Source organism: Methylobacterium gnaphalii (assembly GCF_007992215.1).
GTDB classification, from domain to species: Bacteria; Pseudomonadota; Alphaproteobacteria; order Rhizobiales; family Beijerinckiaceae; genus Methylobacterium; species Methylobacterium gnaphalii.
On record NZ_BJZV01000009.1, the window covers coordinates 1 to 55514 of the forward strand.

Annotated in this window: 54 protein-coding genes, 1 tRNA gene, 2 pseudogenes and 1 other annotated feature (1 of these 58 running past the window's edge); of the genes and pseudogenes, 16 read left to right on the forward strand and 41 right to left on the reverse strand. The window is 64.7% G+C overall.

Annotated elements, in window-relative coordinates; translation table 11 throughout:
• Positions 1–72: 72 nt before the first annotated feature.
• The 13 genes from fdxA to MGN01_RS09940 all read right to left on the reverse strand — a co-directional run bounded on the left by fdxA (position 73) and on the right by MGN01_RS09940 (position 13350).
• On the reverse strand, positions 73–411 hold the full coding sequence (fdxA, locus tag MGN01_RS09870; RefSeq protein WP_147046448.1) for a ferredoxin FdxA: 339 nt from the start codon (positions 409–411) through the stop codon (positions 73–75).
• 141 nt (positions 412–552) lie between these two features.
• Entirely contained in the window at positions 553–1413 is an 861-nt protein-coding gene (locus MGN01_RS09875; protein WP_147046449.1) for an ABC transporter ATP-binding protein, read from the reverse strand.
• Positions 1414–1462: 49 nt separating this feature from the next.
• A complete protein-coding gene (locus MGN01_RS09880) occupies positions 1463–2371 on the reverse strand; it encodes an ABC transporter permease (RefSeq protein ID WP_147046450.1) in 909 nt (302 codons plus the stop codon).
• 4 nt (positions 2372–2375) lie between these two features.
• Positions 2376–3809, reverse strand: coding sequence for an ABC transporter substrate-binding protein (locus MGN01_RS09885; protein WP_147046451.1), 1434 nt, complete (start codon positions 3807–3809; stop codon positions 2376–2378).
• 163 nt (positions 3810–3972) lie between these two features.
• Positions 3973–4671 (reverse strand): Crp/Fnr family transcriptional regulator, encoded by a 699-nt coding sequence (locus MGN01_RS09890; RefSeq protein ID WP_238258058.1) that lies wholly within the window; start codon positions 4669–4671, stop codon positions 3973–3975.
• Between the two features lie 235 nt (positions 4672–4906).
• The gene (locus tag MGN01_RS09895; protein ID WP_147046453.1) at positions 4907–5872 is read right to left on the reverse strand and encodes a HEAT repeat domain-containing protein; all 966 of its coding nucleotides are present in this window, start codon (positions 5870–5872) and stop codon (positions 4907–4909) included.
• A gap of 8 nt (positions 5873–5880) precedes the next feature.
• Positions 5881–6114 carry a 4Fe-4S dicluster domain-containing protein gene (locus MGN01_RS09900; protein WP_015952121.1) on the reverse strand — a complete coding sequence of 78 codons (234 nt, stop codon included), beginning with the start codon at positions 6112–6114 and terminating at the stop codon, positions 5881–5883.
• A 42-nt stretch (positions 6115–6156) separates the two neighbouring features.
• Positions 6157–7899, reverse strand: coding sequence for a fumarate reductase/succinate dehydrogenase flavoprotein subunit (locus MGN01_RS09905; protein WP_147046454.1), 1743 nt, complete (start codon positions 7897–7899; stop codon positions 6157–6159).
• A 68-nt stretch (positions 7900–7967) separates the two neighbouring features.
• The gene (locus tag MGN01_RS09910) at positions 7968–8330 is read right to left on the reverse strand and encodes a gamma-butyrobetaine hydroxylase-like domain-containing protein (RefSeq protein ID WP_147046455.1); all 363 of its coding nucleotides are present in this window, start codon (positions 8328–8330) and stop codon (positions 7968–7970) included.
• Between the two features lie 644 nt (positions 8331–8974).
• Positions 8975–9310, reverse strand: coding sequence for an anaerobic typically selenocysteine-containing protein (locus MGN01_RS09915; protein WP_238258056.1), 336 nt, complete (start codon positions 9308–9310; stop codon positions 8975–8977).
• Positions 9311–10354: 1044 nt separating this feature from the next.
• The gene (locus MGN01_RS09925) at positions 10355–11227 is read right to left on the reverse strand and encodes a phosphatase PAP2 family protein (protein WP_238258055.1); all 873 of its coding nucleotides are present in this window, start codon (positions 11225–11227) and stop codon (positions 10355–10357) included.
• A gap of 1437 nt (positions 11228–12664) precedes the next feature.
• The gene (locus MGN01_RS09935; protein ID WP_147046459.1) at positions 12665–12862 is read right to left on the reverse strand and encodes a CsbD family protein; all 198 of its coding nucleotides are present in this window, start codon (positions 12860–12862) and stop codon (positions 12665–12667) included.
• A gap of 89 nt (positions 12863–12951) precedes the next feature.
• Positions 12952–13350 (reverse strand): DUF1488 family protein, encoded by a 399-nt coding sequence (locus MGN01_RS09940; protein WP_147046460.1) that lies wholly within the window; start codon positions 13348–13350, stop codon positions 12952–12954.
• Between the two features lie 236 nt (positions 13351–13586).
• On the opposite strand from MGN01_RS09940, the gene MGN01_RS09945 reads away from it, so the two are divergent.
• Positions 13587–13892 carry a hypothetical protein gene (locus tag MGN01_RS09945; protein ID WP_170245924.1) on the forward strand — a complete coding sequence of 102 codons (306 nt, stop codon included), beginning with the start codon at positions 13587–13589 and terminating at the stop codon, positions 13890–13892.
• 254 nt (positions 13893–14146) lie between these two features.
• Here MGN01_RS09945 and MGN01_RS09950 read toward each other — a convergent pair whose 3' ends face one another.
• The 12 genes and pseudogenes from MGN01_RS09950 to MGN01_RS24500 form a co-directional block, all read right to left on the reverse strand.
• On the reverse strand, positions 14147–14407 hold the full coding sequence (locus MGN01_RS09950; protein ID WP_238258053.1) for a hypothetical protein: 261 nt from the start codon (positions 14405–14407) through the stop codon (positions 14147–14149).
• 35 nt (positions 14408–14442) lie between these two features.
• Entirely contained in the window at positions 14443–14655 is a 213-nt protein-coding gene (locus MGN01_RS09955; RefSeq protein WP_147046462.1) for a hypothetical protein, read from the reverse strand.
• 243 nt (positions 14656–14898) lie between these two features.
• Positions 14899–15342: a DMT family transporter gene (locus MGN01_RS09960; RefSeq protein ID WP_147046463.1), complete on the reverse strand. Its 444-nt coding sequence runs from the start codon at positions 15340–15342 to the stop codon at positions 14899–14901.
• A 437-nt stretch (positions 15343–15779) separates the two neighbouring features.
• The gene (locus MGN01_RS09965; RefSeq protein ID WP_147046464.1) at positions 15780–16169 is read right to left on the reverse strand and encodes an SPW repeat domain-containing protein; all 390 of its coding nucleotides are present in this window, start codon (positions 16167–16169) and stop codon (positions 15780–15782) included.
• Between the two features lie 111 nt (positions 16170–16280).
• Positions 16281–16502, reverse strand: a complete 222-nt coding sequence (locus MGN01_RS24120) for a hypothetical protein (protein WP_238258064.1) — start codon at positions 16500–16502, stop codon at positions 16281–16283.
• Between the two features lie 285 nt (positions 16503–16787).
• A pseudogene (locus tag MGN01_RS24125) lies at positions 16788–17036 on the reverse strand (NADH dehydrogenase ubiquinone Fe-S protein 4); the annotation flags it as partial.
• 31 nt (positions 17037–17067) lie between these two features.
• Entirely contained in the window at positions 17068–17412 is a 345-nt protein-coding gene (locus MGN01_RS09975; RefSeq protein ID WP_147046466.1) for a hypothetical protein, read from the reverse strand.
• Positions 17413–17428: 16 nt separating this feature from the next.
• The gene (locus MGN01_RS09980; RefSeq protein ID WP_238258062.1) at positions 17429–17833 is read right to left on the reverse strand and encodes a hypothetical protein; all 405 of its coding nucleotides are present in this window, start codon (positions 17831–17833) and stop codon (positions 17429–17431) included.
• Between the two features lie 117 nt (positions 17834–17950).
• Positions 17951–18475 (reverse strand): Hsp20/alpha crystallin family protein, encoded by a 525-nt coding sequence (locus MGN01_RS09985; RefSeq protein WP_147046467.1) that lies wholly within the window; start codon positions 18473–18475, stop codon positions 17951–17953.
• 91 nt (positions 18476–18566) lie between these two features.
• Complete coding sequence (locus tag MGN01_RS09990) at positions 18567–19049, reverse strand: Hsp20 family protein (protein ID WP_147046468.1); 483 nt, start codon at positions 19047–19049, stop codon at positions 18567–18569.
• A gap of 449 nt (positions 19050–19498) precedes the next feature.
• Complete coding sequence (locus MGN01_RS09995; protein ID WP_238258060.1) at positions 19499–21265, reverse strand: PAS domain-containing hybrid sensor histidine kinase/response regulator family protein; 1767 nt, start codon at positions 21263–21265, stop codon at positions 19499–19501.
• Positions 21266–21286: 21 nt separating this feature from the next.
• Positions 21287–21796, reverse strand: a pseudogene (locus MGN01_RS24500) (MHYT domain-containing protein); the annotation flags it as partial.
• Positions 21797–22305: 509 nt separating this feature from the next.
• Here MGN01_RS24500 and MGN01_RS10000 point away from each other — a divergent pair.
• Positions 22306–23961, forward strand: coding sequence for a DEAD/DEAH box helicase (locus tag MGN01_RS10000; RefSeq protein WP_147046470.1), 1656 nt, complete (start codon positions 22306–22308; stop codon positions 23959–23961).
• Between the two features lie 256 nt (positions 23962–24217).
• Here the strand turns inward: MGN01_RS10000 and MGN01_RS10005 are convergent, their stop codons facing one another.
• The 7 genes from MGN01_RS10005 to MGN01_RS10035 form a co-directional block, all read right to left on the reverse strand.
• Entirely contained in the window at positions 24218–24520 is a 303-nt protein-coding gene (locus MGN01_RS10005) for a hypothetical protein (RefSeq protein ID WP_147046471.1), read from the reverse strand.
• 618 nt (positions 24521–25138) lie between these two features.
• On the reverse strand, positions 25139–26377 hold the full coding sequence (locus MGN01_RS10010; protein ID WP_147046472.1) for a cytochrome P450: 1239 nt from the start codon (positions 26375–26377) through the stop codon (positions 25139–25141).
• 11 nt (positions 26378–26388) lie between these two features.
• Positions 26389–27678 (reverse strand): NAD(P)/FAD-dependent oxidoreductase, encoded by a 1290-nt coding sequence (locus tag MGN01_RS10015; RefSeq protein ID WP_147046473.1) that lies wholly within the window; start codon positions 27676–27678, stop codon positions 26389–26391.
• On the reverse strand, positions 27675–27917 hold the full coding sequence (locus MGN01_RS10020) for a ferredoxin (RefSeq protein ID WP_147046474.1): 243 nt from the start codon (positions 27915–27917) through the stop codon (positions 27675–27677). Before MGN01_RS10020 ends, MGN01_RS10015 begins: the two co-directional genes overlap by 4 nt.
• 130 nt (positions 27918–28047) lie before the next feature.
• Positions 28048–29310: an MFS transporter gene (locus MGN01_RS10025; protein WP_147046475.1), complete on the reverse strand. Its 1263-nt coding sequence runs from the start codon at positions 29308–29310 to the stop codon at positions 28048–28050.
• Positions 29311–29446: 136 nt separating this feature from the next.
• On the reverse strand, positions 29447–30931 hold the full coding sequence (locus MGN01_RS10030; RefSeq protein WP_170245926.1) for a SulP family inorganic anion transporter: 1485 nt from the start codon (positions 30929–30931) through the stop codon (positions 29447–29449).
• Positions 30932–30994: 63 nt separating this feature from the next.
• Positions 30995–31050, reverse strand: a sequence feature (sul1 is cis-regulatory element that is thought to sense ions involved in sulfur or methionine metabolism; They are found in Alphaproteobacteria).
• A 150-nt stretch (positions 31051–31200) separates the two neighbouring features.
• On the reverse strand, positions 31201–33393 hold the full coding sequence (locus MGN01_RS10035; protein WP_238258277.1) for a TonB-dependent siderophore receptor: 2193 nt from the start codon (positions 33391–33393) through the stop codon (positions 31201–31203).
• Positions 33394–33995: 602 nt separating this feature from the next.
• Here MGN01_RS10035 and msuE point away from each other — a divergent pair.
• The 8 genes from msuE (at position 33996) to MGN01_RS10080 (ending at position 40775) form a co-directional block, all read left to right on the forward strand.
• Positions 33996–34562: an FMN reductase gene (gene msuE / locus MGN01_RS10040; protein ID WP_147046477.1), complete on the forward strand. Its 567-nt coding sequence runs from the start codon at positions 33996–33998 to the stop codon at positions 34560–34562.
• A gap of 4 nt (positions 34563–34566) precedes the next feature.
• A complete protein-coding gene (locus MGN01_RS10045; protein ID WP_373319203.1) occupies positions 34567–35541 on the forward strand; it encodes an aliphatic sulfonate ABC transporter substrate-binding protein in 975 nt (324 codons plus the stop codon).
• A 4-nt stretch (positions 35542–35545) separates the two neighbouring features.
• Positions 35546–36391, forward strand: a complete 846-nt coding sequence (locus MGN01_RS10050) for an ABC transporter permease subunit (RefSeq protein ID WP_147046478.1) — start codon at positions 35546–35548, stop codon at positions 36389–36391.
• 9 nt (positions 36392–36400) lie between these two features.
• Positions 36401–37210: an ATP-binding cassette domain-containing protein gene (locus MGN01_RS10055; RefSeq protein WP_147046479.1), complete on the forward strand. Its 810-nt coding sequence runs from the start codon at positions 36401–36403 to the stop codon at positions 37208–37210.
• A gap of 28 nt (positions 37211–37238) precedes the next feature.
• Positions 37239–38414 (forward strand): FMNH2-dependent alkanesulfonate monooxygenase, encoded by a 1176-nt coding sequence (gene ssuD, locus MGN01_RS10060; protein ID WP_147046480.1) that lies wholly within the window; start codon positions 37239–37241, stop codon positions 38412–38414.
• A 181-nt stretch (positions 38415–38595) separates the two neighbouring features.
• Positions 38596–39576: a sulfonate ABC transporter substrate-binding protein gene (locus MGN01_RS10070; protein WP_147046481.1), complete on the forward strand. Its 981-nt coding sequence runs from the start codon at positions 38596–38598 to the stop codon at positions 39574–39576.
• 12 nt (positions 39577–39588) lie between these two features.
• The gene (locus tag MGN01_RS10075; RefSeq protein WP_147046482.1) at positions 39589–40548 is read left to right on the forward strand and encodes an aliphatic sulfonate ABC transporter substrate-binding protein; all 960 of its coding nucleotides are present in this window, start codon (positions 39589–39591) and stop codon (positions 40546–40548) included.
• 150 nt (positions 40549–40698) lie between these two features.
• Positions 40699–40775: transfer RNA gene (locus MGN01_RS10080), tRNA-Arg, on the forward strand.
• A gap of 114 nt (positions 40776–40889) precedes the next feature.
• On the opposite strand, the gene MGN01_RS24570 is transcribed toward MGN01_RS10080, so the two are convergent.
• Complete coding sequence (locus MGN01_RS24570) at positions 40890–41162, reverse strand: PDDEXK family nuclease (protein ID WP_147046483.1); 273 nt, start codon at positions 41160–41162, stop codon at positions 40890–40892.
• Here MGN01_RS24570 and MGN01_RS24670 point away from each other — a divergent pair.
• The 4 genes from MGN01_RS24670 (at position 41069) to MGN01_RS10100 (ending at position 44030) form a co-directional block, all read left to right on the forward strand.
• Positions 41069–41452: a beta-barrel domain-containing protein gene (locus tag MGN01_RS24670; protein ID WP_488803217.1), complete on the forward strand. Its 384-nt coding sequence runs from the start codon at positions 41069–41071 to the stop codon at positions 41450–41452. The two genes, MGN01_RS24570 and MGN01_RS24670, sit on opposite strands and share 94 nt — an antisense overlap.
• Before the next feature lie 200 nt (positions 41453–41652).
• On the forward strand, positions 41653–42192 hold the full coding sequence (locus MGN01_RS10090; RefSeq protein WP_238258273.1) for a methanogen output domain 1-containing protein: 540 nt from the start codon (positions 41653–41655) through the stop codon (positions 42190–42192).
• Between the two features lie 199 nt (positions 42193–42391).
• Positions 42392–43363 carry a sensor histidine kinase gene (locus MGN01_RS10095; protein WP_244612303.1) on the forward strand — a complete coding sequence of 324 codons (972 nt, stop codon included), beginning with the start codon at positions 42392–42394 and terminating at the stop codon, positions 43361–43363.
• A complete protein-coding gene (locus MGN01_RS10100; protein WP_147046484.1) occupies positions 43356–44030 on the forward strand; it encodes a response regulator in 675 nt (224 codons plus the stop codon). Before MGN01_RS10095 ends, MGN01_RS10100 begins: the two co-directional genes overlap by 8 nt.
• 754 nt (positions 44031–44784) lie before the next feature.
• On the opposite strand, the gene MGN01_RS10105 is transcribed toward MGN01_RS10100, so the two are convergent.
• Together MGN01_RS10105 and MGN01_RS10110 are read right to left on the reverse strand one after the other, a co-directional pair.
• Positions 44785–46059, reverse strand: a complete 1275-nt coding sequence (locus MGN01_RS10105; RefSeq protein WP_147046485.1) for an adenylate/guanylate cyclase domain-containing protein — start codon at positions 46057–46059, stop codon at positions 44785–44787.
• A gap of 487 nt (positions 46060–46546) precedes the next feature.
• On the reverse strand, positions 46547–47425 hold the full coding sequence (locus MGN01_RS10110) for an alpha/beta hydrolase family protein (protein ID WP_147046486.1): 879 nt from the start codon (positions 47423–47425) through the stop codon (positions 46547–46549).
• A gap of 255 nt (positions 47426–47680) precedes the next feature.
• Here MGN01_RS10110 and MGN01_RS24575 point away from each other — a divergent pair, with 255 nt between their 5' ends.
• Positions 47681–48085, forward strand: a complete 405-nt coding sequence (locus tag MGN01_RS24575; RefSeq protein WP_147046587.1) for an FAD:protein FMN transferase — start codon at positions 47681–47683, stop codon at positions 48083–48085.
• Positions 48086–48441: 356 nt separating this feature from the next.
• A complete protein-coding gene (locus tag MGN01_RS23525; protein WP_170245927.1) occupies positions 48442–48579 on the forward strand; it encodes a hypothetical protein in 138 nt (45 codons plus the stop codon).
• 72 nt (positions 48580–48651) lie between these two features.
• Here the strand turns inward: MGN01_RS23525 and MGN01_RS10120 are convergent, their stop codons facing one another.
• The 6 genes from MGN01_RS10120 to MGN01_RS10145 all read right to left on the reverse strand — a co-directional run.
• Positions 48652–49590: a dihydrodipicolinate synthase family protein gene (locus tag MGN01_RS10120; protein ID WP_147046487.1), complete on the reverse strand. Its 939-nt coding sequence runs from the start codon at positions 49588–49590 to the stop codon at positions 48652–48654.
• 24 nt (positions 49591–49614) lie between these two features.
• Positions 49615–50400, reverse strand: coding sequence for an SDR family oxidoreductase (locus MGN01_RS10125; protein WP_147046488.1), 786 nt, complete (start codon positions 50398–50400; stop codon positions 49615–49617).
• A gap of 51 nt (positions 50401–50451) precedes the next feature.
• Positions 50452–51147, reverse strand: a complete 696-nt coding sequence (locus MGN01_RS10130; RefSeq protein ID WP_147046489.1) for a ribonuclease activity regulator RraA — start codon at positions 51145–51147, stop codon at positions 50452–50454.
• A gap of 22 nt (positions 51148–51169) precedes the next feature.
• The gene (locus MGN01_RS10135) at positions 51170–52885 is read right to left on the reverse strand and encodes an IlvD/Edd family dehydratase (RefSeq protein ID WP_147046490.1); all 1716 of its coding nucleotides are present in this window, start codon (positions 52883–52885) and stop codon (positions 51170–51172) included.
• Between the two features lie 71 nt (positions 52886–52956).
• Positions 52957–54285: an MFS transporter gene (locus tag MGN01_RS10140; protein WP_147046491.1), complete on the reverse strand. Its 1329-nt coding sequence runs from the start codon at positions 54283–54285 to the stop codon at positions 52957–52959.
• Between the two features lie 109 nt (positions 54286–54394).
• Positions 54395–55514, reverse strand: partial view of an MFS transporter gene (locus MGN01_RS10145; protein WP_238257835.1) — the 3' portion only. 224 nt of this gene lie beyond the right edge of the window; the window shows 1120 of its 1344 coding nt (coding positions 225–1344); its start codon lies beyond the right edge, outside the window; it ends in the stop codon at positions 54395–54397.

Consider the following 55514-nt stretch of genomic DNA (forward strand, 5'->3'; position numbering starts at 1 on the left):
AGTGATGGACGGAGAGAACTCGCTCTTCGAGGTACTTGCTCATGGCATCACCTATGGTCTGAGGGATTGCGTTCAGGCAGCGGCCGGGTCGGCGACGCCGAAGACGGTTTCGAGCTTGCCAGTGCGGCCGTCCCATTCGGCAGCGTCGCTCAAGGGGTCGAGCTTCTCGCTGATATTCGGCCAGATGGCGGAATACTTGGCGTTGAGGGCGACCCAGCCTTCGAGACCCGGCTCGGTATCGGCCTTGATCGCGTCGGCCGGGCATTCCGGCTCGCAGACGCCGCAATCGATGCACTCGTCGGGATTGATCACGAGCATGGTCTCGCCGGCGTAGAAGCAGTCGACCGGGCAGACTTCGACGCAATCGGTGTATTTGCAGCGGATACAATTGTCGGTGACGACGTAGGCCATGGCTGAAAACCTGTTGGCTTGATGGGGTACCGGCGCAGCGAGAGCGTTCATCGGCGCGATCGCATCGAGCCGGCGCATCTCAAGTACCTGATGTCATGCGCTTTCCGTCGGCCGGCCGGCAGCCTGCCGTCGGAAAGCGCCTTAGAGGACTGTCGCGAGATCTTGCCCTTCGAGATTGAGCGCGAGCCCCTTCAGGGAATCGAGGCTGACCTCGCCGCCCATGGCGCGGATGCTCTCCTCGCGGATGAGCGACATCAGCCCGCGGCGCAGCGCCAGGAATTCCGAGGACAGGGTCATCGCGGGCTCGCGTGGCCGCGGCAATGGCACCACGATCTCCGCCTTGATACTGCCGGGGCGGGCGGTCATCACGTAGATCCGGTCCGACAGGAAGATCGCCTCGTCGATGTCGTGGGTGACGAACAGGACCGAGATCTTCAGCCGCTGCCACATGTTGGTGAGGATCTGCTGCATGATCAGGCGGGTCTGGGCGTCGAGCGCCCCGAACGGTTCGTCGAGCAGCAGGATACGCGGGCCGGTGGCGAGCGCCCGCACGATACCGACGCGCTGCTTCATGCCGCCGGACAGGCGATCTGGATAATGGTTCTCGAACGGGGTGAGACCGGCGAGGCCGAGCAGGGTACGGGCCCGGCGCTCACGCTCGGCACGCGACACGCCGCTCATCTTGAGGCCGAACTCGACGTTCTCGCGCACGGTCTTCCAGGGAAACAGTGAGTATTGCTGGAAGATCATGCCCCGGTCGGCGCTAGGACCGGAGATCGCCTCGCCGTCCACCGTCACGGTTCCGCCCGAGGGGGTGAGGAAGCCGGCCAGAGCGTTGAGCAACGTCGACTTGCCGCAGCCCGAGGGGCCGACGATGGAGACGAACTCGCCCGGCTGGACGTTGAGCGATACGTCGGAGACGGCCTCGACGGCGCCCTCCATGGTTTCGTAGCGCAAGCAAAAGTCCTGGACCTCGATCAGCCCCCGAGCCGTCCCGGCCATGGCTTGTTCCTTCATCCGATGGATCAGCGGTTTCTGGTCGGGTGCGGCCTCAGCGGGCCGCACCCCATGGCATGGCGACGCGGCCGAGCAGGCGGATCGCGAAGCTCGATGCGAGGCCGAGCACGCCGATCGTGATCATTCCGAGTGCGATGTCGGAGTACTGGACCAGGGAATAGGCCTCCCAGGTGAAGTAGCCGATGCCGAACTGGCCGGAGATCATCTCGGCGGCGATGAGCGACACCCAGGCGACGCCCATGCCGACGGTGAGTCCCGTGAAGATCTGCGGCAGCGAGGCCGGCAGGTAGACCTCGCGGAAGACCGAGGCCTCCTTGGCGCCCAGGCATCGCGCCGCCCGCACCAACACCGGATCGACGGTGGCCATGCCCTGCAACGTGTTGATCAGGATGGGGAAGAACGAGCCGAGGAAGGTGATGAAGACGATCGATTCCTCGTTCGTCGGCCAGAGCATGATCGCCATAGGTACCCAGGCGATGGCTGGGATCGGCCGCGTCACCTCGCAGATCGGGAAGACGATCTCGCGCAGGATCTGGAAACGCCCCATCAGCAGCCCGAGCGGGATCGCGACGAGACTGGCCAGGGTAAAGCCATAGAGGATGCGCCGGCAGCTCATCCAGATATGGTCGCCAAAGACCGGATTGTGAAAGGCAAGGATCGCCCTCGCCAGTACCTCGGCCGGGCTCGGCACGTTGGTGAAGCGCACATAGAACGTTGCATGGTTTGCCGTCAGGACCTGCCAGAGGGCGACAAAGATCCCGAGCGAGATCAGGCCGAGCAGCCCCCCCCGCAATTGCGCGCGATGAAGCCGGAACCAGCGTGCGAGCCGGTCGGGCCGAACCGCCGCTGGAAGCACCGGCTTGGCTTGAGCCGGGGCAGGGGGTTCGGTGGCCGGCGCGAGCCTGGTCACGGTGTCAGGCAGGTTTCGGAGTGCGGCTTCCATCGGATCAGCCTCCCGTCACGGCGGCCTTGATGGCCTCGTCGTAGGGCATCACCTTGCCTCCGGATTTCTCGGCGGCCGCCTCGGCATCGCGCTTCAGGAGAAACGGCGCAATCTCGCCCTTGCCGCCGACCGTGTAGAAGGCTTCCTTCGCGAAGAGCTTGATGCCGCGCGCGGTGTCGAAGACGTAGGCGACGTTGATCTCCTTGCCCTTAGCCTTGAGATCGTTGACCGCGCCGAGCGTACAGGCCGCGCTAGAATAGGGCTGGATGTCCCCACCCTTGACCCAGATCTCGCCGGCCTTGCGAGGATTGGAGATCGGCTTCTCGCAGAAGCTGTCTTCGCCCGAGACTTCGTAATTCGCAGTGCTCGCGACCTGCTTGTCGTAGTCGAGGCCGCGCGCGGCGAAGGCCTTACGGATGGGCTTGTCGTTCACCCAGGTCGAGACGTCGAATTCCTTCACCCGGTCGAGCTTCTGCAGGACCTTCACGTCCTCTTTGGCGGCATCGACGAGTTGGGGCTTGATCGTCGGATCGATCGTCATGATCCCGCCGGGGCCGAGGAAGATGTAGACGACTTCCTTGTCGGTGCCGGTCCAGGCGGCAATCTGCTCGGCTGCGCGCTTGGGATCGGCCTTCACCCAGGCCTGGGCGTCGAGCACCGCCTGGAGATAGGCGTCGACGATCTCGGGATATTGTTTGGCGAAGTCGGTGCGGACGACGACGCCGTGCCAGGTCGGCAGGCTGGTCTCGACCCCGTCGAAGACCTTGCGCGCGAAGCCGCGGAACGGCAGCAATTCGGCGAAAGGCACGAAGTCGGCATGGGCGTCGATCTTCTTCTCTTGCAGATTGGTCGAGCCGACCTCAGGGCTCTGATTGACCAGGCGGAAGAAGGTCTGCGGGTAGCCCTTGTCCTGCAGCGCCTTGAGCACCATGCCGTGGGCGGCCGAGCCGAAGGGAACACTGACGACCTTGCCCTTGAGGTCGTCGAAGGAGAAGTTGTCTGTCTCCTTGTTGACCATAATGCCGTTGCCGGAGCCATGAAGGTTGTAGGCGGCAACTGAGATCAGCTCCGACTGGCTCTCCGGGTTGTTCTTGAACGTGTAGCCGTTCACGACGAGCGGATAGTCGCCCATCGCTCCGAATTGCAGCTTGCCCGCCATCATGCCGTTGGTGACGGGCGGTCCAGAGGTGAAGTTCTGCCAGTCGAGATTGATCTTCATGTCGGCATACTTGCCGGTCTTCGGCAGATGCTTCTCGATCAGCTTGAGCTGGCGGATCACGACGCCGACCGTGGCGGTGTTGGTCGTTGTGTCCTGGGTGCCTATCCCGACATTCAGCACCGTCTCGGCACGTGCCGGGACAGAGTTCAAGGCAATGCCGGTCGCGGCCAGAAGAGCGAAAGCGGAGACCGAGCCTCGTCTCAACACCATCGACGTCATCGTAAGCTCCGTCTTGTCGTGAGATGCCGGCGCGACATCACGGTCATGATCGGGTGCTCGATTGGCGCTGATCAAACGGAGACGTCGGACTCGAGTCGATTAGTTGCGAAAATTGTCCGGCAGCCCCGAACGGTGGCGCAACTTTGAGCGAGAAGCACTCTAATTAAGCCGCATCTCCTCCGCCCGGCATCCGCGCGAGGAGATCGGGCCGCTGAATCAGGATCTGTGAGCGCCGGGTGGTCACCACGCCCTGCTCTGCAAAGCGTTTCAGGCTGATGGTGACCCATTGCCGGGTCGCTCCAACCATGTGGGCGAGTTCCGCATGGGTGAAGTCGGCCGCAATCAGGATTCCGCCCTCCTCCTCGACTCCGTAGAGACCGGACAGGTGGACCAGCAGGAAAGCCAGGCGATCGGTGATCGAGCGGGTCCCGAGCATCTGGGCAAGAGCCGAGTAGCAGCGGCCCTTGAATGTCAGTCCGTCGATGATGCCGAAGGCGAGCGACGGGATGCGCGCCACAAGCTGCTTCAAGGCCGCGCCGGGCAGGTGCAGCAGGGTGGAGTTGCTCGCGGCCATGCCCGACCAGCTATGGGTGCCCGCGCCGAACACCTCAGGGCCACCGACGAAGTTGCCGGGATACCAATAGGCGAGAGTGATCTCGCGGCCGGTCGGCGCGGCATAGAAGACGCGGATCCGGCCTGTCTCGATCAGCCAGATGCCGTCGTTCGGGGTCTCCTGCGTGAACAGGGTGGCGCCGCGATACAGGACGCGGCGGCGCCCCTTCTCCATGACCTGGATCCGCTCTTGCTCGGTCAATCCTTCGAGAAGCGGGCGGGGTCCTGTGGGCTGAGGCAGGGCCTCCATCGGTTTCGCGTGCCCAAAGCATGTTGGCAGCGAAAGCCCTGAGGAGAGGTGTGCCGTGTCCGTTCGAACGGTAGCAGGCTGCATTGCTGATCCTCGCATATGGACGAATGCGATGCAGCAATGTCTGTACCAGCTCTAAACTAAGCTGGCAGCCGACGACTCATTTCTTGAAAAACGAAACGACGCCAAACCGTTAGGACTGGCGTCGTCGATCATTGTCATAGGCGAAGCTGGCTCATACCTCGGCCTGACAGCGGCCGATCGCCCAACGGATCAGCTTGCGCACGTCGGGATCGGGATCCTCGGCAGACCGCTCAAGGTAGGAGAGCGCCTGCGGATGGGCGATCTCACCGAGGGCCGCGGCAGCCTCCTTGCGCAGGTTGCTGACCTCGGATTCCAGCGCACGACCGAGCACGTCGATGGCTGCGGTCGCTTTGATCCGGCCGAGCGCGTTAGCTGTCTTGGTCTTCACCTGCCAGACCGGGTCGGCCATCGCGGCGATCAGCGGCTCGACCGCCTCAGGCAAACGGCTCTTGGCGATGGAGACGGCAGCCTCCTCGCGGACTTGCCAATTCTCGTCCTGCAAGCCAGCGAGCAACGTCGAGACGCCGGGGCCGCCCGAGCGCAGGAAGACGAGGGCAGACATGGTAGCCCGGCGAACGGTGGCATCGGAATCTCGCGCGGTGGCGAGAAGGGCCGGCAGCGCTTCCTCAGCCTTGAGGTAGCCAATGACGCCGAGGCCCTCGCGGCGAACTTCCGGGGCAGTGCTCTGCAGGGCCTTCAAAGCAGCGGAGAGTGCGTCGGGAATGACCAATTCGCGGAGCGCCCGGAGCGCCGCGGCCTGCACGAAGGGATCGGTATGCTCTGCTCGTTCAATGAGCAGCGGGCCGCAGGCAGGCTCCTTCTTCTCGGAGAGAGTCTCCGCGGCGGTGCGGCGCACGTCCTCATCCGCATCCTCGAGCGAGGCCACGAGACCCTCGACCACGTCTGGGCCGTCATGTTCGTCGAGTGCCTTGGCAGCCGCAGCGCGAACGGTGGCGTCGTCGTCGGCGAGGCCCTTGAGCAGCAGAACCTTGGCCTCGGGACCGACCGCCTCGGCCAGCTCCATCATCGCGACGCGGCGGATGCCGGCATCGGGGCTGGCGGCACGCTCAGCCAGATCGTCGAGGTCGTCGTCAAAGGTTTCGAATACCGGTGCCATGATCAACCTCAGCGCAGCAGGTAGGGGATGTTGACCTTCACCGCGTTCGTCGGGCAGTCGACTTCGCAGGGCATGCAGTACCAGCACTCGTCGTACTTCATGTACGCCTTCTGCCGCGTCTCATCGATCGCGAGGATGTCGAGCGGGCAGACGTCGACGCAGACGCGGCAGCCCTTCTCGGCAATGCACTTGTCGTCGTCGATGACGACCGCGGCACTCTTGGCCTGGGTGATGATGGGCATGGATCGTCTCCGAATGTCTAAGAGGAAGGCCGTCTCGGCGCGCTATTCGGCGGCGACCGGCGTCTTGATGCGGAGCTGGTGGTACGCGCTCATCTCCTCCTCGGCGACGGGCACGATGAAGGGATCGACCTCGCGCTTGGCACTCGCCATCCGGCCTTTGTCGTCCTTGAACAGCACCGTGTGGCAGGCCCAATTCGGATCGGTCTCGGGGTGATCGACGCGCAGGTGGTAGAAGCCCCAGCGGCTCTCGGTGCGGTACAGCGAGGCGTGGGCGGCCATATCGGCGCAGTCGAGGATGGTCTGGGTCTCGAGCGCCCGCAGCAACTCGTGTGGGTCGCGGGCAACGAGTTGGCCGAGATCCTCACGGATCTCCGCGAAGCGGCGCTGGCCCAGCTCCATCTTGGCCGTGACTTTTGGCGGCTCAAGATAGTCGTTCACGAAGCGTCGGGTCTTGAACTCCATTTCGTTGGGGGTGATGCCGTCCTCGCGCCGGGTCGGCGCCAGAACCCGTTCTTGCTCGGCCAAGACGTCGGCCTGATCGTATTCGGCCAGCGTAGTCGAGGCGCAGTAGGCCGCCGCATGAGCGCCGGCGATGCCGCCATTCACAAAGGCACCGAGCATGTAGTTGTGCGGTACGGCCGCCATGTCGCCGACGGCATAGAGGCCGGGCACAGTGGTCTGGGCGTGTTCGTCCACCCAGACGCCAGACGCCGAGTGGCCTGAGCAGAAACCGATCTCGGAGATGTGCATCTCGACTGCACGCTGACGGTAATTGGTACCGCGGCGCTCGTGGAAGCGACCGCGCGAGGGCCGCTCGTTCGAGTGAAGGATCGTCTCGATCTCGGAGATCGTCTCTTCGCGCAAATGGTCCATCTTCAGGAAGACTGGGCCGTTGCCGCCCTGCAGCTCGCGCCAGAACTCGAGCATCATCTGGCCCGACCAGTAATCGCACTCGATGAAGCGCTCACCTTTGTTGTTCGCGGTGAAGCCGCCGAACGGGCCGGTGACGTAGGCGCAGGAGGGGCCGTTATAGTCCTTGATCAGGGGGTTGATCTGGTAGCATTCGAGGTTCGCGAGTTGCGCACCGGCGTGGTAGGCCATTGCGTAGCCATCGCCGCAATTCGCGGCATTCTCGTAGGTGCCGAACAGGTAGCCCGAGGCCGGCAGGCCGAGGCGTCCGGCCGCTCCGCAGGCGAGCACCACGGCCTTGGCCTTCACGATGAGGAACTCGGAGGTGCGGGTGTTGACGGCGATGGCGCCGGCGATGCGCCCGTCCGCGTCCTTGAGGAGTCGGGTCGCCATATAGCGGTTGGTGACCGCGACCTGGAGGCGACGCAGCTGCCGGTAGAGCACCTTCTTGACGTTGTGCCCTTCGGGCATCGGCAGCACGTAGGTCCCCATATGGTGGACCTTGCGCATGTTGTACTCGCCCGAGCCGTCCTTCTCGAATTTGACCCCGAGCTTGTCGAGGTACTGAATCATCGGGAACGACCCCTGAGCGTAGGCCATCACCGCCTTCTGATTGACGATGCCGTCATTGGCGACGGTGATCTCCTTCACGTATTGCTCGGGTGTGGCGTAGCCTGGGACGACGGCGTTGTTCAGCCCATCCATGCCCATGCTGATCGCACCGGAGCGCTTCACATTCGCCTTCTCCATTAGAAGGACGCGTAGCTTCGGATCCGCCTCCTTGGCCTTGATTGCGGCCATCGGACCGCCCGTGCCGCCACCGATGACGAGGAGGTCGGTTTCGACGATTTCGACGGTGGGGCTGGCGTTGCTCATTGTGGGATCTCGCTGATCGGGCGCTGGCGGCCGCCGCGCTCTCGGGAAGCAGAAAAGGGGGAGGGCGATCAGGCCGCCCGGGGCGTGCGCTCTTCGGCCGGTGACGTTGCGGCCTCCCGTGCGAGGTCACGCAGGTAGACCCACGGAAAGATCCCGCGGGCATGACCGTCGGAAAACCCAAGATTCACAGCGTAGCCGCCCAGCGGATCGATCTTGGTGACGGCGACCGCCTCGAAGGCGGCAGGAAACCGATCCTGGATCCGATCCCGGGTGCACCAGGCGCAGCGACAGCGCAGCCGCAGCGTTTCAGCCGGCAGCACGGCCTCCTCGCCATTAGCCCAAGCCAGGCGGAGGTCGCGCCCGCCGCGAGAAACCACAGCATCGGTCGGGATGGCTTCAGGATCGAACGGTGGCTGTTCGGGCAATCTCATGGCGGGTCCGTCATCCACTCGTGCCGGGAGGCAGGTGGATTAGAACCGGCGCCAGGGACGCCAGCGAGCAATTAGTTTCCGGAATGGTTCGAAACGTTTCCGGGTGCCCCCTGAGGCGGTGCTGCCGCCGACTAGCAGCTGGGCGACGGCAACCAAGCTAGATGTCCAAAAATGCTTTCGCTCGAATATTATTGAACGATATAACAACACATCCAATAAGTAAAATATATATTATAATATTTTGTGATATCAAAATTGCCAATATTTTTTACAATAAATAAGAACAAAGACATTTCGATCGCTCGATTTAAGTCAAGCGCATCGTAAAGATTATAACACGACTGTCCGGTCGAGTTACTTTTTAATGAGCAGCTCGAAGAAGCAATATACCAGCGTCAGTCCGGAAGCTCTGCTGATCAGTGCGCTTCCAACTTGGCCGAGAGTCGGATTTCGAGGCCTCGATCACCCCTGCCGCCAGCAGCATCAGTACGATGGCACTGAGGATCAGGCGGCAGAGCTAAGTGTTGTGCCAGCGCGGCGCGGGTTTCAATTCTGCCTGGGTCCGCTCATGGCTCAGCGCGTCCATACTCTGCTGAACGTAAGAGCCTCGCGGAGACCGGCGGAGCACTCAAGTACTCAGCCACTCAACCTGATGTTGGACTCAGGACCGATTTCCCACGAAAAGTATCTTTCTGATTGTTGACGCTTGTACAACCATAATCTTGTTGGCCGGCAGCGAGGGTGCGCAACTTCAGCACACCTTTGCCATTTTGCTTCACGGTCCATCCATCTTCACTGGCGACATGAGTCAGATCGCCCTCATGATGATGAACTTGGCTATTTTTAAATTGGTTGGGCGATGTGAGAACGACCGGAGAGTCGGACTGACTCACGACGTTGATTGTCACGTTTGAGTCGGCGGGCAGACGCAGCTCTCCCGGAGAACAGGCAACCCTGCCGTCCTGCTTGGTGATCCTCAACTCTATCGGCGGCTGCGCGCTGCTCTCGGGCGGCGTGTCAGGCTTTCCCTAGGCGGAGGCCGCAGTCACAAGCACGACGGCCATAAACACGCCACGTCCGAAGGGAGCGTTTCCCAGCATCATCGATCCTCGTAACAGCGTTGCCGAACCGACGGGGAAGCCTCCTCCTTCGTGCGAAGTTCCTTAGAACGGGCCTCGATCAATCAAGCGGCCAAGTTGGTGCATTCGGGGCTGGCGACACCTTGAACGTGAACGGTCGCCGGCGCGATGAGGAGCGACGAGAAGGCTGCCAGAGCGACGCTGATTTGGGACGCCATAGCCGTCCAAGGCTAGTTTTCTTGGTCTAGCAACCCCGCCCATGCATCGCGGATCAGCCGTGATCTATGTTCCGCTCGAGACCCGTCAGCGTCCGAGACCTGCTGCAAAACCTCTTTCATGGCCGCCGCGCCACCGATTGCAGCAGCAGCTTCTCCCTGCCTTCGCATCGTAGACCGATGGGCCTTCAGGGCTGGCCCCTTCGTCGGTGAGGTTTCCATGATCTCAAGCGTATCGAGCAAGGCGCCAACGATAGGAGCGAGCTCGCGCCACGTCGTCGGAGGTGCATGGTCCGGCTCGGCCGGACTGGACGGCGGAGCAGCAAAATTGGTCGTGAGTGGGCGCTTCATCGTCGAAAGGTAGCAGGCCAAGGGGACCTAGGACGAGTGGAGAGTGAGCAGGCCAGCAGGTCAGGCATCAACCCGCTCTGCTCGCGATCTTGCCGATCCCTGAGCATTTCCCATGAGCCAGCCCAAATACCAGTTCGAGCTGTTTTTGCCGGCTCCCAGGCGGGGTCCAGAACCGGTGCCGGTTCGTGAGCGTCTTCCCCCTCGCGCGGGCAAGCGAGTGTACGGTCACGGCCGTCCTGTTTGACGACGTCCATGCTCATCGTCGCTTGTCTTTCCACTGCCCCAAACCACCTGCGAGGGCTTCGAGCTGTGCTTCAATCGGAGCTAGCGACAAACGGATGTAACCGGGTCGAGTACGTGAGCCACTGCGCCGCCCCACTCAGCAAGTCTGCTCAATGATCGGCTTTGTCGACAAGGCTGTTTGAGGCCCTGCAAGCCATACCCAGATGGGTCGATTGCGCCTGACCACGGCGTGAGTGGCCAGCGCGAGCCCTGCCAGCACACCCCCAGCAAGAATGTCGGTCAGGTAGTGGCCGCCCGATCCTATGGCTGAGACCACAACCAATGCGTTGAGCAGGAGCGCGAGGTATCCGATCACAGGCACCGGTGCGAGCGCCCAGGCGGTGATCGCGGCAAGGCAGACATGGAACGAGGGGAAGGTCACGAGCCCTCGGATGTCGCCAAGCGCGATAACCTTCAGCGTGCCATCACGCAGTCCCGCCAGGGGCTCGAGGTGCCAGACAGCACCGACCGTATCGAGATGGCCGACAGGCACAACGGACGGCTGATAGTAGGCGTAGGGTCCGACAGCCGGCAGAGCTGCAGAGATCAGAACTGTAAAAGGTAGGAGTGCCACGTACAGCCGAACGAAGGCCCATAAGCGCCCGAGCCGCGAGGTTGCGCCGAGCACGATCACGACGAGCATGATCTGTGGCCCCGTTGAGTGATAGGCCCATGCTAGCCGTTGCGAGAGGGCAGGGTGCTCGGTGAGGAACCTGAGATAGGCGACCCAGTCGAAGCCCAGTGCCTTCTCCGTGACAGCCAGATGCCGATCGATGAGGGGCGCGGCCAAAGTCGCCGTCAGATAGTGGAAGACGGAAACCGCGGCTGTGAAAGCAATCAGGCAGGCCGTCGAGAGCGCCATGGCTCGTAGCTTCGGCTCGGACTTGAGGCTGGAGAAGGCACCGGCGGCGGCGAGCAGCACCAAGACGACCGCTACGATGATCCAGAGACCGTCCGGCGCAATCTGCATGCCTGCTGCCAGAAGCCAAACTGCATCGAGCGCGGTGAGCCCTCCCGTCAGCGCCCAGACCCAACGGTGCGGAGCTGCGAGCCCGAGAGAGAACGATCTCAGACGAACTACCCAAGGCCGCCATTGTCGCCGCACGACATCAAAGCCCGGCTGGCGCGAATGGCCTCTCTCCGCGGAAAACATTTGACCCTGGGCACCTCTTACAACTCATCGAGCCAGGGATACCCACGGCGACGGCAAAGGTTCGCGCCGTTGGAACGTTTGCCATCATCGCAGCGAGGTCACGCGCTTCCCGTTCGGACTGGGTGCGCCCTATGCGGAATGCATTGGCGCTGGCCGCTTTGCTCGGCTGCCTGGCCGGCATCATTCGTCGCCGGGCATTTCAAGGAGGCCACCTGTTGCGCACATCGTGAAGCCCAGCCGGATCCGAAAAAATTCAGGAAGTCTGGCCCGGGTTGAAGGATGCTAACGATGACAAAGCTGTTGGCATGCCTCCTTTGGGTCGCGTGCTAACGGCGCCAGTCGGTAGAGTTCCATCACTCGCAAGGACCGTCGCGGAGTCGTCGGCGCCGGCTAGGCAACGCAGAAGTTGTCGCCGTCGACTGACTGCGGCAAGTCAACCGCCGCCTGACGCCGCTGGTAATCGGACAACTCCTTCGTCGAGATCGCAACATGGACGAGGTAACGCCAGCCAAACGCAGGCCTGCGCTCGTCGACGATGCCGATCAGGGATCAGGACGGGCGATGGAATTCGCGATGAACGCTGTGGCTCTAACAAGCTGCCCCGTTACCTAGTCTGATCACCGCGTGCCGCATGTCGTGGCCGCGTAGATAAGGCCTGTATGCGTGCTGGCTCAACGTCCTGCGTGAGCACGGACCTTACGGTAACGAGGATGCGCCGCTGCTTTCCGATAATGGCGTGGATGCTTGCGGACCGCCGGAACTGCAGCCCCATCGCCTGGTGAATAGCCAACGGCCCGATTATCTTCCTGCACGCTGTCATACGGCCCACGCCCTGTGCGGGCTCGATAAGCAGCACCCGCGATAGCGCCAGGGGTTGGGGGCGTTCCTGGCTGAGAGAAACTCGTCTCGGGCCTGTAGGCCGGCCCCCAGCCGATCTCATCGTCACCAGCTGGATCGGGGCCTGGAATGCCGGTGACGTAACCTGTGCTCTGAGCCATCACTGGGGTCGTGGCGACAGCAAGGGGCGCCAGTATGGCGATGACGAAACTGCGAGCGGTTGCGTATCTCATCACGGCTCCAATCGATGATCTGAACCGATGGTAACCCGTGGGATATCTTTGCTTTCCCGCGGCAAAACGTAACTTGGACTTTTCGCTGAACTATACGCTGCCTCATCGGCCCGGCATGGGGTGCAGGAATTGCCGGTCTTGTCGTCGCGCGTCAAAACCGGCCATCCCTTGTTTATTCCAGCCGCTACTTCCCTTTGAGCGTGTCTTTGATGCTGCCGATGGTGTTCTGCACCTTGCCCTCGACCTGCTCGGACTTGCCCTCGTGCCTCGTCTTCTCGTCGCCGACCAGACTGCCGATGCCTTCCTTGACCTTGCCGACCACGCGCTTGGCTGAGCCCTCGGTGCGATCCGGGTCCGGCCCTTCGTTCTCATTCGCAGCCATATCTTCCTCCAAAACTCAGCCGCTACCTTGCAGCCGACAGCAACGGATTTTGGCAGGAGACCGTTCCGTGGACGGCATTCGGCTACGCCTCAGGCGCGGAAGTCGTCATCCGCGATTGTCAGAACTTCATCGGGTGCGCCAGCTCGTTGATACTTGGCGATCGCCGCCTTCACGATCTGATCTTGGTGCGCGTGGAAAAGGGTGATGGCGTTATCGTCGGATCCACAGGCGAGGGTGCGGAGGGCTTCGGGGCTGACTCGGCAGCGGATCACTTTGCGGTCGTCTGTGATGGAGAAAGCGACCGCTCCTGGCACCTGATCGTCAGGGCTAGGTTCGTGTCCTGATATCCGCATCACCATGACGTTCTCCGCGTTCAAGCCGGGAAAGCTCTCGTCTGGCGGTAAGGTTTCGTGACAACGGAGGAAACGGCTGGCTTCGGCCGATGGTTCGACCGGCCGCAACCCATGCCAAGGCTGACGGCGTGCCATTCCAACCCTTCTTCACCATTCGCCATCTTCATCTCTGGCTGTATCGACGGTGGCTCTGAATATGCCGCGTGCAAAGCCTCATCGCGTCGGTGGTTGGCCCTCGAGGCACAGAAAGTTCAGCATGAAAGGCGGCGGGTTCACGCTTGGCCATAGTTGAACCGCCTCCCAGGTCGGTGCAAAGCACGCTTGGCCACTCCGCGCGAGCCGCGATGCTGTGGGTGTCTGAAGGATTGAGCATGGCAGGTCTGTCGTCCGATGACGAACAAGCGGCCGATCGCCTCGCGTTCCAGCTTCTCCACGATGCCTTTTGCGAACTCGCCGGCGTCCTCAAAAGGGCGAATACTGCCGCCAGTGACAAGATGCTCGATGTCATCGAGGATCGGATGGTTGCAGCACTCTCGCGATTGTATGCGGATCGAGCGGAGGGAGTGAACTCCGACGAGGTGATCACGGCTGCGGGCGAGAGGCTGAGTGCTGTCCTCGACGAGGCAAGAGGCTTGTCTGCGCCACGCAACGCTACGTCGTCGAGCACCAAGACCTAATGGACGGTGGCGCGACCCCGAAAGCTCTCTTTCGTTATGCGATTACTACTATGCACCGGACCAATTTCCAGACGTTGACGCGTTCGTCCGATACCGCCAGCGGGTGCTGTTCCACTCTTCAGGCCGTCCGCCGCAGATCCGACAATTGAAGCAATCCGCTTCCTCTCATCACCGCAATTTTCGGATCGGACACGGATCCTCGGCCACTGACACGGCGGCCACGACATGGATCGCCGTGAGGATGAAACAGGAGTTCAATTGTCGTCGGCTACTCGAAGCGACCAAATCGTGTTGTTTCCAGCGTCCGTAAGCCAAAGGGCGTTCACCGCCTCGTCATAGCCTATGAGCGCCCGCTCGCGTGCATGCCGTAGCGCAGCAGCCCGATCGTCGGCATCGAAAACTTCGTCGAGCTTCGGCTCACCGATTTCGCCGTTCTCCTGGCGTATGGCACCGCGTAATCGATAAGTCGGCATGAGCTCCAGGTCCAAGCCAATCCCCAGATAGGAATCGGCCACATAAGTATTGGGATAAATGCGAAACCGGGACTGGCCTAGACGCCAATGTAAAGCATGCGGCGAATAGCGCAGTCCCAATAAGCTGTTTTTGCGAAGGGCCTGTCGTCCTGATATTTCACGTCAGGCGGCGTCATCTGGACGCTCTGAGGACCTTTGTCTTCTTCGCCAAAAACACGATCGCCCTGGACAGGCGAGCCGTATGGCGGCGCGCCGGTTGGATACACAGATCCACTGATGATGAAGGGCATAGCTGTGTTCCAAGGCGAGCAACTGGCAGCGCACAGGTCGCTCTGCCGGCCGCGCTCACAAATCGGGTGCTGGTGTCACTGGACCAACCCAGTCGAAGGCGAAATGTTGCGTATGTAAAAAGCCGTCGTCAGCACGGTCGTATGTGCCGACGGGATCATTGCCGTGAAAAAGCTCAGTGCAGCGAACCGACCAAATCTGCAACCGGTGCCGTGTTTCGCTCAGCTGCTCAGGTAAAAGATGCTTTAGAACAACGCCACGAGGGCAACGCCGATCACCATCAGCCCGGCACCGAGGACACGCCAGACACTGGCGTGATGCACTTCAAAGCCGACCCAGCCAAAATGGTCGAGCACGAGCGAGGTCGCGACACCGACTGTTACGATGATACCCAGGAACGTCGCCGCGCCGATGGCGGGTGAGGCATAGAGCTGTGTGAGGATCAGCAGCACGCTGAACAAGCCGCCAAACCAAGCCCACCAGGGTACCTGTGCGAGTTGGGGGCCGCTCGGGATCTGAAGTTTGCCGACCGCGAGGCCGCCGACCAGCAAGACAGTCGCGCTGATGATCAGCGTTATCAGGCCAGCCGTGATCGGCATGCCGAGCGACTTCGAAAGCGTCGCATTCTGACCTGGTTGAATCGCATTGCTGATACCTGCAGCGATGGCGAGGGCGTAGAGGGTCCACATGGGTGGGTTAGCAACAAGAAACCCACCTATGTTCCTGCGGCACTTTGGAAGGTCGAAAGGAAAAAGCTCGCCATGCGAACCAAGCGGGTAAAATTCTCAGGGTCGGAAACTTGATAAGGGCCATCTCTTCAGCCGCGAAGGATGGTGATCCCGTCAGCCGCGTCGCTTTTTCAATCGGCGGAGTCAGTGACGACGAGGTGTCACCGGCAAACGATCTGCCGATCTGAGAAGCCGCGAAGTCACACGCCGCCCTCTTCAAGCAAGCGCCGGATGCTTTCCTGAGTAATGCTGCTCAGGAACGATACCTTCGGCAAGCGCGCGTGAAGCGTCTCCGTTGAGGGCTGGCGGGTAGTGGAGCTCGAGCAGCCCACGACAGGCCAGCGGTGCCGTCAGGACGGCCAGGCCACCCACGGCAACGTTTGCGAGAACGAACCCGGTCAGCATGGCCGCGCGCCTCTGCACTGACCGAGATCGAGCGGTGTCTCGTCTGCTGTTCTGCCCCGAAGACCGGCGGCTGCAGCTCCGGCGACCGCAAGCCCAACGACAATGTGAGCCCAAGTCACGCCCGACAGCTTTTCCCAATGCAGAAGCCAGGGTACGGACAGAAGCCAAGCCGCAACGGCAGCTTCCACTCTGGCCTTCCACTCGCGGAAGTGCATCGCGGTCGAGAAGCCCAGCCGCATGACGAGAGCGCCACTGAATACGGCGCTCCAGACCGCGGTGGGTTCGCTGATGTCAAAGGCCCACGGCGTGGCAATCAGGATCATGCCCAAGGTGCCGGTAGCGAGATTGAACGCGGCTAACTGCTCCTTCCGGTCTTCTCTCATTCTGACCCTCCTTCCCCGAAGCAAAGGTCGTTGCGACTTTCCTCATCTACTGCGCAGGCCCAAACGGCACCCGCGCGTTGCATACGTGGATGGTGTGCCCCGCGCCCGAGTTCAGGCGGCGAGAAGTTCCGCTTCGTCCTCCTGACTCCGGACACCTGCAGCAGCCGGCGCAAACGGCTTTGGTCGCCAGGTCTCCCCTAGTCTCAGGAGTGCGGCCTTGACCTCATCGAGGCGGGAGGGCTCGCCCTCCGACATTCCCTCGGCAGCAGCCAGCTCCTTCAGGTACTCGTCCCAGGCCCAGCGGCGGAGGATCTCGCGCTTGCATCCGCTCATCAGCCGCGGGTGGTCCAAGACCTCGTCCGGTGCGGCGAACACAGCAGCGGGGTTGATAAATGCCCGCTCCAAATCCGGGAGACTTGGCCGCTCGTGCCTGTCATTGTCTCGTGCCTGGGTCGGCGACCGTCGCGGCAGAGTTCCAAGGGGCCGGCCCCAGGGTGGCGCGGGGCGCCTGTTCCACTGCCAGGGCGGAACTCTCGTTACCCTGTCGGCCCATGCCGGTTCTGGTTCTGCGTCGTACTCGAGGCCTTGGCGCTCCGCGTAAGCCACAGCTTCCGCCCGATTAGCGAAGGTGAGCCGAACCTCGTTCGCCAGCGTGTCGGCAGAGCCGGTCCAGCCCATCAGCCCGTCGATCTCCGGTGGGGCGCAGCACTCGAATGTCAGAAGCCACTCGTTCTCATGCGCGCGGCCTGCGGTTTCGACGGCCCGCTTGCGGCGGCGAATGAGCGCTCGCCGGCCGGCGAGCCATGGCGGAGCAATGACGGCAGCAGGCGGGTTGTTGTGTCCGATACCAATCGCATGATCCTGCATATGTGCCTCTCGATCTGAAGCTTTGGCCAAATCAGGCGTTGAAGACCCCGAAATGGGCGGCGGCCTGGACGCTGAAACTCGTGGCAAAAGAGAGCAGCGCGGCGTCCCAAGCGGTCAGGTGATCGCGGCCGAAGGGGGGACCGGCCTTTCCGATCGCCACGCCCAGCCACGCGTAGCCTGCCAAGTTCAGCAACGCGGCCAGAACCCAGTGCATCGTTGGAACCGGCAGCAACGCCGCGATGCCGACGCAGAGTGCAGTCGATAAGACCCAGTCGAAGATGACAGCCGTAGTCGCGTCCGATGTCGACCTTGTCCGACGCCATAGCTGCCGCCTGGACCACAACCAATGCCCGTCCTTCAGGTGAAACGTTGTCATCGCTCCCCTCCTAGCGTCAGTGCAGGTTCTTCAGCGGCGGTGCGGAGTCGTGATGCCAGCGATCCGCCAGCGGACGCAGTGGGCTCCGCGCAGGCGTCTCGCCGGTTGGCCCAGCTGTCCCGTCGCCGTCGAGCGCCTGCAGCGCAGCCAGGACCTCATGAAGCGGCACGGGCTCAGCCCGGGAGCCCGGCAGGCACCGCAGGGAAGGACAGGACTCGACCGCTCGGGCATCAGACAACCAGGACGCCAGGATCGCCCGCTTCTCGGCGCGGGACAGGCTGGGATAGGCCAGAACCTCGCGCGGGTACCGGAAGACGTCGCCAGGTGCGAAGAAGGCCGCAAACGCATCCACGGCCGGCGCCTTGAGCGTGGCAGCAGCCACAGGCCCGAGGCGCTCGATGGTTCTCTCGATCTGCTGCATATGACCGTCCCCGGTGAAGCAAAGGTTGGGCGGCCGGCGCGACCCATCGGCCCGCACCGGCCGCCATGTCATGCGTTCAGTCGTTGGCTTCGCTCCCTATGTTGGGAGGGCCGCTCATTAATGCGCCGTCAGTTGCGACGTGCCACCGTTGATCGCGATGCGCCGTCCGCGCTCCGGCGCTTTGGCCGAACGCGGCAGCGTCACGCTGAGCACGCCATTCTTGAACGAGGCCTCGGCCTTATCCTCCTCGACCGCGAACGGCAGCACGATGACCCGCTCGAAGCGGCCGTAGGAGCGCTCCGAATAGCCGCGCTCCTTGTCCGTCGTCTCGGCCCGTTTCTCGCCCCGCAGCGTCAGGGCCCCGTCCTCGATCAGAAGTTCGACATCGTTTTCGTCCAGGCCCGGCAGCTCGGCCGAGACGCGCAGGCCCTGGTCGGTCTCCACCATCTCGACACTCGGCCAGCCGAAGCCGCGCGTTGGCAGGCCGGGCATTCTGGCTTCGAAGCCGGAAAAGACGTCGTCGAACAGGCGGTTCATCTCGCGGTGGAGTGTCAGGAAGGGGTTCATCGGCTCGCCGCGCGTCGAACTCGGCACCGACGGGCTCGTGTTGCGACCCCAGGGAAGCAGATCTCTCACAGCCATGACTCATCTCCGTCAGCATGTCTGAAAGACGTGTACTCGCCCTCGCGGGCCAGCCGGCCCGCGAGTCCGTGTTGATCGTCGGAAAGGCCGGTCAGGCGGCCTTGGCCTCACCCTCGATCTGAGCCGGGGCGTTGTCCTGCCCTCCGACGGCCTGCATGCCGCCGATTGCGATGCGGCGAGGCTTCAGCGCCTCCGGCACCTCGCGCTTGAGGTTCACGGTGAGCAGACCATTCTCCAAGTCAGCGCCAGTGACCCTCACGTGCTCAGCCAGGTTGAAGCTCTGGCGGAAAGTGCGCGCTGCGATGCCGCGGTGCAGGTACTGACGCTCGCCCTCCTGACCTTTCTTATTGCCGGAGACGAGGAGCGTGGTGTCGTGTTGTGTGAGTTCAATTTCGTCGGCCGTGAAACCAGCCACCGCCATGGTTATGCGGTACTGATCCTCGGCCACCTTCTCGATGTTGTAGGGTGGCCAGGCAGTCGACGCTTCGGCTCGTTCGGCCTGCGTAAGGAGGTCGAATAGCTTGTCGAAGCCAACCGAAGAACGGAACAGGGGCGCAACGTCGTAGGTCCTCATCACCACATCCTCCTATGAGCAACGTGACTACACGGGACGCCGGACACCGGGTGACCGGCGCCTATAGCGCGAGCCGATCGCGGCCTCGCACGCGCGTAACGTGGCAAGTGCACGCTGGTTCCCAAGCACGTGCAAAATTTCGTACCTGCGCCCGAAGCTATCGCTTGGCAGCCCGGGCTAGTGGGACACCTTCACGGTGCTGGTTTTCTGGCCGTGCCAGATGAGAGGTTACAGAACCGCGGCAGCCGTCTGGCGCGCCTCTGGAAGCACCTGCTTGGATCTGCTTAGGTTTGTTTGAAGGGCCTGCTTTGCCGCGCTAACCCTCTCGCATTCCGGCAGGTGGCTCTCAGCCAGTTCCTGCCGGCTTTCGAACGGGCGAGCAACGAGACCATACACCGCCCAGGTTCAGCGTGGACAATCCTGGGGCGAACGCCACGATCCGTGCCGGCTTAGCCTTGCCGTACGGGAAAATGGATGACGTTAACGTCGCGTATGGTGATTTGCGCATCGAGGGCGCGGCGCAGCGCGGCCTGATCGAACGGCTTCTGCAGGCGAAACAGGTTCGACGGGATATCTGCCGCCAATTCCGCGTAGCCGGATGCCAGGATAACCGGCATGCTTGGACGCTCCGACCGGACCGTTGCAACCAGTTGCGAGCCGCTCATCTCCGGCATGGCATGGTCCGTCAGGAGCAGGTCTACCCCTGACGAACCTTTCAGCAGCGCAAGCGCTTCCCGGCCCGACGAGGCGCGGAGCACTGTATGACCAAGATCCTCCAGCATCTCAGCTGTGTTGGATAGGACGAGGGCATCGTCGTCGACGACCAAGATCGACATTCCCAACGACGTTGAACCGAGCACCTCGGGCTCGCGCCGTTCGTGAAGGGCGATCGATGGCGGCACCTCGGTCGTGGCAATCGGCAGCCATACCTCTGCAGTCGTGCCTCGATCTTTCTCGCTCTTCAGAAGCAGCTTGCCGCCTGATTGCTCCGCAAGCCCGTGCACCATGGAGAGGCCGAGGCCGGTGCCCTTACCGATACCCTTCGTCGTAAAGAACGGCTCGCGGGCACGCATGAGGGTCGCCTCATCCATGCCTTCGCCTGTGTCGGCTACCGACACGCACACGTACCCGCCCGGATGAGCACTATTCAGACGGACCAAGCTGTCCGTCTGCTCGCGCGCCGCAATGGTGATCGTCCCGCCGTTCGGCATGGCATCGCGGGCATTCACAGCAAGGTTCAGCAGCGCGAGTTCGAGTTGGTTGGCATCCACCTGTGCCTTCGGGAGATCCAGGGGAAACTGCACATCGATCCTGACTTCCGGACCGATCGCCCGCTGCAACAGGTCCGCCATCCCATGCACCAACGTAGCGACGTTGACCGGCTCAGGTTTCAGGTCCTGCCGCCGTGCGAATGCCAGCAGCCGCTGCGTGAGTGCCGCGCCGCGCTTCGCACCTTGCACGGCATTGTCCAAGAGCCGAAGGCTGCGCTCGTCGTCCGGCAGGCGCTTGCGCATCAATTCAAGATTGCCGAGCACGACCGCCAGCAGGTTGTTGAAGTCGTGTGCGACGCCACCGGTAAGCTGTCCAACCGCCTCGATCTTCTGAGCCTGCCGTAAGGCGTCCTCGGCATGCTTGCGGGCGGTGACGTCCACAAGGCCGCCGAGCACACCGCTGAGCCGGCCTTGCGCATCGCGCTCCGCACGCGATGAAAGAACGACATCTCGGAAGTCGCCCGACTTGGTCACGAACCGGTACTCGACGTTCTCCAAAAATCCTTGCTCGGCGAGCTTCGGCCAGTCGGATTGGATGCGCTGGCGCGTGGAGGCCTCCGTCATGAAGTTCGTCAGAGGACGGCCGATGACTTCCGTGCGGGCATAGCCAAGAAGGTCGAGCCAGGCGTCACTGACTTGCTGGATGGCGCCGGCGCTGTCGAGGAAGTGCAGCGGCAGCGGCGTCATGCGGTAGAGCGTTCGGAAACGCTCCTCACTCGCGCGAAGCGCCGTCGCTTCGCGCTCGACGAGGACGGCGAAGCGGCGATCGAACATCGCCGCGACGGAGGCGAGAAACAGGATGACGAAGGTCGTGGCCGCGACAGCCAGAGCGAGCCTGATCTGGTCGAGGCTGGCATCGCCTTGCCCTGTATGCTGGCCCACGTGAGTGCTGAACACCAAGCCCTGCATGGCCGCGTAGTGCATGCCTGAGACGGCAAAGCCCATGACCACGGCCGCAATGAGCCGCGAATAGGATCTGACGGAGCCGAAGGCCAGCCACAGGGCCGTCGTGGCGGCGCCGATGGCGATCAGGATCGACGTCGCGACCCAAAAGCGCTCGTAGCTTAGGTCTGCATGCATGCGCATCGCGGCCATGCCAGTGTAGTGCATCCCGGCGATGCCAAGGCCCATGAACAGCCCGCTCAGGAGGAGGGCGAGAAGCTTGGCTTGCTGCCGGTTTACAATTGCAAAGGCTATCCCGGTCGCTCCGATCGCCAGGAGAAGCGAGAGGGCCGTCAGCGAGGGATCGTAGCTGGCCTCCATGCCCGGCATGCTGAAGGCCAACATGGCCACGAAATGCATGGACCAAATCCCGCCGCCCATGGCGATGGCAGCCGTGGCAAGCCATGCTCTGGAGACCCAGCCCGTGGTCGCGCCAACGCGGCTGGCAAGGTCGAGGGCGGTGTAGGAGGCCGCGGCCGCAACGAGCACTGAAAGCGCGACGAGGAAGTGGTCGTGCGATCCTGTAGCAGACATGGCGAGACCGCTTCATCGTTGTCGGAGCAGGCAGATCGGCTTGCTCTCAGCTATCACAACGCGAGAGTTTTGGCGGCCCGCTGGTAGCTGGCAGACATATTACACGGCAAGTTAAAGCTGCCTCGACGGCAAAGCACCTGTCGTAAGGCCTTTCTCGACCGCTGATGTTCCTCCCGCTCCCGATCGCTTCATCGAGTTCCTCATCGTGATGCGGCCGAGGCTTGTGGCTCGACGGTGACATCTGAGAGGACGGCAAGACGCAGGATGGGGCATGCCGCGCTGGCACGACGATCTTGATCGTTTTTGTTCGCCATCCCCGGCGCAATGGCTGTCGTAATGGCTTGGCCCTTCGTCAAACATGAAAGCGTCCGACTGGGCTTGATGCCGATGCGCGCGGCACCCTGATGATCGCAGTGCTTGTCGGCACGCCCGCCAACAGTTCCTCGTTCGTTCCTGATCGTGGCTTCCGAGTGACTGAGATGCGGGCTCGTCGACGCTAAGCCAACCCGATGCTGAAGCTTCGGGACTATCAGCGCGCGAGCCTCGATGCGCTTTACGCGGCCTGGGTTGGCGGAGGGGAGCAACCTCTTCGCCATGGGCTGATCGTGCTTCCCACCGGGGCAGGGAAGGCGTTGGTGATCGCGGCCCTAGCGCGCGAGACCCTGGCCCGCGATCCGAAGGCCCGCATCGTGATCGTCACACATAGCCGCGAACTGATCGCCCAGAACCATCGTGAGCTGCTTGGCTATTGGCCTGACGCACCAGCGGGGATCCTCTCTGCCGGCTTGGGCCGACAGGAGCCCGATGCACAGGTTCTGGTCTGCGGCATCCAGTCGGCCTGGAACAAACTGGCGGCAATTGGCCCGCGCGACCTTGTCATCGTGGATGAAGCCCACTTGATCCCGCGCGCCAGCGAGACGCGCTACGGTCGATTTCTGGAAGGGCTACGAGCGATATGCGCCGAGATGCGCGTGGTGGGATTCACCGCTACGCCCTACCGGCTCGACACCGGCCGGCTCGACCAAGGCGACGGACGACTATTCGAGCGCATCGTCTACGAAGCCTGCGTTGGAGACCTGATCCTGCGCGGCACGCTCGCGCCGCTCATCTCCAAGGCCACGCTGACGGTGCTCGATGTGAGCGGCGTCGGTCGCCGCGGCGGCGACTACATCCCCAGCCAGCTCGAGGCAGCGGTCAATCAAGATTGGATCACGCGCGCTGCCGTCGAGGAGATGGTGGGGTATGGCCACAAGCGCCGCGCTTGGCTTGCCTTCTGCGCGGGGGTCGCGCACGCCGAGGCCGTCCGCGATGCGGTCCGGGCCGAGGGCTATTCCTGCGAAACGATCTCGGCTGACACGCCCCGGCGGACCCGGGACCGGATCGTTCGCGCTTTCCGCGAGGGGCGCCTGCGCTGCCTGACCTCGGTCGGCGTGCTCGCCACGGGCTTCAACGTGCCTGAGGTCGACCTCATCGCTCTGCTACGTCCGACCCAGAGCACGGGCCTGTACGTCCAGCAGGTCGGGCGCGCGTTACGAAAGGCTGACGGCAAGACCGACGCGCTGATCCTCGACTACGCGGGCCTGGTGCGGATGCACGGCCCCATCGATAGCGTCACAGCGCGAACCGCTGCGGCAATCCGTGGACGCGAAGGTGAACTGCGCGCCAAACCCTGTCCCGGCTGCGGCGCACTGATCGCACTCAACGCTTCTGCCTGCGACGGGTGCTGGGTCGAGCCCGACCAGCGCGAGGAGGAAGGAGAGCCGAAGCACGAGGCCAGCGCCGACGATGCGCTGCCGATCCTCTCGGAGCGTGTGACGGGCAGCCTGACGGACCAGGGCAGGTGGCACAGGATCCAGAACTGGAGGATCGCGCCACGGCTGGGCGGCCTGGATCTGCTCTTCGACGCCGACACGGATCATCAGCGGATCAGCCTGGATCTCGAGGGCGGTGGCTATGACCGGGAGAAGGCGGTCCGCTGGTGGCGCGGCCTCGGAGGAGGATCCGCCGCGCCGCTCGACACCGCCGAGGCCCTTGAGCGTGCCGCGGAATTGGAACAGCCAACCTGGCTACGCATCCGCTCCATCAGCCGCTTGCGGATCGAGGTCGCCGTGCGATTCGCCGATGGCCGCCAGTTCGCGGATGTCCAACGCGAAGCCCAGTCGTGACGACAATCCTAGGCTCTGCGGCGCGACCGAGATCGCTTTCCGCATTGGATCCTCGCTCCGAATCCTGCCGCGGTAGCCACGATCGCGATGCAGAATCGAGCGCGGCAGGCGTTCTTCCGTGCGCTGGGCGGCTAGGACCGGTCAGCGCACACGAGCCCGAGCCGGGATGGCGCAGGATGCGGTTCGCGTTGTGACCGAATGCTGGGGCGGGTTTCTTTATCCCTGAACCGATACCGCCGCGTCCTGATCGGCAGCGCTACTGGCTCTTGCCGTCGACGAAGAACTTGTCGTTCGGACCCGTCTTACCGGAACTGGATGCGAGGCTTTCCAAATCCGGATTGTTCTGCGGCGCTCCCGGGGGAGCGACCGAGACCGGGCAGATCTTGCTGCAGATTGGCTGGATGTCGAACGCGTTGGTGCAGATGTTCCGGGCCGTGCCGGAGACGCAAGTGCATATGCAGGCAGCACTCGCTGATCTTGGGGCGACCGGCGCGGTCACGGCGACCAATGCCGCAATCTGAAGCACTTTCGTGATCGTCCGTATGCCTGCGTCGATCATGCTGCGCCTCGATGCTGCGATCAGAGTGCCCTACCACCCATCTCTCCAGGGCAAAATCAAGGTTCTGCGCAAGCCCCGACCGAATCCATAGGACGGTCGCGGTGCAAAGTGAGCGCGGCAGGTCGCTATCGTCCACCCAGCTTGGCCGGCCGAGCCGGCGCGCGATCGTTCAGCACGCCATGCGGGCGCATGGCTTCGCCATGCCGATGATCATCATCGCCGTGGCGGAGTAGCCGGTCGGCACGCCCTCACTGTCTGGCCGAGCGTCGCAGCGAACGCGGCCCGGCCGGCGCCGGCACGGCCACGTCACCCAACTGGCCGCCGGCTCGCGATGCCGGCGCGCCCGGTTCGCGGCGGGGTCTGCCGCCGCGAGGGGTCTAGAACTGCTTCGGCTTGGCCGGAGGCGCAGGAACCTCGACCAGTTCGCCCGTGAGCGGATTCAGGATCACCATGTCCGCCTCCTGTGTGGTCTCGAGACGCCATGCCACGCCCGAAACAGGGCAAAAGCTTGTCCGTGATGGTTGTCCACAGGGTGACGCGCATCTTCTGCGAGCGGTCGGAGACCGGCCGCCTCGGCAGAACGTGGTTCCCGTCCAGAGGTTTGGGCTGCCAGAGGCTCTACGCGATCCCCCCGATACCGATCCGAAGCTTTTCCGGGCCACGTAGCGAAGCGCCCGTCCGATAGGGCGGCGGGTCGGCGAGCAGGCGCGGCGCCTTGAGCCGGCGACTCAGCGCCACGAGGGCGATCTCCGTCTCGATCCGCGCCAGCGGTGCGCCGAGGCAGTAATGCAGACCACCGCCGAAGCCGAAATGCTGGTTGTCCTCGCGATCGGGATCGAACCTGTCCGGATTCGCGAACCTCGCCGGGTCCCGGCTGCCGGCGGCGAAGAGCAGCACGATCGGCGCATCCTTCGGGATGACGGTGCCGGCCACCGCGATATCGTCGAGTGCCTTGCGCGTCCGGAAATGGACCGGCGGCTCGTAACGCAAGAGCTCCTCGATGAGGCGAGGGGCGCGCTCCGGGTCCCGGCGCAGTCGCTCCAGTTCGTCCGGGTGCCGCAGCAGAGTGAGCATCCCGTTGGTGATGAGATTCACCGTGGTTTCGTGCCCGGCCACCAGCAGCAGCACAGAGGTGGCGATCAGGTCGGCATCACCCATGGCGGGCCTGCCGCGCTCGGGGTTGGCGAGCCCGCTGAGCATGTCGTCGGCAGGGTGCCGGCGCTTCTCGCGGATCAATCCGCTCATATAGTCGGCGATCGCGTCGAAGGCGGCCGCGGTGGCCTGGCGTGTCTCATCGTCGCCGCGGGCATCCGGCTCCAGCGCCGTCGCGAGTTGGCTCGCCCATTCCTGGAACTGTTGCTCGTCCTCCTCCGGCACGCCGAGCAGCCGGCAGATCACCATCACTGGCAGCGGGTAGGAGAAATTCTCGACGAGGCAGAGTTCGTCACGGTCCCGCAGCCTGTCGATCAGTTCGCCGACGATGTCCTCGACCCCACGGTGCACGCCACGCACCCGGGGTATCGTGAACTGCTCCATCACGATGCCGCGCAGGGTGTCGTGGTCGGGCGGATCGCGAAAGATCAGCGGCCGGTGCGTGTTCACGATGTGATTCTTGATCGGGTTGACGATCCAGTCCTTGAACGGGTTGCCGGTCGGGGGACGCTGCGAGGGCGGCAGGTCCTCCGAGCTCAGGCGCGGATCGAACATCAGGCTGCGGATCGCGGCGTGGCTGCTCACCACGTAGGTGCCGTCGCGCTGGCGCGAGACAGGTTTTTCGCGCAGCCGGTGGTAGAGTGGGTAGGGATTGGCCCGGTTGGCCTGGTCGGTGACCTCGGCGAAGAGCGTGTCGTCTGACATGGCGCGGGTTCTCAGCGGGAGCGCGGCTCGGGAAAACCCGGTGGCCCGGTATCCTTGATGGATTGATCGGTGGCGCCGAGGATTGGCGGAAAGGCGGCGCCGGCCTCGATCCGTTCGGCATAGGCCGGCAGCCAGCGCGCCTCATCGAAGGACACGGCAGCGATGGTGCGCCCCTCGCGGCCGTAGACGGCGAGAAAGCGGTGCGCGGCGCGTGAGCCCTGCACCACGGCAACCGTGTCCGCGCCCTCGGCCAGCCCTACGCACTTGATGTTGACCCCGAATTGGCTCGACCAGAACGAGGGCAGGTGGTGGTACTCACGCTGGTCGTCCTCGGCCGCCAGCATGTTGCGTGCGGCATGGCCGGCCTGGGCGGTGGCATTGCCCCAGTGCTCGAAGGCGAGAGAGCGGCCGCCATAGAGCGGAATCGGCGTGCGCGCGACGTCGCCCGCGGCGTAGATCCCCGGCGCCGGGCGGCCGCGGGCATCGAGGGCGCGACAGGCGCCGTCGCAGGCGAGGCCCGTCTCGTCGGCCATCAGGCCCGCCGCCTCGAGCCAGGCGGTATCGCGCGTCGCGCCAAGCGCCACGATGACGAGGTTCGTCTCGATCTCGCCACCCTTGGCGAACCGCGCCTTGCAGACGCGGCCTGCCGCGTCTGCCTCGAAGCCTTCGACCTGAGTGCCGGCCCGGAAGTCGACGCCGGCCGCCTGCATGCGTTCGGTGATGACGGCGCCGATCGACGAGCCGAGAACGCGGGCGAGCGGCGTCGGATTGGGGTCGGCGACGGTTACGGGCAGCCCGAGGTCGCGGCAGGAGGAGGCGGCCTCGCAGCCGATCAGGCCGCCGCCGATGATCAGCACCCGGTTCGGGCCCACGGCGAGCGCCGAGCGCAGGGCGGCGGCATCGTCGCGACCGCGCAGGGTGTGGATGCCAGAGGGCAGGGGCCCGTCCGTGGCAGGCCAGGGCCGGGCCTGGGCCCCGGTGGCGATGAGCAGCCGGTCGTAGGCCAACTCGTCGCCGCTGGCGAGGCGAAGCCGCTTGGCCACGCGATCGAGGCCGACGGCCTTGGAGCCGAGCCGCCACTGCGCGTCGAGCGCGACGAGATGGGGCAGGGCGGTGCCGTCGGCGTCGAGCTCTCCCGACAGCACATGCTTGGAGAGCGGGGGCCGGTCGTAGGGAAGGTGGGGCTCGTCACCGACGAGGGTGAGGGGGCCGGCATAACCCTGCCGCCGCAGGGCCTCCGCCCCGCGAAGTCCGGCGAGGGAGGCCCCGACGACGAAGATGCCAGCCTCCGCAGCGCTCAAAACGCCGCCCTGGGGTCGAGGCCCTCGACATCGACGCTGATCGCCCGGACGGGACAGGCCTGGACCGCGCGCACCACCTCCGCGCGCTTCTCGGCCGGCGGCATCGGATCGTAGAACAGGATCTCGTGGCCGCGCAGCGCGAACTGCTCGGGCGCCGCGTAGCAGCACTGCGCGTAGCCCTGGCAGCGGTTGAGGTCGACCACGACCCGAAGGGAGCCGGCTCGGTTGGGTTCGGTCATGCGGGGCGGGCTGGGCGATGAAGTGAGGGAACGGACCGGCCAGGCCGGAGGCGAGCCTTGGCGGTTCGCGCCCGGCACATCTGGCAACGAACGCGGCAGTCCTCGATTCGCTCCCATCGTCGAGCGGCGCTCAGCCGCGGCGCATCGTCCGTCCGAGAACCAGCGTCAGCAGGCCGGCGGCAATCATCAGCGCCGCGATGGCCGCGAGCGCGAGGTCGAAGCGCCCGGTGGCATCCTTGATCCAGCCGACGAGATACGGCCCGATGAAGCCGCCGAGGCCGCCGACGGCGTTGATCAGCGCAATCCCGCCGGCCGCAGCGCTGCCGGAGAGCAGGGCGGTCGGCAGGGTCCAGAACGTCGGGAGCGCGCAGAAAACGCCGAGCGTGGCGAGGCTCAGGAGCGCCATGGCCGGCGCCGACGCAGCCGTCTGCCCCGAGACGGCAAGCGCCAGGCCTCCCGCGAAGGCCGGGAAGGCGACGTGCCGGATGCGCTCGCCGCGCCTGTCCGACATTCGCGTCCAGGCCACCATGCCGGCGGCCGCGACGAGATACGGGATCGCGGTGACGAAGCCGGTCTCAAGCGTCGAGAGCCCGAACCCCCTCACGATCTGCGGCAGCCATAGGCCGACCCCGTACAGGCCGGCACTGAGGCCGAGATACACGAGGGCGAGGGCGAGCACCTGCGGATGGACCAGCGCCTGCCCCAGGCCGAGCGCCGGACGCCGGATCGCCTGCCGGTCGCGCTCGATCTCGCAGGCGAGCGCGCTGCGCTCGGCCGGGGTGAGCCAGGACGCCGCCTCCGGCCGGTCAGTGAGAACGAAGGGCACGGCGAGGCCGAGCAGCAGGCTCGGCGCCGCCTCCAGCAGGTAGAGCCATTGCCAGCCGGCGAGGCCGTGGGCGCCATCCGCTGCCGCCATGATCCAGGCCGAGAGCGGTGAGCCGATCGCAGCTGAGACCGGCACCGCCATCATGAAGGTGCCGACGATGCCGGCGCGCCGCTGGGAGGGGTACCAGTAGGTCAGGTACAGGATGATGCCCGGGAAGAACCCCGCCTCGGCCAGCCCGAGCAGGAAGCGCACCAGGACGAAGGACCGTTCGCCGGTGACGAAGGCCGTGGAGGCCGAGATCACCGCCCAGGAAATCATGATCCGCGCGATCCAGGTGCGGGCGCCCACCCGCTCCAGGATGACGTTGCTCGGCACCTCGAACAAGAAATAGCCGAAGAAGAAGATGCCCGCCCCGAATCCGTAGGCCTCGGCAGAGAGACCGAGATCGCGGTTCATGGTGAGAGCCGCGAAGCCGACATTCACCCGGTCGAGATAGGCCACGAAGTAGCAGAGCATCAGGAACGGCAGCAGCCGCCAGGACACCTTGCGCATCAGGGCATCGGTCATGGTTTCTGTTTCGCGAAGCCAGGGTGGAACGGGCCCTGGTGACAGAGCGAAGACCGCTTTGCCACCGGAACCGCTGCCCGCTTCCCGGACGCCTGCAGCGAAGCAGAACGCGTCGGGGAAGGGGAACCGACATCACTCAGTGCGCCGAAAGCGCTGGCGATGCCGTCTTGTCGTGCATGGCATGGCGTTCGACCAGCGTCGCGCTGGCCTCGTTGAGCCCGACGACATCGACCTTGCGGCCGCGCGCACGGGCCTTCAGCACAACGCGGTCGAGGGCCGCCACTGCCGAGATGTCCCAGAAATGCGCGGCGTGGACGTCGATGACGATGCGCTCCACCGGCTCCAGCACGTCGACCGCATCCGCGAAGGTGCGGGCCGAGGCGAAGAAGACCTGGCCGGCGACCCGGTAGGTCCGGGTCTTGCCATCCGGAGACAGGCTCGACTTCACCGTGTTCAGCCGCGGCACCTTGCCGGCGAAGAACACTCCCGAGAGCAGCACTCCGACGAGCACGCCGATGGCGAGGTCGCGGGTCGCGACCACCACCAGGACGGTTGCCAGCATCACGGCAGAGGAGGGCAGGGGGTTGGTGCGCAGGGCCGCGATCGAGCGCCACGAGAAGGTGTTCAGCGAGACCATGATCATCACCGCCGTCAGCGCCGCCACCGGCACCACGGCGAGGAGATCCTGCAGCGCCACGAGCAGCACCAGCAGGAAGCTGCCGGCCACCAGGGTCGAGAGCCGTCCGCGCGCCCCCGACGAGACGTTGATCACCGACTGGCCGATCATCGCGCAGCCGCCCATGCCGCCGAAGAGGGCGGAGGCGATGTTGGCCACGCCCTGGCCCGCGCATTCGCGGTTCTTCGAACTCGTCGTGTCGGTCATGTCATCGACGATCTGCGCGGTGAGCAGGCTCTCGAGCAGGCCGACGGCAGCGAGGGTCGCGGCGTAGGGCAGCAGGATGCGCAGGGTCTCGAAAGTCAGCGGCACTTGCGGCAGCGCGAAGCTCGGCAGTGTGGAGGGCAGGGCGCCGAGATGGGCGACGGTGCGGACATCGAGGTGGAAGATGGCAGTGGTGAGCGTCAGGGTTATGATCGCGACGAGCGGAGACGGCACGGCGCGGGTGATCCTCGGGAAGCCGTAAATGATGGCGAGGCCGAGCGCGATCAGGCCGTAGGTGGCCGGCGGGACATGCGTCAGCTCCGGCAGCTGCGCCAGAAAGATGAGGATTGCCAAGGCGTTGACGAAGCCGGTCATCACCGACTGCGAGACGAAGCGCATCAGCCGGCCGAGCTTCAGCAGGCCGGCAAGGATCTGCAGCAGGCCCATCAGGATGGTAGCAGCGAAAAGGTACTGCACGCCATGCTCACGCACCAGATCGACCATCACCACAGCAGTGGCGGCAGTCGCCGCCGAGATCATCGCCGGGCGGCCACCAGCGAACGCGATGGTGCAGGCGATCACGACAGAGGCGTAGAGACCGACCTTCGGGTCGACCCCGGCGATCACCGAGAAGCCGATGGCTTCAGGGATCAAGGCCAGCGCGACGACGATGCCGGACAGGGTGTCGCCGCGGAGATTGGAGAACCACGTGCGCGCGGATGTCGTTGACGATGGCAGCATAAAAAAGTCCGCAGGAGATCAGCCTCTGTGCGTCCCGCGCACAGATCAGGAATGTCTCGAATGCGTGATCCGGCGGATCGGCGGCCGGAAGAGCCACCCGGGCTTGCACCGGGTCCAGGCGAATGCGGCCTCCTTACGGGCAAAGGTTGCTGCAACGCAATAAGGGCTGGGTCTTCCCCCCATGCATGACCGCTCAACCCCACCACAAAGAAAAACCCCGCCCGGGTCGGGCGGGGCCTGTCGCGTCGATGGGAACCGAAGCGCCGTCGTTACCAGCGGTAGCTGAGGCTTCCCACGATGCGGCGTGCCTCGCCGTAATAGCAGTTGTTCGGATCCTGGCAGCCCGTGACGAACCGTTTATCGCCGATATTCGCGGCAGTGATCGCGGCGCGCCAGCGATCCCAGGTGTAGTGCACGGTGGCGTCGAACAGGATGTATTCCGGCACCTTCAGCGTGTTCAGCTGGTCCGCCCAGGAACCGCCGACATAGCGCACGCCGCCACCGAGGCCGAAGCCGCGAAGGTCGCCGGTGGGTACCGTGTAATCGAGGAAAGCCGAGGCGAAGGTTTCCGGGACACCGGTCGGAGTCTTCCCGACGAGGCCGGGCGCCTGACTCTTGATGTATTCGAGATCGTAATGCGTGACGGCCGCCACGACATTCAGCCCGTCGAACAGATTACCGACGAACTGGGCCTCGATGCCGCGCGAGCGGACGCTCCCAAGCTGCGTCTGGTTGAAGGTTCCCGGGATGTTGAAGGTTGGATTGTCGCGCACGAGGTCAAACGCCGCTACCTGCAGCGAATAGCCTTGGCCGACGGGCTCGAACCGCATGCCGACCTCGACCTGCTCACCCCGATCTGGCTTGAAGGACTGGAAGTTGTTGAGCGCATCCTGGCCGATCTGCGGCTGGAACGAGGTCGAGTAAGCCACATATGGCGCGAAGCCGAAGTCGAAGTTGTAGAGAGCCGCGATGCGCCCCGTCAGCGCGTTGTCGTCGCGCTTGGCCGGCGTGACGCCGAAGGCGCTGAAGCGCACGTCGGTCGCATTGCTCGCGAAGTCCTGGCGCAGGCCGCCAATCAAGCTGAGCCGGTCGGTCAATTTGATCTGATCCTGCGCGTAGAGGCCGAGCTGCTCGAAGTGGTAGTCACGAATGATGTAAGGGGCCGCCTGGCTGCGCGCCGGGCCGAAGACGGGTGCGAGCAGGTTGAGCGTCGGACCGCCGGCGAAACCCTGGTTGTCGTTGCCGGTGTAGTTCTTGTAGTCGAGACCGAAGATCACATCGTGACGGAACCAGCCGTCAGAGAACCTGGCCTCGGCCTGGTTGTCGACTTGGAACAGGGCAACACGCTCGTTGAAGCCGAACTGGCTGCGCAGGAGTTGGGTCTGCGCCGCGTCGGCATAGCCGAGCTGGCCGATATATGAGTTCTGGTAGCCGTCGCTGAATGAGAAGCGGAAGTTCTGGCGCACGGTCCAGACGTCGTCCACCGCATGCTCGAATTCGTAGCCGGCATAGGCCTGCTCACGCTGGAAGTTGTTGAAGGTCGGATCACCGATGTTCAACGACCGCGGGATGCGGAAGCCGCTCGCATTGGGACGCACCGTTCCGGAATAGGGCAGGAACAGCGAGGTCACACCGGTAGAATCGCGCTGGTAGCTCGTCAGCACTGTGAAGCTGGTTGCGCCGTCCGGCTTATAGGTGATGGCCGGCGCGATGTAGTAGTTGTCGGCCGGCACGCCGTCGACCTGCGTGCCGCCGGTGCGGCCGATGCCGGTCAGGCGGTAGAACCAGTGGCCGGAATCGTCGGCCGGGCCGCCGAAGTCGAAGGCGCCATAGACCTGGCCGAAGGAGCCGCCGCCAACCTCGACAAAGCCGAAAGGAGTCGTGGTCGGGCGCTTGGTGACTTGGTTGACGATACCGCCCGGGTTGCCCGCACCGAACAGCACGGCGGAAGGTCCGCGCAGCACTTCGATACGCTCCAGGCCGAAGGTCTCGGTACGGAAGGTGCCGAAGCCGTAATTCAGGAGTTGCAGGCCGTCCTTGTAGATGCCGTAGTCGCTGGCGACGAAGCCACGCAGCGTGAAGAAGTCGACGCGCTGATCGGCACCCGAGACCCCGGAATAGATACCGGCGGTGTACTGGGTTGCTTGGGTCAGCGTCTGCGCGCCCTGGGCCTGGATCTGCTTTTGCCCAATGACCGTGATCGCCTGTGGCGTCTCGATCAGCGGCGTGTCGGTCTTCGTCGCCGTCGACGAACGTGTGGCGACATAGCCGTCGATCGGGCCCTTCGGGTCTTCACGCGGGACGCGGCCATCGGCGCCGGGACGGCTGATCGTGCCGGCAGTGCGGCCTTGTCCGCCGCTGTCGACGCGTGGCCCTCCGCCCTGTCCCTCGACCGAGATCTCATCGAGGCGTGTGGCGCTGCCGGTCGCGGCACCCTGCGCGCTCGCCTGGGTGATGATCATTGTGCTCACCCCGGCGAGCAGCGTCAGCCAGGATGAGACCCCGCGATGCCGGCCTTGGCCGGACGATGTGGTGGTCAATCGCGCACTCATGAAAACCCCACTGTGCCGGCGGCCGTCCGGGTTCGGAAGCGCGGCGCTCCGCATCCGGGACGTTGCTTTTTAGAATTATGCTAAGTTACTGATTTAGATCAGTATTTTGATACTTAGCCTTAGGCGGAGCGCATGTGCACAACAATACCAGCCAGAAGTTGAATTTCCACTACGTGATGGTTCTGCAACAGAAGCGCCAGCCGCACGGCCAGGAACAAATCTTCTCCGGATGGCCGTTTGTACGATAGTTTTCTTGCAGTGCTGCGGCGCACAAAGCAAGATCAGTTCATTGACCACGCAAGTCGCACCACAATATTGTTTGTCTCAGCGATGACCTCTTTGGGTTCAGAGACGCTCTCTATTTCGATCGCCACGATCTTCCGCAAACGCTCATCGGGCCGGCTCTCGTGGCACTCGTACCGAGCGCTGTCGAAAGCGCTTGGCTCGACACAACCACAGATAAAGTCGCGGCCGCCACCGGCTCGCTTTTTCGCTCAACTGGATGCTCACTGATGCCCGTCCGCATCATCGCCTTCTCCGGCAACACCCATCGCCCTTCGCGCACCCGTGCGCTCGTGGAGGCCGTGGCTGGTGAAGTCGCGCGCCTGCGTAAGGTCGATCTCAAGATCTATGATCTCGTCGATGCCGGGCAGGGCATCGCCGTAGCGAGCCGCGAGGCCCTGCCGTTGCCCGCGGCCCGCATCGTCGAGGCGATCGAAGGAGCCGACGCGCTCATCGTCGGCTCGCCCGTCTACAAGGGCGCCTATAGCGGATTGTTCAAGCACATCATCGACTTCGTGCATCCCGACGCGCTGATCGGCAAGCCGGTGGTGCTCGCGGCGACCGGCGGAGGACCGCGCCACGCCCTCATCGTCGAGCACGCGCTGCGACCGCTCTTCGGCTTCTTCTCGGCTCAGACCGTGCCGACCTCGGTTTATGCCGGCGATGCCGAGATCGTGGACGGCCGGGTCACAGACGGAATCGTGCTGGAGCGCGTCGCCCGCGCCGCGGCCGAACTCGACGTGCTGCTCGATCTCGACCTTCGGCGGAGCAATCCGCGGATTGCGGCCGCCGAATAGAGCCATGCGCCCGATGATCACCCGACGCCTTGCTCTCACCGGGGGCCTCGCTGCAGCCGCGTCGCTGTCGTCCCGCGTCTCGCGAGCCGGGGAAGGCGCCGTCTTCCGCATCGGCTACCAGCGGAACGGCATCCTGGCCGTCGCCAAGGAGCAGGCCGCGATTGAGGCGCGGCTGCAGGCACTCGGTGTCGGCGTGAGCTGGGTCGAATTCTCTTTCGGGCCGCCCCTGCTCGAAGCGCTGAGCCTCGGCAGCGTCGATTTTGGCCAGACCGGCGACGCCCCCCCGATCTTCGCGCAGGCCGCGAAGGCGAACCTCGTCTACGCCGCCGCGCAGCCGAAGGGCGGATCCGGCTCCGCGATCCTGCTGCCGAAGGGCTCGACGATCCAGACACTGGCGGACCTGAAGGGTAAGCACGTCGCCTTCGCCAAGGGGTCGAGTGCGCACAACTTCATCATCGCCGCCCTGGAGAAGGCCGGCCTCAGCTACGGCGACATCGAACCGGTGACTTTGGCCCCGGCCGACGGCGCGGCGGCCTTCGCGCGCGGCGCCGTCGATGCCTGGACCGTCTGGGATCCATATTTCGCCATCGCCGAGACGGGGGAGGGCGTGCGCATCCTAGCGCAAGCCTCCGAGATCACGCCGACGAACAACTTCTTCCTGGCGAACCGTGGCACCGTCGATGCTCATCCTGAGCGTGTCGCGGGGACGATCGAGGCGCTCGGCGGCGTCGCCACCTGGTGCGAAGCAAACCGCGGTCAGGTCGCCCAGAGCCTGTCGCGGATCACCGGCGTGCCGCTGCCGGCGACGGAGCGCACCGTCGGACGCATCAAGTACGTGATTGCGCCGATGAGCCCTGAGGTCACGGCCGAGCAGCAGCGCATCGCCGACCGCTTCCACGCCCTCAAGATCATCCCGCGGTCGGTCCGCGTCGCCGACATCGTCTGGACGCCGCCCGGCGTCGCGCGCAGCAACGGGTAGCCGCATGGCCGATTCCGCTCTTATCGCCTTCACACGGATCGCCGCGACACGGCCGGAGCGCCGTCCGGCGCAACGCCCCTCCGCTTGGCTCGACCCGAGCCGACTGGTGCCCTGGCTCGTGCCGGCCGCGATCATCCTAGGCTGGCAGGGTGCCGCCTCATTCGGGCTGGTCTCGACCCGGTTCATGCCGGCCCCCCTCGACGTTGCCCGGGCAGGCTGGCAGGCGGCGCAGACCGGCGAGCTCTGGGTCAACCTCTGGGTCAGCTTCCTGCGCGCCCTGGCCGGCTTCCTGATGGGCGGCGGCATCGGGCTCGCCTTCGGCCTCGCCAACGGCCTCTCGAAGCTCTCCGAAAAACTCACCGACACGACGCTGCAGATGGTGCGCAACGTGCCCCATCTGTCGCTGATCCCACTGGTGATACTGTGGTTCGGCATCGACGAGGGCGCCAAGCTCTTCCTCGTGGCGCTCGGCGTCTTTTTCCCGATCTACGCCAACACCCTGCACGGCATCCGCTCGGTGGATCCTCAGCTCATCGAGATGGGCCGGGTCTACGGCATGACCCGCCGCGAACTTTTTTGGCGCGTGGTGCTGCCAGGGGCTCTGCCGTCGATCTTCGTCGGCCTGCGCTATGGGCTCGGCATCATGTGGCTGACGCTCATCGTCGCCGAGACGATCGCTGCCAATTCCGGCCTCGGCTACATGGCCATGCAGGCGCGCGAGTTCATGCTCGTCGACGTCGTGGTGCTGGCGATCCTAATCTACGCGCTGCTCGGCAAGGTCGCCGACAGCCTGACCCGGCTCCTGGAGCGGCACTGCCTCTCCTGGAACCCGGCCTACCGCAACGCCTGAGCCGCACCCATGACCGCTACTGCCGCTCCCCTCTACAAGGACGTCGCCGCCACGGCGCGCGCACCTGTGCGCCCCGCCGCCGGCCGCGCGCTCTCGGTGACCTTACGGCGCCTCACCAAGGCGTTCGACGCAGGAGGGCCTGTCATCCGCGGGCTAGACCTGCACATCCCGGCCGGCCAGTTCGTAGCGATCGTCGGTCGCTCCGGCTGTGGCAAGAGCACCCTGCTGCGCCTGATCCTCGGCCTCGAACAGCCGACCTCTGGCCACCTCGCCGTCGATGGCAGAGAGGGCAGGGCCAATGGGCAAACCCGAAAAATCATGTTCCAGGAGCCGCGTCTGCTGCCCTGGGCGCGTGTCGTCGACAACGTCGCGGTCGGGCTCGGCCGCGAGGGCAGCCGGGCGGAGCGTCGCGCGCTCGCTCGCGCCACCCTCGACGAGGTCGGTCTCTCGGCCAAGGCCGGCGATTGGCCAGCGACGCTGTCGGGCGGCCAGCGCCAGCGTGTCGCGCTCGCGCGTGCGCTCGTCAGCCGGCCGGCCCTGCTCGCCCTCGACGAGCCGCTCGGGGCGCTCGACGCGCTCACCCGCATCGACATGCAGGCGATGATCGAGCGGATCTGGGCCGAGCAGGGCTTCACCGCGATCCTCGTAACCCACGACGTCGGCGAGGCCGTGGCCCTCGCCGACCGGATCCTCGTGATCGAGGACGGAGCGATCGCGCTCGACGTGGACGTGGATACACCCCGTCCGCGCCGCCGTGGCGACCCCGATCTCGCGGCCCTTGAAGGCCGCATCCTCGACCAGCTTCTCGCGCGCTCCTGAAGCCGCGCCACCGCATTCGGAGACACCAATGACCGCATCCACCGACGGCAAGACCGACGTCCTCTGGTTCCTGCCGACCCACGGCGACGGCCGCTATCTCGGCGCCTCGGAAGGCGCCCGCGACGTCTCCCTCGACTACCTGCGCCAGATCGCGCAGGCCTCGGACGATCTCGGCTATTACGGTGTGTTGCTGCCCACCGGCCGCTCCTGCGAGGATTCCTGGGTCGTCGCCTCGGCGCTCGCCCCCCTGACCAAGCGCCTACGCTTTCTCGTGGCCGTGCGCCCGGGCCTGCAGGAGCCCTCCGTCGCCGCGCGCATGGCCGCGACGCTGGACCGAATCTCGGGCGGGCGCCTCCTGATCAACGTCGTCACCGGCGGCGACCCCGTCGAGCTGAAAGGCGACGGCGTCTTCCTCGCTCATGACGAGCGCTACGAGGTCACGGACGAGTTCCTCACCATCTGGCGCGGCTTGATGGCCGGCGAGACCGTGAATTTCGAGGGCAAGCACCTCAAGACCGAGAACGGCCGCGTCATCTTCCGCCCGGTTCAGGACCCGTATCCGCCGCTCTATTTCGGCGGTTCCTCGCCCGCGGGCATCGAGGTCGCGGCCGATCATTGCGAGGTCTACCTCACCTGGGGTGAGCCCCAGGCCGGCGTCGCGGAGAAGATTGCCCGCGCACGAGAGGCGGCAGAGAAACGTGGAAAGACATTCTCCTACGGCATCCGGCTGCACGTCATCGTGCGCGAAACCGAGGGCGAGGCCTGGGAGGCTGCCGACCGGCTGATCTCGCGGCTCGACGACGCCACCATCGCCCAGGCGCAGGAGACCCTGAAGCGCCAGGATTCCGTCGGCCAGAACCGGATGATGGCGCTCCATGGCGGCGACCGGAACAAGCTCGTCGTCTCGCCGAACCTCTGGGCCGGCGTCGGCCTCGTCAGGGGAGGGGCCGGGACGGCGCTCGTCGGCTCAGCCGATCAGGTCGCTGACCGGATGAAGGAATACATCGATCTCGGGATCGATCGGTTCATCCTGTCCGGCTACCCGCATCTTGAGGAAGCCTACCGCTTCGCCGAGCTAGTCTTCCCGAAGCTGCCGCTGCGCGCGACCACCGGCGCCCCGCGCTCAGGCGCTCCGAACAACGGCCCGTTCGGCGAGGTCATCGCCAACGACATCGTGCCGACCCGGCGCATCGCTGCGCACTGAGAGGGGCCACTCGTCCCGTCACCTCACCTCATCCTGAGGTGCCGAAGCGAAGCGGGGGCCTCAAAGGAGTCCTCCAGAATGCACCGCGCTCCCCACAGACCTCTCTCGAGGCTGCTGCGCAGCACCTCAGGATGAGGTTTGGGCGGGGGCCGGTGCCTCGATCCAGGAAGGGAAGCCGCCGATGCCTGCCGTCACTGCTCAGCGTTCACTGTCCTCGGCGGTTCTCCTGCAAGGCTGCGCGCTGCTCGCCGCCCTCGCCTTCATGCTCGCATCGACCTTTGCCGTGCATGCCGACGAGAAGACGATCCGCATCGGCTACCAGAAATACGGCACGCTCGTTCTGTTGAAGGGCAGGGCCAGCCTGGAGCCGAAGCTCAAGGCGCTCGGCTACGATGTGGTCTGGTCGGAATTCCCGTCCGGCCCGCCGCTGCTCGAAGCGCTCAACGCCGGCGCGATCGATTTCGGCACGGCCGGCGAGACGCCGCCGATCTTCGCCCAGGCCGCGGGCGACGCTCTCACCTACGTGGCGCACGAGCCACCCGCACCGCGCGGTGAGGCCATCCTTGTGCCGAAGGCGAGCACGCTGCAGACCGTCGCCGATCTGCGCGGCAAGAAGGTCGCGCTGAACAAGGGCTCGAACGTGCACTACCTGCTCGTGCGCGCCCTCGAGAGGGCCGGGCTCTCGCTCGCCGACATCACGCCTGTCTATCTTGCCCCCGCCGATGCGCGCGCCGCCTTCGAGCGCGGCGCCGTCGACGCCTGGGTGATCTGGGATCCCTACCTCGCTGCCGCCGAGGTCTCGACCAGCGCCCGCACCCTCGCGGACGGCAGCGGCCTCGTGCCGAACCACCAGTTCTACTTCGCGACGCGGAGTTTCGCGGCGAAGAGCGGCTCGGTCCTCGACACGGTGATCGCGGCGATCGGCGAGGTGGACAGCTGGGCCAAGGACAACACCGACGCGGTCGCCCGCGAACTCGCCCCGTCCGTCGGCATCCCGGCGCCAGTCCTCGCTGTCGCGCTGAAGCGGCAGGGCTATGGCGTGCGGCCGCTGGATGAGCCGGTGATCGCCGAGCAGCAGCGCATCGCCGACACCTTCCACGGCCTCGGCCTGATCCCCAAGGCCCTCACTGTCACCGACGCCGTGCGCAAGCCCGGCACCTGATCCGAGACCCACATGAACCGCCGTCGCATCCTCCATCTTGCCAGCTTCGCGCTCGCCCTTCTCGCCACTCCGCTTCCGGCGCATGCGGAGGAGGGCGGCGTGCTGCGCATCGGCTATCAACGCTCCTCGACCCTGATCTCGCTGCTGCGGCAGGACCAGACGCTGGAGAAGGCGCTGGCGCCCTCGAAGATCACCGTCAGTTGGCACGAATTCACCAGTGGCCTGCCGATCATGGAGGCGCTGAATGTCGGCCAGATCGACGTTTCCGCGGATGTCGCCGACACCGTGCCCATCTTCGCGCAGGCTGCGGGCGCGAAAATCACCTACGTCGCCCAGGAGGCCGCCTCGCCGAGCGCGCAGGCCATCCTCGTGTCGGGCGACTCTCCAGTGAAGAGCATCGCCGATCTCAAAGGCCGCAAGGTTGCCGTCACCAAGGGCGCCGGCAGCCACTACCTGCTGCTCGCTGTGCTCGCTGGCGAGGGGCTCTCCTTCAAGAGCATCACCCCGGCCTATCTGACCCCGGCCGACGGCCGCAGCGCCTTGGCCGGCGGGAGCGTCGATGCCTGGGTCGCCTGGGACCCGTTCCTCTCGGCGGCACAGGCTCAATCCGGCGCCCGCGTGCTGAAGGATGGCACCGGCCTCTCGCTTTACAAGCGCTATTATCTGGCCGGCGACGACTACGCGAAGCGCCATCCCGATGTGCTCGCCGTGCTCTTCGCCAAGCTGCGCGAGACCGGCGACTGGGTGAAAGCGCATCCGGACGAGGCCGCGACACGCCTCTCCGCACTCTGGAAGATCGAGGCGCCCATCGTGCGTCAGGCCAACGACCGCCGCAGCTACAAGGTCGAGCCGGTCACGCGCGATGGCCTGTCCGAGCAGCAGAAGATTGCGGATGCCTTCCGCGCCGAGGCCCTGCTGCCGCGCCCGGTCGACGCCTCCCTCCTCGCCGTCTGGGAGCCGCCGACCCGCTAGCGAGAACGGACTGTCGCGCTCCCGCATCAGGGCGCGACAGTCCTCTCGACGAACCTTCCGCAATCCCGCAATCAACGGCTTGCCAAGCTGCGCGGAACGACTTAGACACCCCCACGATCGATTGAGGCACCCATTGCCCCCGATCACCGCGCGCCCGTAGCTCAGCTGGATAGAGCACCAGACTACGAATCTGGGGGTCAGAGGTTCGAATCCTTTCGGGCGCGCCATTTTCTGCATAGAAATCAGTTGCTTAGACGAACCGCCCTTCCGGCGCAGACGACGCGGCCCGGAGTAGGCCCGACGCGCTCGAACGCCTCGGACCGCGGGCTTCGCTTCGGTGATTAGGGCCCGGGGTGCAACTCCTGTCGAACCCGCCCCACAGTAGCGGTTAAGCCGTCCGCGGTGGCGGCTTCACACTTCCAAATGAACAGGATCCGCCACCCGAGGCCGCGCAGCTCGGCATCCTTAGCCGCATCGCGAAGCACGTTCCGCTCCAGCTTTGCCTTCCAGTAATCCAAGTTTGATCCGGGGATCCGGGCGCCACCGCACGCCTCGTGCTGGTGCCAGAAGCAACCGCGGACCTGTATCGCCAGCTTTTGGCGGGGGAACACCATGTCGGGTCGCCCAGGCAGGTCCGTCCAGCATCGACCAGGTTGGAGTCGGGCGACCGGCCAATCCGAGGTTCACCGCCTTCAACCAGAGCACGACTCCGGAACTGAAGGGCAAGCTTGTCCACATCTCGCCGTCGGTGACCAAAGGGGCCAAAGACGACGCATACTACGTAGGATACGTTGAGCTCGACCCTGGAGAACTCGACAGACTTGGGGAAGGCAAGCGACTGATTCCAGGCATCACCGTCAAGGTTCATGTCGCCACGATGAGCGCTTGGCCCTGTCTTACCTAGTCAAACCGGTTCCGGGCCGATTCACCCGGACTTTCCGCGAGCGATAGGACACGCCGACGCACGTGAACGGCGATTTCCTGTCGTTCCAATATTCAACACAAAAATGTTGAAGACTTGATTGTTTACTATCCGATCACGTAGATTTTACCAGACACCAGTGCTATCGCTTCGAAAAGCTGAGTGCAAGGGGGCTTCGTGCTATGGCGAATCAAGCGATCGTTGATGGTGACTTTGGCGATGCGCCGATCACAATCGACCGCGAAGGTTTTCTCGGCCTGGTCGTTAAGGCGCTAAGTACGACCCTTGAAGATACCGTCGGGACGCGCGAGGCGAGCGGCTTCATCAACTTGGTCGGTCTAGCGGTCTCCGAGGAGATCCAAGCACAGTATCTTCGGGCGGCGGGCGCTCCTCAACTGAACCGCGAAGTCCTTGTGGGCGCTCTTGTTGATCTGAAGAGGCGGCTGGGAGGAGATTTTTTCGTTATCGAGGATTCCGACGACCGCATCGTCCTTGGCAACCGCCACTGTCCTTTCGGAGACTTGGCGAAGGCGTGTCCCTCGCTCTGCATGATGACCTCGCACGTTTTCGGCCACATGGTTGCGGAGAGCCAGGGCTATGGACGGGTTACCCTCGCAGACACCATCGCCCGCGGCGCCGAAGGCTGCCGGATCGTCATCGACCTCGATGCCGACGCTCCCGATGAGGGAGGGCAGGCCTACTACGGAAGAAGCGACGCCTAGATCCGACTTCCACGAGCTCTTCGAGTTCGTGCCCGGCCCTATGCTGATTGTCCGCCGCGAGGGTTCGCTCCAGGCCCTTAATTCGGCCGCCCGCGGCTCGCTTCCTGGGCTCCGGATCGGCGAGGTTCCGGTCGTGCATGGCCCGAGACGGGATGCCTTCCTCCGGTATCTCGATTGCTGCACTACGACGAGCGCTGTCGTGCCGGGCGTCGTGTTCCTACAGGGCCAGGACGGAGTCCCGGAGCGCCACACCTGCCTCGGTGCGCGCGCACGGCTCCGGGAATTCGGCAAAGGTGTGTCGGTTCTCCTCCACCTCGACGAGGCGGCGTTCGACCGGCGTTTCAAAATCTTGTCCGCCAAGCTTCACGACGCCCGCCGCATCATGCAGGAGCGCAGGCGTCGCGCGCGGCAAATGCAGGCCCTCCTGGAGGAGCGGGGACGCTTGCTCGGCCGCTTGGAAGAGGATGCGGCGGCGCGCAAGGCAGCCGAACAGGAACGCGACAAGGTGCTGAACCGGCTGTACCGCGCGGGACAGGACGAGCGGCGCCGGCTCGCGCGCGATCTCCACGACCATGCGGGACAACACCTCGTTGCTCTGAACTTCGGCTTGCGCCGCCTCACTTCGCATCTAACGGATCCGAAAAGTGCATACGAGATCGATAAACTCCTGAAGCAGGCCCAGGACATTGGCAGTGCTCTGAGGCGGGTCTCCCTGGAATTGCGGCCCCCAGCCCTCGACGAGTTCGGGGTCGTCACGGCGCTGCGCCACCTCGTAAACGAGTGGGGTCGAGCCACCGGCATTGCGGTTGAGTTGCAGCTGGTTGGACCGGAATCGACGTTATCGACCGAACTCGCCATCACGCTCTATCGCCTGACTCAAGAGGCCCTCACGAACGTGGCGAAACACGCCGGCGAGCCGAGCCACGTCTCGGTGGTGGTCCTGTTCAGTCCGACCCATCTCACGCTCACGGTCGATGACAATGGCGTCGGCTTCGAGGCGGACGATGCCTCGACCCTTGCCCTCGTGGCCCAAGGCAAGCTCGGGCTGGTCGGGATGCGCGAACGCATGTCGCTGGTCGGAGGCAGCCTGGAGCTCGAATCCTCCCCCGGACGCGGCACCACAGTCTTAGCGCGAATCTGCTTGGTGAAGGATTTTTGCAGCGATGCTTGAGCGTGCCTTAATCCGGACCGTCCTCGCCGACGACCACCCAGTGTTTCGTCACGGCGTGGCCGACCTTCTCACTCAGACGGGCGAAGTCGACATCGTCGCCTCCGTGGACAACGGAACGGCGGCGGTCCAGGCCGTCACAGAACTCGCACCCGACGTCGCGATCCTCGATCTAGCCATGCCGGAGTTGAATGGGGTCGCGGTAATCCGGAAGCTCGCCGAGCGGCAAAGCCAAGTGCGCACGATCATCCTGAGCGTCTACGAGAGTCGGATCTACATCGATCAGGCGTTGGACGCTGGAGCGGGTGGCTACGTCCTGAAGCGCTCAGCCTTCCCCAACATCGCGCAAGCTGTCCGTGCAGTTTGTGCGGGCGGAACATATATCGACCCCTTCTTGCCGGCCCGTTCCACGGGTCCTCGTCGCCTTCCGGCGACTTTCATCCACGACGAAGAAAGAGCTTCCCTGACCGAACGAGAGAGGGAAATCCTTCGCTTCGTAGCGTTCGGTTTCACCAGCAAGGAGGTAGCGGATCGCCTCGGAGCCACTGCTAAAGCGGTCGAAACGCAAAAGGCCAGGGCATGCTGTAGGTTGGGGATCACCAGCCGAGCTCAAATTGTCCAGTTCGCGATCCTACAAGGGTGGTTGCAAGGCGATATCCCGGTTCGGTGAGCCCCCCGAACGATGACCTCTCGAAATTCTCGCGGAGCTGAAGCTGGTAGTGCGGCAGCTGATTTATGGCTGATCACGTGCGAGATAACCCGGACAATGGGTGCAGTCCGCTCGCCGGGCCTTGCCTCCAGGCTGAAGCCTATCGCTATCTGCGGGCTCGACTGCCGGAACAGAGTGCGCCACCCAGCACCCCGAGGTCACCTAGCGTCAGGTTATCGGCGGCAGTTGTCAGGTCTGTGTCTGCTTGGTCATTGATTGCCAGTCAGCGACGTCCGCCCTGGATTATGTCGTCCACTGGCTAGAACAACTGAGTTGGCCGCGAGGCAGCCAATTCGCCGGAAAAGCAACGTCTGCTTTCGGGCGCCGCGTTGAAATCCGTGAATGACGTGATTGGGTCGGTAGCCGACTGGCGACACAGGGTAGATTTCACCTGGTCAGCTTTAAGGCCTGAAACGAGACGAGCGGTCGTTGAATGATTGAACCACATTGACCGAATACAGACCATCCGCTTTCGGACTAAAACGGGCGACAGCGGATACCTGCTGGGACGCGACGCTTCAGTGCGCTCAATGGCTGGGCGCACCGCGCAAGACAAGATGGCGGTCCGAGCCGGGCAGGCTGAAGGCTAGTGTGCACGCGCCGCCGAATGCGCCACCCGCGAATTGAATAAAGCACTAAAAATTCTTAGAGAATTGTGCTGCGCAATGCTGTTCTCTCGGCTCCGTGCACTACCAATTGCTCCCAGAGATCATTCCTACATAGTTGGGGAGACGTGGGCCGGAGTATCACCTGTTGTCTGCCAACCAAACGCTATCGGGCGTAGCGCGCGGGTTTGATACAATTCCACAGGAGCGGAGAAACCCTTGAGTTCGACCGGATCCAACGCGGCAAAAGTGAACGCCCCTGGAACGGCATTCTCGATGACGGCTCTTGTTACCTCGCAGACTAGGACCTCATTCGTTCGTGCTTTCGCGCAGATGCGTGCAGCCATGTTAACTGTGCGGCCGAACACGTCGCCATCGCGCGGAACGATCACGCCAGTCGCCAGCCCGATGCGTGCGGGAGGAAGGGTCGAAGCACCGGCAGCAAGATGGATTGCAGCCTCAGCAGCGGAAGGAGCATCACCGAAAAGCAGCATGACGCCATCGCCGAGAGCTTTAATCAGGCGCCCACCCTTTGCGACGGCCACCTCATGAGCCAATGCCTCGAACTCAGCTGCTCGTTCGGCTGCGGGCGCATCTCCGATCTCCTGTGTCAGGACCGTGAAGCCAGCAAGATCGGCAAAGACGACGGTTGAGGGATGCGGTCCCTGGACCATCGTCCGATCGGCCTCAATCAGGATCTCCTGAAGCCGCATGACGACGTTGTCGAAGACGGCCTCTTCAAGGAGCCTCCGCTGCAGGAGAAACAAGGTCCGGAAGCCGAGGCGCTGGAGCTTGAGCCGGAGTTCCGCCGTACGCGCGAGCATTTCGCTGCGCGCCATGCCGCCGGCCAGCAATCGCTCCTCTACCTCGCCTCGGAAGAGATCGCGCATGGTCTCAACGGTCCGGCGCATGGATTGTCCGAAGATCCGCAGAACTCGGGCGAGACTCTCGTCGCCGAGCCCGAGAGCGCTGGCTTCGGACACGATCTCCACAAGTTCGACATCGTCGTCGCGCATGGGTCTGCCGCTCTGAAGTTCCGGCAGTCCCATGGCATTCCGAAGACGCCGGATCCGCTCGAATGATACGGCAAAGTCCGGCAAAACCTGCTCCGGCAGGTGGCGGGTCAATGCTACTGGCTCGACCATCAGATGTTTTGTAAAGTCCAAGGATAGTAATTCGCCCTGCAGCGCCTCGGCGAGAAGCTCTGGATCAGTTCCTGCTTCGACCAATGCTAAGATTAGTCGCAATCGGTTTACAATCGACGGCCCGCTTAGCTCGCGCTGTTCGGGAAGGAGGCCCAGTTCTCGAAACTTTCTCAATCTCTCTACAGAGCATCCAACGAGCGCGGCGAGATCGGCTAACGACAGTTCAAGCGTTCGATCCATATCCCGGCCTCAAATCAGATCGTGTCTTGCGCAATAATTATGGCAGACGTGTTCGGAAAATGACCGTTTAGGATCACACGGACGCTGGCGGCAGCGAACTCGTGGTGATCAACAAGCGCTGAAAGCCGCTTGAGATCGACCGTGCGGTGTGGAGAGTGCAGGATGGATCGCCGCGGTCGGCCCCAAGCCGGTTCGGCACCTCTCGATCCGCTTCGCCTGTGAGAATTTTGTCCGCCGAAAACAGCCCACTTCTGAGATGCCGCTGGGTACAGCTCAACCGCAACTACGGATCGATGGCCGACTGGCCGAACAGGGTTAGCCTTGAAGCCGTCTGCTTGCGAGTAAGGAATCTGGGAAGCCGACGTTAAGCAAACGTGGGAACTGGCCGGTAGGCGCCTGTCCGCTTCTCCGGCAGACTTGCTGGTCGAAACAATGCACTTCCGAGCTTTCGGTCGACGGTCCATCCAAGCCGTCACGGCGGTCCAGCTTACCGTTTTTCTAGGACTGCCGCGACTAGGCCGAGGATCTCCTGCCAGGCCGGGGCGGACGGCGTGACCAAGTCGAAGTGCCCCGCATCCGGCACATTGACGAGCCGTGGCACGACGCCGGGCTTGCCGCGTAGGGCACGGACGTAGTCGTGCCCTACCCATGGCGGTACGAGCCGATCTAGAACGCCGCTAACCATGATGACTGATCCAACCGACGGCGCGAGGGTCGCTGGTGATACCTCCGCGAGCCTATCGTTCGGGGCCAGTTGCTCGACGATGCCGGGGCCGCACAATACGGGGACGAATCGAACGAACGTCGCGAGGTCGCCCACCCCGCCCAGGCTAATCACGGCGCGGGGTTCGAACCGTAGTCTTCCCTGCAACGGGTTTTCCAACGGGAGCGAGCCGCGAGAGACCGCCCACAGGGCGAGATGCCCACCGGCGGAATGGCCAACGAGCACGACGCGAGAGAGGTCAAGGCGGTGGGCTGGCGCCTCCGCGGATAGCCGATCCAGCGCGGTCCTCACGTCCTGGTAGGTGCCAGGATAGCCGCCGCCAGCCTCGTTCGCGCGGCGATAGCCAATGCTCCACACGGCAATGCCGTGCCGCGTCAATTCCGGGCCGAGGTGGCGAAGCTGCTCGCGCCCAGCGGTCGCGGTGCTCCAACAGCCACCGTGGATCAGGACCGCGACCGGGTGCGGACCGGGACCGTCGGGCAGAAAGACGTCGATCTTCTGGGAGGGCGCTTCGCCGTAAGTGATCTGAATGGAGGGCGCCGGCCTCGGCAGGTCACGGAAGGCCGAGAGCTCCACCGGGTCGGCCAAGGCCGACTCTATTGCAAGTGCCGTTGCCAGCACGAGGGCCGCGCATCGCTTCATGCCAGCCTCCTGCTAGCTGTCCTCGACCGGCACGGGAAGTAGACTTGCCTTAGTATAGCAGGTTCTTACTGAATCCGCTCCAGCGGACTCTTGGGACCACTCGCTTTCCCGAAGTCGTAACCCTGTTAGGTTCTGCTACCTCGTTTTCCCCCGGGTCGAACGCCACCCGCCTTGACAAAATGGCTGGCTGGCGTGCCCCGACCTCGAGAAGTCTGGCCCGGAACTTAATCAAGTCGCACTGAAGGTGCCGATTGGCTGACGAGCACCGTCCGCGGGCTGCAGCTCGATCTATCGGGTATCGCTAAAGGCTACGTCGTAGACCGGCTCTCGGCTCTGCTGGCAGCGTCGGGCCGGCCGGACCACCTCGTGGAGATCGGCGGTGAGCTGCGCGGATCGGGACTGAAGCCCGATGGACAGCCTTGGTGGATTAGCTTGGAAACGCCGGGAGAGGGAGCGGCAGAAGTCGTCACGGCTCTTCATGGACTGTCTGCGGCAACGTCAGGCGAGTACCACCGCAACTTCGTGCATGCAGGTCGTCGATTTGGGCACACGCTCGGTGGAAGCAACTCCCCACCTATCAGCAATGGACTCGCCGCAGTCACGGTCCTGCGCCCTTCTGCATGCAGGCGGATGCGTACGCCGCGGCTCTCCTCGCATTAGGACCACAAAGCGGACCCGCCTTTGCAGCCAAGATGGATTTGGCCGCGCGGTTCTTACCCGCGCAGGAACACGGTGGCGGTGAGATCATGACAGCAGCCATGATCCGCATGCTCACCTGATGCCTCGTACGATTGAAACAGTTCAGACAGGGGCGATGTGAGGCTCAGATTTTACTTTGGGTGCAGTGGTGGCGGCTGGTCCGCGCTGTTTGGCAATCCTTAACCGATCAATCGAGATGGTATGCTCGCCATGCATGCCCGCTGCAGCGCAACATCAGTTGTTGCGATGCGCCATCGATCACATTTTCACTGGTGTCTCACCCAGCGGCTTTGCCGCGTCAGCCGAACCTCTGCGCCATGAACGTTGCTGCTGCTCTCCAGGCCGCCTCTATCCCAACCGCTCGCAAGACAGGTGGTGGTCTTTTCTCGCGGATCATCGCTGCGTGGCTCGCTCACAACCAGCGGATCCTCGACTGCCAGGCCTACCGCGACTGAGACGCTGACCGACCGCGTCGATCGGCGCTCCGTGTGCGTCTGTGAAGCGGATCGAATGATCGGTCTGTCCGCTTAGGCGGACAGGCTTGCGCGCGGGTCGACCCGTGCGATGCGCGACAGCAGGTAATCGACTTCGCCCTTTGCCTGAGCGGTCAGCCCCATCAAAGGCTTGCGCTGCGCGTCGGAGGTGAAGATGCCGCGACGCTTGAACACGTATTTGCGCACCGCCAGCCCGAGCGGCCCCTGCTGCTGCTCGTAGCGCAGATATGGAAGATGCGCGTCGAACAAGTCGTGCGCCTCGTCGCGACGGCCGGCTGCGTTCAGCTTGACCACATCCACCAGCATTTCCGGGAACGCGTAGCCGGTGTTGGCGCCGTCAGCGCCGCGCTCGACCTCGAAATCGAGGAAGAGACCGCCATTGCCGACGAGGATCGCGATGTGGCGCATCGAGCCGTCGCGCTCGAATCCGCGCAGGGCCGTGATCTTCTCGAGCCCCGGCCAGTCCTCGTGCTTGAGCATTACGCAGGACTCGTTCTCCAAGACGATCCGGCGGATCACGGCTGGCGTCATCTGCACGGAGAAGGTCAGCGGGTAGTCCTGGAGAATGAACGGCACATCCGGCCCGATCGCTTCCACCGCATTGCGGTAGTAGCCGACGATCTGGTCGTCGGTGCGCAGGGTGTTCGGCGGGGCGATCATCACGCCAGCGGCCCCAAGATCCATTACCTCGCGGGCAAGCGAGCGCATCGCGGCGAAACCGGGGGCCGAGACGCCAACCACGACCGGAAGCCGGGTGCGGCCGATGACGCGCTGCGCAATGGCGACGCCCTCGGCATGGTCGAGCTTCGGCGCCTCGCCGAGCTGCCCGAGGATGGTAATGCCGTCCACCTCGGCGCCGACGAAGAAGTCGGTCATACGGTCAAGGGAGGCGTCGTCGATCCGGCCGTCGTCGAGGAAGGGCGTCGGCGCAATCGGCACGACGCCGCGGATGTCGCTGGTCAGGGCTGGCATGGATGATGTCCTTGCGTGTTGGCTTCAGATGCTGGGAATCAGGCCACCATCGACGCGGATCACCGAGCCCGTGAGGTAGGAGGCACGCGCGCTCGCCAGAAAGGCGACGGTGCTGCCGTACTCCTCCGGATCGCCGTAGCGGCCAAGCGGGATCGAGCCGGTGCTCTCGGTCTGGACCTCCTCGACGCTGCGGCCCTCGCGCTTCGCCTTGGCCTCGTCGAGGGCGACGATGCGCTTGGTGGCGATGCGGCCGGGTAGGACGATGTTGGCGGTGATGCCGTCGCGGCCGACTTCGCGCGCCAGCGTCTTGGACCAGCCGACGAGAGACAGGCGCAGCGCGTTCGAGACGGCGAGGTTCGGGATCGGCGCCACCACGCCCGAGGAGGTGCTGGTGATGATCCGGCCCCACTTCTTCTCACGCATGCCGGGCAACACGCGGTCGGTCAGCGCGATCACCGAGAGCACCATCGCCTGGAAATGCTTGCTCCAGAGTTCGGTGGGCTGGCCGGAGGCCGGGGTGGGCGGCGGGCCGCCGGTGTTGTTCACGAGCACGTCCACGGTGCCGAAGCGCTTCTCGATGGCCGCGACATGGGTCTCGATCTGCGCGAGGTCGGCGAGGTCCCATTGCAGGATGAGGCCTTCGGCACCGGCGGCCTCGACGTCCTTCAGGGTCGCGTCGAGGGAGGCCTGATCGATGTCGCCGAGGGCGAGCCGCGCACCCTCCGCCGCCAGTGCGACGGCGATGGCACGGCCGAGGCCACCGCCTGCACCGAGTACCAGGGCGGTCTTGCCGCGTAATCCGAGATCCATCTCACATCCTCTTCTTCTGCAGGTCGTGCGTTGAGCGGCGGGAGCCCCGCCTCAGCCCTTCTCGCGCTCGTAGCGCGCGCGGGTCTCGTCGTTCGGCGGATAGAGGCCGGGCAGCGGCACGCCCTTCTCGACCTCGCGCATGATCCAGGCCTCGAGCCGCTCCTGCTCGACGGCGAGGTCGGCGACCTCCGCCGCGAGGGCGGCCGGGATCACCACGGCACCGTCGCCATCGGCCACGATGATGTCGTCCGGGAAGACCGCGACGCCGCCGCAGCCGATCGGCTCCTGCCAGCCGACGAAATGGAGCGAGGCGACGGAGGGCGGGGCGGCGATGCCGTCGCACCAGACCGGCAGCTTGCTGTCGACGATGCCCTGCGCGTCACGCACCACACCGTCGGTGACCAGCGCCGCGACGCCGCGCTTGTGCATGCGTGCGCAGAGGATGTCGCCGTAGACGCCGGCCTCGCGGATGCCGCGGGCATCGATCACGGCGACGCAGCCCTCCGGCATCGCCTCGATGGCGGCGCGCGTGGAGCGCGGCGAGGACCAGGAGGCCGGTGTCGCGACGTCCTCGCGTCCGGGCACGAAGCGCATAGTGAAGGCGCGGCCGACGACGCGCGGCGTGCCGGGCGTCAGGGGCCGCGTTCCCGCCATCCAGACCCGGCGCAGGCCCTTTTTCAGCAGGATCGTCGTCAGCGAGGCGGTGGTGACGCCGCGCAGGCGCTGGATGAGATCGGCATCGTCCATGGAGGTCTCCTGATCGGGGCCGTCAGGCCTGGTCGGGGCGGCGCATGAAGGCGAAGTCGCAGCCCTCGTCCGCCTGAAGCACGGTGTCGTGATAGAGCCGGGCATAGCCGCGCGCGGCCCAGTCCGGTGTCGCAGGGGTGCCGGTGGGTGCCTGCTCGGAGCGGCGGCGTTCGAGCTCGGCCTCGTCGACGAGGAGGTCGATGCGGCGGCCCGGCGTGTCGAGGCGGATGCGGTCGCCTGTGCGCACCAGCCCGAGGGGGCCGCCATCGGCGGATTCGGGGGTGACGTGCAGGACGATGGTGCCGAAGGCCGTGCCGGACATGCGGGCATCGGAGATGCGCACCATGTCCTTGACGCCGTTGGCCAAAATCTTCTTCGGGATCGGCAGGTAGCCGGCCTCGGGCATGCCGGGGGCACCCTTCGGGCCGGCATTCTGCAGGACGAGGATGTCGTCCGGGCTCACGTCGAGATCCGGGTCGTCGACGCGCGCGGCCATGTCGGGGATCGAGGTGAACACCACCGCACGGCCCTCGTGCTGGAGCAGCGCCGGGCTCGCGGCGCTGTGCTTAATGACGGCGCCGCGCGGGGCGAGGTTGCCGCGCAGGATCGCCATGGCGCCCACCGGCTTGATCGGATCCTCGGCGGAGCGGATCACCGTCTGGCCTGGGACATCCTCCGCCTGTCCCACGATGTCCCGCAGCGTCCCACCCGCGACGGTGGGCTGGTCGAGATCGATCAGGTCGCCGAGGCGCTTCATCAACTGCGGCATGCCGCCGGCGTGATGGAAATGCTCCATGTAGTGCTGGCCCGACGGTTTCAGGTCGATCAGCACCGGCACCTCGCGGCCGAGCCTGTCGAAGGCGTCGAGGTCGATCCGGTGCGGCGTGCGGTTGGCGATGGCGGTCAGGTGGATCAGCCCGTTGGTCGAGCCGCCGATCGCCTGGAGCACGGTCAGCGCGTTGCGGAAGGCGCCAGGGGTGAGCAACTCGCTCGGGCGTGGGCCGCCGGAGACCGCCATCTCGGCGGCGCGCCGGCCGCTGGCCTCGGCGAGGCGGACCCGCTCGGCATGGGGCGCGGGGATGGTGCCGCTCATCGGCAGCGACAGGCCCATTGCCTCGGTGATGCAGGCCATGGTGCTCGCCGTGCCCATCACCATGCAGGTGCCGACGGAGGGGGCAAGCCGTCCGTTGACGGTCTCGATCTCGGCCTCGTCGATCTCGCCTGCGCGGTGCGAGCTCCAAAGCCGGCGGCAATCGGTACAGGCGCCGAGCACCTCGCCGCGATGATGGCCAACCACCATCGGGCCGGTCGGCACCACGATGGTCGGGCGGTCGGCGCTCGCCGCCGCCATGATCTGCGCCGGCAGGTTCTTGTCGCAGCCGCCGATGACGATGACCGCGTCCATTGGCTGGGCGCGGATCATCTCCTCCGTGTCCATCGCCATCAGATTGCGCAAGAACATCGAGGTCGGATGGGCGAAGCTCTCGTGGATCGAGATGGTCGGAAACACCATCGGTAGTCCACCAGCGAGCATGACGCCGCGCTTGGCCGCCTCGATCAGCGCCGGAACGTTGCCGTGGCACGGGTTGTAGTCGCTGGAGGTGTCGGTGATGCCGACGATCGGTCGGTCGAGGGCATCATCCGAATAGCCGGCGGCCTTGATGAAGGCCTTGCGCAGGAACAGCGAGAAGCTGGCATCCCCATAGCTCGTCAGCCCCTTGCGAAGTCCCGTACTCATGACTCGTCTCGTCTCAGGTGAAGGAAGGCGAGGGGGCTCGTGAACCCCTCGCGAGACTGGTCGGCACCGGCTCAGGCGCTCTGCTTGCCGAGCGCGACCCGCGGCTCGCGAGCCTCGGCAAAGCGCTGGTTGACCACCAGGATGGTCATGATGGCGCCCGTCAGCACGAGACCGCCGAGGAAGTAGAGGCCAGCCTCGAAGCTTCCGGTCTCCTGCCGAACCCAGCCCACGATCGAGGGCGCGACGAAGCCGCCGAGATTGCCGATGCAGTTGATCACCGCGATGCCGGCGGCTGCGGCGCTGCCGGTCAGGAACATCGACGGCAGGGCCCAGAACGGAGCCTTGGCGCCGTAGAGCCCGATCGCGGCCAGCGACATGAAGGCGACCGCCCAGAGCGATCCCGTCAGGAAGCCGGCGCCGACCATGCCGAGCGAAGTGAAGACCAGAGCCGTGGCGAGCGTCAGGCGACGATCGTTGTAACGGTCGGAGATGTAGCCGAAGACGAGGCCGCCGATCGTGCCGAACAGGTAGGGCACCGCTGTGAACAGGCCGGACTGCATGTCCGAGAGGCCGGTACTCTTGAGGATCTGCGGGAGGAAGAAGGCGAGGCCCAGATTGGCGCCCGTATTGGCGAAGTAGATGAAGGACAGGGCCGCCATGCGCGGATCGGTGAAAGCGGTCCTGAGGCTGCTGCCGTGCGTCGCGGCCACCGACCGCTTCTCCTCGTCAAGGATCGACTGCAGCTTGTTCCGATCGGCCGGCGCGAGCCATTGCGCGTCCTTCGGGCGGTCGGGGATCAGGTAAAGGAACATGATCCCGAACAGGCTCGTCGGCAGGCCCTCGAGGATGAAGAGCCACTGCCAGCCCTTGAGTCCCATCAATCCGTCGAGCTGCAGGATCGCGGTGGAGAGTGGCGCGCCGATCGCAAGCGAGGCGGGAATCGCGACGGAGAAGGCGCCGAACATCCGGGCGCGGTATTCCTTCGGGAACCAGTAGGTCATGTAGAGGATGACGCCGGGATAGAATCCGGCCTCTGCAGCGCCGAGCAGCAGGCGCATGGCGAGGAAGCTCTTCTCGCCCTGCACGAACACCATCGCGGCCGAGATCAGGCCCCAGCTGATCATGATGCGTGCGATCCAGCGCCGCGCGCCGACCTTTTCAAGGATGAGGTTGCTCGGGACTTCTGCGAAAAAGTAACCGATGAAGAACACGCCGGCCCCGAACCCGTAGACCGCGGGGCCAATGCCGAGATCGGCATTCATCTTCAGCGCAGCGAAACCGACGTTGATGCGGTCGATATAGGCCATGACGTAGCCGATGAAGAGCAACGGCATCAGCCTGACGAAGGCCTGTTTGAAGATGCGGTCTCGGTTCGCTTTCTCGCTGTCGGCGTCGCTCATGAGTTCCTCCGGGGCTCGTCTTTTGCTTTTTCCGGCGGGTGGCTGGCCTGCCGGTGTCGAAGCCGTTTTCGGCTTTTGTCTCGTCTCGTTCCGGCTTGCCGGTCGCGTCTCAGGCGGTACTGGGGCTGGCGGCCGGAAAGGCGGGATCGCGCTGCGGCGCTGCCTGAGAGACGCCACCGAAAGGCGCGATCGTTCCGACCACGAAGATGTAGTTGAGGGCGCCAAGGATGCAGACGGCGCCGGCCAGCATGAGCGGCCCGAGGAAGGAGCCGCCGGACAGCCACAGCATCAGCCCCGTGATGCTGGTGATGCCGACGCCCGCGAGGTTCGAGGCGAAGTTCTGGATGCCACCGATCGAGGCGACATGCGCCTTCGAGGGCGCCACGTCGGCCGGCACGCACCAGATCACCGCTGCCGTGAAGGCGAGCGCCGCATAGGTGATCGAGAACAGCACCAGCATCAGCGCGATGCTGTCGGTGAAGGCGGCGAATGCTATCACCGAGGAGGTCAGCATGCCGCCGGCCAGACAGATCTTTCGCGAGGCTGTGAGCGAGAAGCCGCGACGGAACAGATGGTCGGTCATCCAGCCGCCGAGCACGCTGCCGGGCAGGCTCATCAGGGCTGGGATCGCGCCGAGCGTGCCAAGCTGGCCCAGCGAAAAGCCCTTCGCGCTGACCAAATAGGTCGGAAACCACGTGATGAAGAAGTACTTCACGAAGTTCATGCAGAAGAAGCCGATCATCATCCCCCACATCGTCCGGTACTTGAACAGGGACGACCACGGCACGTGTTCGGCGGGGGCCTGATCAGTCTCGACGCCCTCGCGGAGTGCGGCGAGCTGCTGCGGGGTGATGCTCCGGTCGGTCTCCGGCTCGCGGTAGATCAGGAGCCACAAGACGACCCAAACGAGGCCGATGCCTCCGGTAACGTAGAACGAGGTCCGCCAGCCCCAATCGTGGATCAGCCACGCGACGAGCGGCAGGGCGATGGCCGTCCCAGCCTGCGGGCCTGCATCAAACAACCCACTGGCCAGACCGCGCTCTCGCTTCGGGAACCACCCGTAGACAACCTTGACGCAGGCCGGGTTCGAGCCGGCCTCGCCGATGCCGAGCATCAGCCGCGATCCGAACATCGCCGCGACCGAGTTGGTGAAACCGGTCACGACGGTGAAGACCGACCACCATGTGGCCGACAGCGCGAGGCCAATCCGAGCGCCGATCCGGTCGGTG

What these genes read in the sequence shown, in the direction of transcription:
- MGN01_RS09945 (WP_170245924.1), top strand. Translation starts at nt 13,587, where the DNA reads ATGGCAGGTCTGTCGTCCGATGACGAACAAGCGGCCGATCGCCTCGCG.
- MGN01_RS23525 (WP_170245927.1), top strand. Translation starts at nt 48,442, where the DNA reads ATGAACGTTGCTGCTGCTCTCCAGGCCGCCTCTATCCCAACCGCTCGC.
- MGN01_RS09925 (WP_238258055.1), bottom strand. Translation starts at nt 11,227, where the DNA reads ATGCAGATTGCGCCGGACGGTCTCTGGATCATCGTAGCGGTCGTCTTG.
- MGN01_RS09960 (WP_147046463.1), bottom strand. Translation starts at nt 15,342, where the DNA reads ATGTGGACCCTCTACGCCCTCGCCATCGCTGCAGGTATCAGCAATGCG.
- MGN01_RS24120 (WP_238258064.1), bottom strand. Translation starts at nt 16,502, where the DNA reads ATGAGCGGATGCAAGCGCGAGATCCTCCGCCGCTGGGCCTGGGACGAG.
- MGN01_RS09990 (WP_147046468.1), bottom strand. Translation starts at nt 19,049, where the DNA reads ATGAGGACCTACGACGTTGCGCCCCTGTTCCGTTCTTCGGTTGGCTTC.
- MGN01_RS09895 (WP_147046453.1), bottom strand. Translation starts at nt 5,872, where the DNA reads ATGGCACCGGTATTCGAAACCTTTGACGACGACCTCGACGATCTGGCT.
- MGN01_RS10050 (WP_147046478.1), top strand. Translation starts at nt 35,546, where the DNA reads ATGGCCGATTCCGCTCTTATCGCCTTCACACGGATCGCCGCGACACGG.
- MGN01_RS09885 (WP_147046451.1), bottom strand. Translation starts at nt 3,809, where the DNA reads ATGACGTCGATGGTGTTGAGACGAGGCTCGGTCTCCGCTTTCGCTCTT.
- MGN01_RS09905 (WP_147046454.1), bottom strand. Translation starts at nt 7,899, where the DNA reads ATGAGCAACGCCAGCCCCACCGTCGAAATCGTCGAAACCGACCTCCTC.
- MGN01_RS10090 (WP_238258273.1), top strand. Translation starts at nt 41,653, where the DNA reads ATGGCGAATCAAGCGATCGTTGATGGTGACTTTGGCGATGCGCCGATC.
- MGN01_RS09940 (WP_147046460.1), bottom strand. Translation starts at nt 13,350, where the DNA reads ATGGCACGCCGTCAGCCTTGGCATGGGTTGCGGCCGGTCGAACCATCG.
- MGN01_RS09995 (WP_238258060.1), bottom strand. Translation starts at nt 21,265, where the DNA reads ATGGGCTTTGCCGTCTCAGGCATGCACTACGCGGCCATGCAGGGCTTG.
- MGN01_RS10105 (WP_147046485.1), bottom strand. Translation starts at nt 46,059, where the DNA reads ATGGATCGAACGCTTGAACTGTCGTTAGCCGATCTCGCCGCGCTCGTT.
- MGN01_RS09935 (WP_147046459.1), bottom strand. Translation starts at nt 12,862, where the DNA reads ATGGCTGCGAATGAGAACGAAGGGCCGGACCCGGATCGCACCGAGGGC.
- MGN01_RS10045 (WP_373319203.1), top strand. Translation starts at nt 34,567, where the DNA reads ATGCGCCCGATGATCACCCGACGCCTTGCTCTCACCGGGGGCCTCGCT.
- MGN01_RS10075 (WP_147046482.1), top strand. Translation starts at nt 39,589, where the DNA reads ATGAACCGCCGTCGCATCCTCCATCTTGCCAGCTTCGCGCTCGCCCTT.
- MGN01_RS09910 (WP_147046455.1), bottom strand. Translation starts at nt 8,330, where the DNA reads ATGAGATTGCCCGAACAGCCACCGTTCGATCCTGAAGCCATCCCGACC.
- fdxA (WP_147046448.1), bottom strand. Translation starts at nt 411, where the DNA reads ATGGCCTACGTCGTCACCGACAATTGTATCCGCTGCAAATACACCGAT.
- ssuD (WP_147046480.1), top strand. Translation starts at nt 37,239, where the DNA reads ATGACCGCATCCACCGACGGCAAGACCGACGTCCTCTGGTTCCTGCCG.
- MGN01_RS10010 (WP_147046472.1), bottom strand. Translation starts at nt 26,377, where the DNA reads ATGTCAGACGACACGCTCTTCGCCGAGGTCACCGACCAGGCCAACCGG.
- MGN01_RS10070 (WP_147046481.1), top strand. Translation starts at nt 38,596, where the DNA reads ATGCCTGCCGTCACTGCTCAGCGTTCACTGTCCTCGGCGGTTCTCCTG.
- MGN01_RS09955 (WP_147046462.1), bottom strand. Translation starts at nt 14,655, where the DNA reads ATGCCCTTCATCATCAGTGGATCTGTGTATCCAACCGGCGCGCCGCCA.
- MGN01_RS09985 (WP_147046467.1), bottom strand. Translation starts at nt 18,475, where the DNA reads ATGGCTGTGAGAGATCTGCTTCCCTGGGGTCGCAACACGAGCCCGTCG.
- MGN01_RS10100 (WP_147046484.1), top strand. Translation starts at nt 43,356, where the DNA reads ATGCTTGAGCGTGCCTTAATCCGGACCGTCCTCGCCGACGACCACCCA.
- MGN01_RS10025 (WP_147046475.1), bottom strand. Translation starts at nt 29,310, where the DNA reads ATGACCGATGCCCTGATGCGCAAGGTGTCCTGGCGGCTGCTGCCGTTC.
- MGN01_RS10140 (WP_147046491.1), bottom strand. Translation starts at nt 54,285, where the DNA reads ATGAGCGACGCCGACAGCGAGAAAGCGAACCGAGACCGCATCTTCAAA.
- MGN01_RS24570 (WP_147046483.1), bottom strand. Translation starts at nt 41,162, where the DNA reads ATGGTGTTCCCCCGCCAAAAGCTGGCGATACAGGTCCGCGGTTGCTTC.
- MGN01_RS10005 (WP_147046471.1), bottom strand. Translation starts at nt 24,520, where the DNA reads ATGATCGACGCAGGCATACGGACGATCACGAAAGTGCTTCAGATTGCG.
- msuE (WP_147046477.1), top strand. Translation starts at nt 33,996, where the DNA reads ATGCCCGTCCGCATCATCGCCTTCTCCGGCAACACCCATCGCCCTTCG.
- MGN01_RS10120 (WP_147046487.1), bottom strand. Translation starts at nt 49,590, where the DNA reads ATGCCAGCCCTGACCAGCGACATCCGCGGCGTCGTGCCGATTGCGCCG.
- MGN01_RS09890 (WP_238258058.1), bottom strand. Translation starts at nt 4,671, where the DNA reads ATGGAGGCCCTGCCTCAGCCCACAGGACCCCGCCCGCTTCTCGAAGGA.
- MGN01_RS10055 (WP_147046479.1), top strand. Translation starts at nt 36,401, where the DNA reads ATGACCGCTACTGCCGCTCCCCTCTACAAGGACGTCGCCGCCACGGCG.
- MGN01_RS09875 (WP_147046449.1), bottom strand. Translation starts at nt 1,413, where the DNA reads ATGGCCGGGACGGCTCGGGGGCTGATCGAGGTCCAGGACTTTTGCTTG.
- MGN01_RS10020 (WP_147046474.1), bottom strand. Translation starts at nt 27,917, where the DNA reads ATGACCGAACCCAACCGAGCCGGCTCCCTTCGGGTCGTGGTCGACCTC.
- MGN01_RS09965 (WP_147046464.1), bottom strand. Translation starts at nt 16,169, where the DNA reads ATGAGAGAAGACCGGAAGGAGCAGTTAGCCGCGTTCAATCTCGCTACC.
- MGN01_RS09880 (WP_147046450.1), bottom strand. Translation starts at nt 2,371, where the DNA reads ATGGAAGCCGCACTCCGAAACCTGCCTGACACCGTGACCAGGCTCGCG.
- MGN01_RS10125 (WP_147046488.1), bottom strand. Translation starts at nt 50,400, where the DNA reads ATGGATCTCGGATTACGCGGCAAGACCGCCCTGGTACTCGGTGCAGGC.
- MGN01_RS10110 (WP_147046486.1), bottom strand. Translation starts at nt 47,425, where the DNA reads ATGAAGCGATGCGCGGCCCTCGTGCTGGCAACGGCACTTGCAATAGAG.
- MGN01_RS10030 (WP_170245926.1), bottom strand. Translation starts at nt 30,931, where the DNA reads ATGCTGCCATCGTCAACGACATCCGCGCGCACGTGGTTCTCCAATCTC.
- MGN01_RS10035 (WP_238258277.1), bottom strand. Translation starts at nt 33,393, where the DNA reads ATGATCATCACCCAGGCGAGCGCGCAGGGTGCCGCGACCGGCAGCGCC.
- MGN01_RS10135 (WP_147046490.1), bottom strand. Translation starts at nt 52,885, where the DNA reads ATGAGTACGGGACTTCGCAAGGGGCTGACGAGCTATGGGGATGCCAGC.
- MGN01_RS09900 (WP_015952121.1), bottom strand. Translation starts at nt 6,114, where the DNA reads ATGCCCATCATCACCCAGGCCAAGAGTGCCGCGGTCGTCATCGACGAC.
- MGN01_RS10130 (WP_147046489.1), bottom strand. Translation starts at nt 51,147, where the DNA reads ATGGACGATGCCGATCTCATCCAGCGCCTGCGCGGCGTCACCACCGCC.
- MGN01_RS09975 (WP_147046466.1), bottom strand. Translation starts at nt 17,412, where the DNA reads ATGACAACGTTTCACCTGAAGGACGGGCATTGGTTGTGGTCCAGGCGG.
- MGN01_RS09980 (WP_238258062.1), bottom strand. Translation starts at nt 17,833, where the DNA reads ATGCAGCAGATCGAGAGAACCATCGAGCGCCTCGGGCCTGTGGCTGCT.
- MGN01_RS10000 (WP_147046470.1), top strand. Translation starts at nt 22,306, where the DNA reads ATGCTGAAGCTTCGGGACTATCAGCGCGCGAGCCTCGATGCGCTTTAC.